The organism is Rheinheimera sp. 4Y26, from assembly GCF_025245835.1.
In the GTDB taxonomy this organism is placed as follows: Bacteria; Pseudomonadota; Gammaproteobacteria; order Enterobacterales; family Alteromonadaceae; genus Pararheinheimera.
The window spans coordinates 1-57,671 of the sequence record NZ_JAOBWS010000012.1 but is presented as its reverse complement, the minus strand read 5'-3'; the positions used below and the strand labels follow the sequence as shown (position 1 = coordinate 57,671).

General features: G+C 49.6%; 34 protein-coding genes and 3 pseudogenes (1 of these 37 running past the window's edge). 21 read left to right on the top strand and 16 right to left on the bottom strand.

Features of this window, described 5'->3' with window-relative positions; translation table 11 throughout:
• Positions 1–1,330: the 5' portion of an aminodeoxychorismate synthase component I gene (gene pabB, locus N3Z11_RS14535; protein WP_260657921.1), read on the bottom strand. It extends 50 nt beyond the left edge of the window; 1,330 of the gene's 1,380 nt are visible here — the first part of the coding sequence; the start codon lies at positions 1,328–1,330; its stop codon lies off the left edge, out of view.
• Positions 1,331–1,618: 288 nt separating this feature from the next.
• On the opposite strand from pabB, the gene N3Z11_RS14530 reads away from it, so the two are divergent.
• The 4 genes from N3Z11_RS14530 to N3Z11_RS14515 all read left to right on the top strand — a co-directional run bounded on the left by N3Z11_RS14530 (position 1,619) and on the right by N3Z11_RS14515 (position 11,390).
• The gene (locus tag N3Z11_RS14530; protein ID WP_260657920.1) at positions 1,619–3,142 is read left to right on the top strand and encodes a fumarate hydratase; all 1,524 of its coding nucleotides are present in this window, start codon (positions 1,619–1,621) and stop codon (positions 3,140–3,142) included.
• A 132-nt stretch (positions 3,143–3,274) separates the two neighbouring features.
• A complete protein-coding gene (locus N3Z11_RS14525; protein ID WP_260657919.1) occupies positions 3,275–5,299 on the top strand; it encodes an alpha/beta hydrolase family protein in 2,025 nt (674 codons plus the stop codon).
• Positions 5,300–5,526: 227 nt separating this feature from the next.
• Positions 5,527–7,476 (top strand): methyl-accepting chemotaxis protein, encoded by a 1,950-nt coding sequence (locus N3Z11_RS14520; RefSeq protein WP_260657918.1) that lies wholly within the window; start codon positions 5,527–5,529, stop codon positions 7,474–7,476.
• A gap of 200 nt (positions 7,477–7,676) precedes the next feature.
• Positions 7,677–11,390, top strand: coding sequence for an EAL domain-containing protein (locus N3Z11_RS14515; protein WP_260657917.1), 3,714 nt, complete (start codon positions 7,677–7,679; stop codon positions 11,388–11,390).
• Positions 11,391–11,535: 145 nt separating this feature from the next.
• Here the strand turns inward: N3Z11_RS14515 and N3Z11_RS18085 are convergent.
• From N3Z11_RS18085 to asnB, 6 genes and pseudogenes are all read right to left on the bottom strand, one after another.
• Positions 11,536–12,687 (bottom strand): annotated as a pseudogene (locus tag N3Z11_RS18085) (GGDEF domain-containing protein).
• Between the two features lie 380 nt (positions 12,688–13,067).
• Positions 13,068–13,910 (bottom strand): S-formylglutathione hydrolase, encoded by an 843-nt coding sequence (fghA, locus tag N3Z11_RS14505; RefSeq protein ID WP_260657916.1) that lies wholly within the window; start codon positions 13,908–13,910, stop codon positions 13,068–13,070.
• 164 nt (positions 13,911–14,074) lie between these two features.
• Positions 14,075–15,187, bottom strand: coding sequence for an S-(hydroxymethyl)glutathione dehydrogenase/class III alcohol dehydrogenase (locus N3Z11_RS14500; RefSeq protein ID WP_260657978.1), 1,113 nt, complete (start codon positions 15,185–15,187; stop codon positions 14,075–14,077).
• A gap of 75 nt (positions 15,188–15,262) precedes the next feature.
• Positions 15,263–15,487: pseudogene (locus N3Z11_RS14495) on the bottom strand (VF530 family DNA-binding protein); the annotation flags it as partial.
• 71 nt (positions 15,488–15,558) lie between these two features.
• A complete protein-coding gene (locus tag N3Z11_RS14490; protein WP_260657914.1) occupies positions 15,559–17,628 on the bottom strand; it encodes a hypothetical protein in 2,070 nt (689 codons plus the stop codon).
• Positions 17,629–17,900: 272 nt separating this feature from the next.
• Entirely contained in the window at positions 17,901–19,565 is a 1,665-nt protein-coding gene (gene asnB, locus N3Z11_RS14485; protein ID WP_260657913.1) for an asparagine synthase B, read from the bottom strand.
• A 207-nt stretch (positions 19,566–19,772) separates the two neighbouring features.
• On the opposite strand from asnB, the gene N3Z11_RS14480 reads away from it, so the two are divergent.
• The 5 genes from N3Z11_RS14480 to N3Z11_RS14460 all read left to right on the top strand — a co-directional run bounded on the left by N3Z11_RS14480 (position 19,773) and on the right by N3Z11_RS14460 (position 23,998).
• On the top strand, positions 19,773–20,762 hold the full coding sequence (locus N3Z11_RS14480; protein ID WP_260657912.1) for a DUF3025 domain-containing protein: 990 nt from the start codon (positions 19,773–19,775) through the stop codon (positions 20,760–20,762).
• The gene (locus tag N3Z11_RS14475; RefSeq protein ID WP_260657911.1) at positions 20,710–21,495 is read left to right on the top strand and encodes an ATP-binding cassette domain-containing protein; all 786 of its coding nucleotides are present in this window, start codon (positions 20,710–20,712) and stop codon (positions 21,493–21,495) included. The genes N3Z11_RS14480 and N3Z11_RS14475 overlap by 53 nt, the downstream gene beginning before the upstream one ends.
• A complete protein-coding gene (locus N3Z11_RS14470; protein ID WP_260657910.1) occupies positions 21,496–22,698 on the top strand; it encodes an ABC transporter permease in 1,203 nt (400 codons plus the stop codon). It begins immediately after the preceding gene.
• Positions 22,699–22,909: 211 nt separating this feature from the next.
• Complete coding sequence (locus N3Z11_RS14465; protein ID WP_260657909.1) at positions 22,910–23,698, top strand: NUDIX hydrolase; 789 nt, start codon at positions 22,910–22,912, stop codon at positions 23,696–23,698.
• A gap of 117 nt (positions 23,699–23,815) precedes the next feature.
• Positions 23,816–23,998: a hypothetical protein gene (locus N3Z11_RS14460; RefSeq protein ID WP_260657908.1), complete on the top strand. Its 183-nt coding sequence runs from the start codon at positions 23,816–23,818 to the stop codon at positions 23,996–23,998.
• A gap of 94 nt (positions 23,999–24,092) precedes the next feature.
• On the opposite strand, the gene rimO is transcribed toward N3Z11_RS14460, so the two are convergent.
• The 3 genes from rimO to N3Z11_RS14445 form a co-directional block, all read right to left on the bottom strand.
• Positions 24,093–25,409, bottom strand: a complete 1,317-nt coding sequence (gene rimO / locus N3Z11_RS14455; protein ID WP_260657907.1) for a 30S ribosomal protein S12 methylthiotransferase RimO — start codon at positions 25,407–25,409, stop codon at positions 24,093–24,095.
• A gap of 237 nt (positions 25,410–25,646) precedes the next feature.
• On the bottom strand, positions 25,647–27,497 hold the full coding sequence (locus N3Z11_RS14450) for a cytochrome c/FTR1 family iron permease (RefSeq protein WP_260657906.1): 1,851 nt from the start codon (positions 27,495–27,497) through the stop codon (positions 25,647–25,649).
• A gap of 376 nt (positions 27,498–27,873) precedes the next feature.
• Complete coding sequence (locus tag N3Z11_RS14445; RefSeq protein WP_260657905.1) at positions 27,874–30,492, bottom strand: TonB-dependent receptor; 2,619 nt, start codon at positions 30,490–30,492, stop codon at positions 27,874–27,876.
• A gap of 567 nt (positions 30,493–31,059) precedes the next feature.
• On the opposite strand from N3Z11_RS14445, the gene N3Z11_RS14440 reads away from it, so the two are divergent.
• The 4 genes from N3Z11_RS14440 to N3Z11_RS14425 all read left to right on the top strand — a co-directional run bounded on the left by N3Z11_RS14440 (position 31,060) and on the right by N3Z11_RS14425 (position 35,780).
• Positions 31,060–31,701 (top strand): TetR/AcrR family transcriptional regulator, encoded by a 642-nt coding sequence (locus tag N3Z11_RS14440; RefSeq protein ID WP_260657904.1) that lies wholly within the window; start codon positions 31,060–31,062, stop codon positions 31,699–31,701.
• A 25-nt stretch (positions 31,702–31,726) separates the two neighbouring features.
• The gene (locus N3Z11_RS14435) at positions 31,727–34,030 is read left to right on the top strand and encodes an acyl-CoA dehydrogenase (protein ID WP_260657903.1); all 2,304 of its coding nucleotides are present in this window, start codon (positions 31,727–31,729) and stop codon (positions 34,028–34,030) included.
• Between the two features lie 165 nt (positions 34,031–34,195).
• Entirely contained in the window at positions 34,196–35,263 is a 1,068-nt protein-coding gene (gene nagZ, locus N3Z11_RS14430) for a beta-N-acetylhexosaminidase (protein ID WP_260657902.1), read from the top strand.
• A 10-nt stretch (positions 35,264–35,273) separates the two neighbouring features.
• Positions 35,274–35,780, top strand: a complete 507-nt coding sequence (locus N3Z11_RS14425) for a GNAT family N-acetyltransferase (protein ID WP_260657901.1) — start codon at positions 35,274–35,276, stop codon at positions 35,778–35,780.
• A 32-nt stretch (positions 35,781–35,812) separates the two neighbouring features.
• Here the strand turns inward: N3Z11_RS14425 and N3Z11_RS14420 are convergent, their stop codons facing one another.
• Positions 35,813–36,673 (bottom strand): PHB depolymerase family esterase, encoded by an 861-nt coding sequence (locus N3Z11_RS14420; RefSeq protein ID WP_260657900.1) that lies wholly within the window; start codon positions 36,671–36,673, stop codon positions 35,813–35,815.
• 523 nt (positions 36,674–37,196) lie between these two features.
• Positions 37,197–39,242, bottom strand: a complete 2,046-nt coding sequence (locus N3Z11_RS14415) for a DNA topoisomerase III (RefSeq protein WP_260657899.1) — start codon at positions 39,240–39,242, stop codon at positions 37,197–37,199.
• A gap of 191 nt (positions 39,243–39,433) precedes the next feature.
• Here N3Z11_RS14415 and N3Z11_RS14410 point away from each other — a divergent pair.
• Positions 39,434–41,356: pseudogene (locus tag N3Z11_RS14410) on the top strand (propionyl-CoA synthetase); the annotation flags it as partial.
• Positions 41,357–41,410: 54 nt separating this feature from the next.
• Here the strand turns inward: N3Z11_RS14410 and N3Z11_RS14405 are convergent.
• Complete coding sequence (locus tag N3Z11_RS14405) at positions 41,411–42,814, bottom strand: MBL fold metallo-hydrolase RNA specificity domain-containing protein (protein ID WP_260657898.1); 1,404 nt, start codon at positions 42,812–42,814, stop codon at positions 41,411–41,413.
• 205 nt (positions 42,815–43,019) lie between these two features.
• Here N3Z11_RS14405 and N3Z11_RS14400 point away from each other — a divergent pair, with 205 nt between their 5' ends.
• From N3Z11_RS14400 to N3Z11_RS14375, 6 genes are all read left to right on the top strand, one after another.
• Positions 43,020–43,487, top strand: coding sequence for an OsmC family protein (locus tag N3Z11_RS14400; protein WP_260657897.1), 468 nt, complete (start codon positions 43,020–43,022; stop codon positions 43,485–43,487).
• 128 nt (positions 43,488–43,615) lie between these two features.
• Positions 43,616–45,811, top strand: a complete 2,196-nt coding sequence (gene katG / locus N3Z11_RS14395) for a catalase/peroxidase HPI (RefSeq protein WP_260657896.1) — start codon at positions 43,616–43,618, stop codon at positions 45,809–45,811.
• A 283-nt stretch (positions 45,812–46,094) separates the two neighbouring features.
• A complete protein-coding gene (locus N3Z11_RS14390) occupies positions 46,095–47,357 on the top strand; it encodes a sensor domain-containing diguanylate cyclase (protein WP_260657895.1) in 1,263 nt (420 codons plus the stop codon).
• 19 nt (positions 47,358–47,376) lie between these two features.
• Positions 47,377–49,299, top strand: coding sequence for a TonB-dependent receptor plug domain-containing protein (locus N3Z11_RS14385; protein WP_260657894.1), 1,923 nt, complete (start codon positions 47,377–47,379; stop codon positions 49,297–49,299).
• The gene (locus tag N3Z11_RS14380) at positions 49,296–49,790 is read left to right on the top strand and encodes a YfiR family protein (protein WP_260657893.1); all 495 of its coding nucleotides are present in this window, start codon (positions 49,296–49,298) and stop codon (positions 49,788–49,790) included. The genes N3Z11_RS14385 and N3Z11_RS14380 overlap by 4 nt, the downstream gene beginning before the upstream one ends.
• Before the next feature lies 1 nt (position 49,791).
• The gene (locus tag N3Z11_RS14375) at positions 49,792–50,031 is read left to right on the top strand and encodes a hypothetical protein (RefSeq protein ID WP_260657892.1); all 240 of its coding nucleotides are present in this window, start codon (positions 49,792–49,794) and stop codon (positions 50,029–50,031) included.
• Between the two features lie 545 nt (positions 50,032–50,576).
• On the opposite strand, the gene N3Z11_RS14370 is transcribed toward N3Z11_RS14375, so the two are convergent.
• Genes N3Z11_RS14370 through N3Z11_RS14360 form a run of 3 tightly spaced genes read right to left on the bottom strand, consistent with a single transcriptional unit; the run spans position 50,577 to position 53,759 of the window.
• Positions 50,577–52,328 carry an ArnT family glycosyltransferase gene (locus tag N3Z11_RS14370; protein ID WP_260657891.1) on the bottom strand — a complete coding sequence of 584 codons (1,752 nt, stop codon included), beginning with the start codon at positions 52,326–52,328 and terminating at the stop codon, positions 50,577–50,579.
• Positions 52,325–53,041 (bottom strand): TVP38/TMEM64 family protein, encoded by a 717-nt coding sequence (locus tag N3Z11_RS14365; RefSeq protein ID WP_260657890.1) that lies wholly within the window; start codon positions 53,039–53,041, stop codon positions 52,325–52,327. The genes N3Z11_RS14370 and N3Z11_RS14365 overlap by 4 nt, the downstream gene beginning before the upstream one ends.
• Positions 53,034–53,759, bottom strand: a complete 726-nt coding sequence (locus N3Z11_RS14360) for a glycosyltransferase family 2 protein (protein ID WP_260657889.1) — start codon at positions 53,757–53,759, stop codon at positions 53,034–53,036. Before N3Z11_RS14360 ends, N3Z11_RS14365 begins: the two co-directional genes overlap by 8 nt.
• Before the next feature lie 815 nt (positions 53,760–54,574).
• On the opposite strand from N3Z11_RS14360, the gene N3Z11_RS14355 reads away from it, so the two are divergent.
• Positions 54,575–57,160 carry a cation-translocating P-type ATPase gene (locus tag N3Z11_RS14355; protein ID WP_260657888.1) on the top strand — a complete coding sequence of 862 codons (2,586 nt, stop codon included), beginning with the start codon at positions 54,575–54,577 and terminating at the stop codon, positions 57,158–57,160.
• Positions 57,161–57,671 lie beyond the last annotated feature (511 nt).

Sequence of the window (57,671 nt, the reverse complement as noted above, 5' to 3'; positions counted from 1 at the left end):
CCTGATATTCACTTGCAAAAGTCGAGTCGGCAACAATACCACCGCCGGCCCAGCAATGAATTTGGCCGTCAACACAAAGCAGGGTGCGGATGGCAATATTGCTGTCCATCCGGCCATGCTGGCTGAAATAGACAATGCTGCCGCAATACACTGAGCGCCGGCACGGTTCCAGCTCTTCAATAATTTCCATAGCGCGGATTTTTGGAGCGCCGGTAATAGAGCCGCCCGGAAAAGCAGCTTTTAATAAATCGACACCACCAAGATTGGTGTTTAATTCGCCTGTGACAGTGCTGACCAGATGATGCACCGCCGGAAAAGATTCAATGGCAAACAGCGATGGTACTTTGACTGAGCCGGGTTTACATACTTTGCCAAGGTCATTTCTGAGTAAATCCACAATCATCACGTTTTCAGCGCGATCTTTAGCCGATTGCTGCAGGGCGCTGGCGCTTTGTGCATCCAGCGTCGTATCGGCAAAACGGGGTTTGGTGCCTTTAATGGGTTTTGTCTCTACCTGGCCATTATTGAGCGCAATAAAACGTTCCGGCGAAATAGACAACACAGCGCCCTGAGTTAAGCGGATAAAAGCGGAAAAAGGCGCGGCATTGCTGGCTCTGAGTTTCAGATAAGCCTGCCATTCATCGCCCTGATAACGGGCGCTAAAACGCTGGGCCAGATTAATTTGATAACAATCACCACTTTTCAGATAAGCCTGAATTTGTTCAAATTTTTGTTGGTATTGAGTTTTATCCATATTGGCTTGCCAGGCCGAACTTAATAAAAAGTTTGGGTGTTGTTGCTGCAGATACATTTGCTGTTGCGCTTGCAGCCAGGCTTGTTGCACAGGCCAGCGCTCAGCGGCATCACCGCGACAATCGACGTACCAAAGTTGTTGCAGCTGTTTATCCAACACAAGTGCCCAGGGGTATAAACCCATCACCAGGTCCGGTAATGCAATATCGTCTTTGGCTTGAGCGGGCAGTTGTTCTATCACCCGGCCAGCGTCATAACCGATATAACCCAGGGCGCCACCGGTAAAAGGCAGTGTGTGCTGGGTATTCTGGCAATCCCCCAGATACTGCTGTTGCAGGGTTTTTACCAGTTCAAAAGGGTCGGCGTCCTGCTGGTGACAGCCATCCGGCGTTGTGACAGTACAAAGGCGGCCTTTGGCTTCTAACGTCACCAAAGGTTGTGCCACCAGAATGTCGTATCTGCTGTTGATATGGTTTTTAGCGGCGGAGTCGAGCAGCATGGCAAAAGGCAAGGCAGAAAGCGGAGCAAACAGCTCAATCAGTGAATCAGGCGCATCGGGTAATAACAACACAGACATCTACAGGGTTCTCAATAATTCAAAGCTGTGCAGCGGAAAAGTGGGCGCTTTTAACAGACTTTTGTCGTTGTTTTGCCCAAGGTCAGGGTTTTAAGCCATTTTGATCTGACTTTGCGCCTACTTTGAGCTGAGTGTGACTAGCCGCTGCTTTTGATGCGCGTTATGATACCAGCCCTGCTTAAAAAGAACAGCAAAGGGTCGGTTGAGCAAGCAACCGGCACCAGCTGCAACAGCTGTAGTTGTGGTGTTTTTTGCACTACAGCACGAACCGACACTCGAGGGCATAGCATGACCGTGATCCGCCAACAAGATTTTATCGACAGCATCGAAGATGCGCTGCAATACATCTCTTTTTATCATCCGCTGGATTTTGTCCAGGCTTTGGAAAAGGCCTATCACAAAGAACAAAACCAGGCTGCCAAAGATGCCATTGCCCAGATTCTGATCAACTCCCGTATGTCGGCTGAAGGCCACAGACCTATTTGCCAGGACACTGGTATTGTCACCTGTTTTGTCAATATCGGTATGGACGTCAAGTGGGACAAAACCGATATGACCATTCAGCAAATGGTGGATGAAGGCACCCGTCGTGCTTATATGAACCCCATCAACCCGCTGCGCGCATCTATAGTTGCTGATCCTGCCGGTTCGCGTAAAAACACCAAAGACAACACTCCAGCCGTGGTGCATATCAATATGGTGGCTGGTCATCATGTGGAAGTCGCTATTGCCGCCAAAGGCGGTGGCAGTGAAAACAAAACCAAAATGGTGATGCTTAACCCGTCTGACTCTGTGGTGGAGTGGGTGCTGGAAACCTTACCAAAAATGGGTGCGGGCTGGTGTCCACCAGGCATGCTGGGCATAGGTATTGGCGGCACTGCCGAAAAAGCAGCTGTGCTTGCCAAAGAAGCGCTGATGGAACCTGTTGATATTCAGGAACTGATTGAAAAAGGCGCTGAAACAGGTGAAGAAAAACTGCGCTTAGAGCTGTATGAAAAAGTAAATAAACTTGGCATCGGCGCTCAGGGTTTAGGTGGTTTAACTACCGTTGTTGACGTAAAAATTAAATCAGCGCCAACCCATGCCGCTTCAAAACCTGTGGTGATGATCCCGAACTGCGCCGCTACCCGCCATGTGCATTTTCATTTAGATGGCTCAGGCCCGGCGCATTTACCGGTACCAAAACTGGAAGACTGGCCAGAAGTGACCTGGGAGCTGGGTGCCAATGTGCGCCGTGTGGATTTAAATACGGTCACGCCAGCTGATGTGCTGGACTGGAAAGCCGGTGAAACTGTGCTGCTGTCGGGCAAAATGCTGACCGGCCGTGACGCTGCGCACAAACGTATTGCCGATATGCTGGCAGCAGGTCAAGGCTTACCGGAAGGTGTTGATTTTAAAAACAAGTTCATCTATTACGTTGGCCCTGTTGATGCCGTAGGTGACGAAGTCGTGGGACCAGCCGGTCCTACCACAGCCACCCGTATGGACAAATTTACTGAGATGATGTTAAGCCAGACCGGTCTGCTTGGCATGATTGGTAAATCAGAACGCGGTGATGAAACTGTCGAGAGCATTCGCCAGCACAAAGCTGTGTATCTGATGGCGGTGGGTGGCGCAGCTTACCTGGTGTCCAAAGCCATTAAACAAGCCCGTGTGGTGGCTTTTGCCGATTTAGGCATGGAAGCCATTTATGAGTTTGATGTGGTGGACATGCCGGTGACAGTGGCCGTTGACAGTCAGGGCAATAACGTGCATAAACAAGGACCTGCGATCTGGAAAGTGAAGATCGGCGAGCTGGACGCTAAAGCCTGAAGATAAAAATCCGCGTTCCATAACAAGTACCCGCGGTGACAATGCGCGTCGCCTGATGGGGCATAACGATATTCAGCGCGCCTGCTCCTGCGTTATCAGGGCCGGCGCGTTGTTTCAGGGAGACATAATCATATGAAAGCATGGGGAATTTTAGTCGCAGCTTTGTTAAGCGGCGCAGCCCAGGCCAAATCGCCTTTAACCATCGAACACTTAAATAAACTAAATAAACTTTATGATGTGGTGCTGTCCTCCGACGGCCGTTATCTGGTGTATGGCCAGAAAAATGGCGGTTTGTCACCAGCTGATACCGCGGCTGATCTATATCTGATGGATTTATCCGACGGCAATAAAGTCAAACGCCTGACCGAAAGTGACAGTAAAGAACATTCAGTCAAGTTCAGCAGTGATGATGCAAGCCTGTATTTTTTAACGGATCGCAGCGGTTCTACTCAGTTGTGGCGATTGCCACTGGGTGGCGGTGAGGCGCAGCAAGTCACTGATTTACCGCTCGATGTTCAAGGTTATCTGGTGTCTTCCGACAACAAAAAACTGGTGCTGACCTTAGATGTCAAACCTGGTTGTGGTGATATTGCCTGTACTGTTACAGCACAAAAACTCAAAGCCGAGAAAAAAGACAGTGCCATGGTGTATGACCAGCTGATGGTGCGGCATTGGGATACTTTTGAAGACGAATTTAAACAACACTTTTTTGTCGCTGATTTAACAGATAAAAAAGTAACAGACGCCCGCGATTTAATGCCAGAGTGGAATACTGATGTGGCTGGCACTGCTGAGGCTGCTTTTACGCCGGACGGTAACAACCTGGTATTCAGTGCCAAAATTCCGGCCAAAGATCAGGCCTGGCATACCAACTTTGATATTTTTCAGGTGGCCCTTGCCGGCGGTGAAAAAATTAACCTGACCAAAGACAATCCGGCCTGGGATGCCAAACCGTCGTTTTCCAAAGATGGCCGTTATATGGCCTATACGGCGATGAAAAAACCAGGTTTTGAAGCAGACCGTTTTGGTCTGATGTTGCTGGATTTGGTCACAGGTGAACGTAAAGAGCTGGCGCAGGATTGGGACAGATCAGTGGACGAATATACCTTTGGCCCCGATAACCGTACTTTATATGTCACAGCGCAGGATGTTGGTCAAAAGAGTATTTTTGCCATAAACAGCGCCTTTGGTGATGTGTCCAAAGTCTATGGTGACGGCAGTGCCGGCAGTCTGAATGTTGCCGCTGGCAAAGTGATTTTTGTCAATCACAGCCTGAATTCACCGATGGATATTTATCAGGTCAAAGGTGATTCGGGTCAGGCGCAAGCTTTAACCCGCATCAACGCTGAAAACTTAAAAGACATTCAGTTTGCTGAATTTGCCCAATTTAGCTTCCCTGGCGCCAATGAAGAGACGGTACACGGTTACTGGATGAAACCCTGGAACTATCAGGAAGGCAAAAAATACCCTATAGCTTTTATTGTGCACGGGGGCCCGCAAAGCAGCTTTGGCAATATGTTTAACTACCGCTGGAATGCCCAGCTGTGGGCAGCTCAGGGTTATGGTGTGGTGATGATCGATTTCCATGGCTCTACCGGTTATGGTCAGGCCTTTACTGACTCCATCAGTCGTGATTGGGGTGGTAAACCACTGGAAGATCTGAAAAAAGGCATGGCCTATATCACCGAAAAAGAAAGCTGGCTGGATGGCAGCAATGCCTGTGCGCTGGGCGCTTCTTATGGTGGTTATATGATGAATTGGATTGCCGGCAACTGGCCAACAGGCTTTAAATGCCTGGTGAACCACGCTGGTTTATTTGATATGCCAAGTTTCTACGGCAGCACAGAGGAGCTGTGGTTCCCTGAATATGACATGGGAGGCCCTGTCTGGAATAAAGACGGTGATTACCATAAGTTTAACCCGGCGGCTTTAGTGGATAACTGGAAAACGCCGATGCTGGTGATCCACGGCTTAAAAGATTACCGGGTGCCTTATGCTCAGGGCTTAGCGGCCTTTACCACACTGCAGCGTAAAGGTATCGACTCTAAACTGGTGATTTTCCCGGACGAAAACCACTGGATCTTAAAACCGGCCAACGCCGAACGCTGGTACAACGAAGTTTTTGCCTGGATGAAACAACATACAACCAAAAAATAAGCCTTGTTGCCTGAATCAAGCCCGCTTTATGCGGGCTTTTTTATGGCTGCAGTGGCAATAAGGTGATAAATGTTTGTTTAAAAACTGGCGAAAATTCACAGTAAAACAAAAAGATGTTCACTTTTGTTGCAAAGGATTGCCGGTGATATATCTTTAGCTGCACACACCATGTCTCCGGTCTGGAGACATCAAAACCTGGTTCTATCAGCTGACATAAGGAGTTTGTCATGCGTTTTACCCAAAAAATTAAACTGATCAGTTTAGCGACCGCTTTGTTCCCGCTGTTATTGGCCACCCTGATTGTGACCCTGCTGGCCAGGGCGGAGCTGTTTCATCAGGCCGAAGAGAAACTGATGGCCGTTCGTGAAATAAAAAAACAGCAAGTGCAAAGGTTATTTCAGGATTTTGCCAAAGGGCTCAGTGCAGTGCGGGCTATTGCTGAACACAGTGCTGGCCAAAACCCAGAGGCGCTTGATCCGGTGCTAAGCCAAATGGCTGCTGAGCTTGGTTTTTACGATATTTTCCTGATTGACCCCCAGGGCACCATTGTTTACAGCGTGGCGCGTGAAAGCGACTATCAGACCAACTTATTGCATGGACCTTACAAAGATTCGGGACTGGCCCAGCTTTATCGCAGCATAAAAAATTCGCCGCCACAGCTCAGGATGCAGGACTTTGCTCCTTATGCCCCCTCAAACGGCGCAGCAGCTGCTTTTATGGCGATGCCTTTTGTGCAGGAAGGCAATAACTGGGTGGTGGCGGTGCAGTTGTCCATCGATCGTATTAACGCTGTGATGCAGGTGCGTGAAGGTATGGGGCAAAGTGGTGAAACTTATCTGGTCGGGCCCGATGAGCGGATGCGCTCAGATTCTTTTCTTGATCCGGTCAACCGGACTGTACTGGCGTCTTTTGCCGGCTCTGTAACTACAAATGGCGTGCAGACCGCAGCGAGTAAAGCCGCGCTAAATGGTGAAACCGGTCTGTTGTATATCGATGATTACAATAACAATCCGGTGGTATCAGCTTATTCAGCTGTGAATTTATTTGGCGTGCAATGGGCGTTGCTGGCGGAAATTGATGTAGCCGAAGTGGCTGCACCGGCACAGCGTATGTTGTGGATTGGGTTTGCGATAGTGCTGGCTGCTGTGGTGCTGGCGCTGTTGGCCGCTGCAGTCGTTAGCCGTTTTGTGTTGGCACCTTTGGGTGGCGAGCCGGCTGACATGGTATTGATGACCAGCGTTATTGCCAGGGGCGATCTCACTATGGCGCTTGGCAGTGCCACTCAGTCCAGTCTGATGGGTTGGTTATCCAGAATGCAGCAACAACTACGAGCACTGATTGCTCAGCTGGTTGGGGTGGGCCGGGCGCTGGAGATGGCTGCAGCACAAAATTCAGCGGCCATGACGCAGGCCGATGGAAGCCTGCAGCTGCAAGCGCGCGAAACCGAAATGCTGGCCACAGCTATTGAAGAAATGAGTTATGCCGCGGCTGAAATTGGCAGCAATACCGTAAAAGCATCGGACGAAGTGAATGCCTGCCAGCAGTCCGGTGCGCAGCTGACGGCCACTATTTATCAGGTTGGTAGCAGTCTGGATCAGACCATGTCGGCTTTTTCGCAGATCCGTGATGGTGTATTAAAGCTGGATAAAGACAGTCAGCAGATTGCCGCTGTGGTTGGGGTCATCACCGCTATTGCCGAACAAACCAATTTGCTGGCACTCAATGCCGCCATCGAAGCAGCCAGGGCGGGCGAACAAGGCCGCGGTTTTGCGGTGGTGGCGGATGAAGTGCGCCAGCTTGCGGCCAAAGTGCAGCTAGCCACCAAAGATATCAGTGCTGTGATAGGCGGTGTGTTGCAGCTTTCGAAGGATCTGAGTCAAAACAGTGTGGACTGTGTGCAAATCGCAGAGCACACCAAAACTCAGGCCGGTGAGATGCAGCAGCAGGTCGATGATATCGAACAACGGTTATTACAGCTTAAACAGCTGATGGCACAAACTGCCACTGCAGCAGAGGAGCAAAGTAGTGTCAGTACCACTCTGGCGCGTGGGATCAGTTGCTTGAGTGCAGCAGCCGAAGAGAACAGCAGCGCTATCAGTGAGGTGGCACAAAGTACCCGCAGTTTATTGGGTCTTGCCAATGAACTTGGCACAACTGTTGGGCAGTTTAAAGTGTAAAAACACTGGCGCTGGTGCAGTTCAAGATTTGAAGTATTTCATATACTTAGATGTTAAATGGACAAAACTGCGTTATGATTTAGCCGGCTGTTGTTGCTATCAGACAGCAAGCTGGCTGCAATCAGCTTCAGGTTTACTTTTTGCTAACCCTTTGCTCATTGTTGTACTAACCGCAGTGCTAACAGGATAACTTTTTGTTGATGAGTCCCGCTTCGCAAGAACAAGCCTCACCACAGAACCGACGCCGTTCGGTGCTGACGATTATCGTCAGTTATGTACTTTTTACCCTGGGCTGGATCCTGCTGTCGGATTATCTGCTGGACAGTGCCGGCTTACCGCCACAACAGATTTTCTGGTTTTCTGTTGCCAAAGGCCTTGTTTATATAGTCCTGAGTTCGCTGTTGTTATATTTTCTGGTGCAGCGCAGCCTGGACAAAGCAACAGCGCTGCCGTTGCTTAAATTTTCCAAAGTGAACCATTCCCGTATTTTGTGGTTGTTATTATTGATCCTGTTGTCGTCCCCTGTACTGTCCTTGCTGGTCAAAAATTTATATGGTGAACAGGTGCTTAGCGCCAGCCGCGACAGCAGCGTGCGGGTGCTGGCACAAAAACAGCAATTTTTTCAGCGTTGGCTGCAGGAACGGCAGTTTGATATCAACAGCCTGCGTCATGATTTAGCTCTGGCGCAACAGCTGGCTGTACTGGCAAAACACAAGCAGCTGATGCCACAGTCGCAGCAAGGTGCGGTGAATGCAGTGAGTGATGTCAGTGCTGCTGAGGCTCACGTCAGCGCCCGGTTATCACCACTTGTCGCCAACCATGCTTTTAGCCAGATTGAGTTGTATGCTGGCGGTAAAACATTGTTGAGTGCAGGGCAAAGCATCACTGCGCCTAAATGGGCGCACAGTGAGCTGCCGGCGCTCTGGTGTGCCGACAGGGTCAGTTTTCGTGATTGCCGCTTGTTATGGCAGTTGTACTGGCCGCAGCTGCCGGATATGCAGCTTAGGTTACAAAGCAGGCTGGACGATTTTGTTTTGCCTGAATTGATAAACTGGTCTGATCCTTCAGTGCAGGTCAGTGCTTTGCTAAAGCAAGCACAAAGCCAGGCCGACCCTCTACCAAAACAGGTATTGCAGCAGCGTTTATGGCAAGAGTTGGTATTGCAGGCCCGTATCAACGAGGATGTTGTACTTGCGCCGGTTCGTACCCTGGTCACCTGGGTCTCGATGGTGAGTCTGGTGCTTTTTACCATCTTGTCCATCAGTTTGTTATTGTACTGGCGCCAGCAAATGCTGGGTTATATGGTGACTTTACAGGCCAGAACCCAGGAACGTTACAATGTACAAAAGGCCTTTTTCAGCTCGCCTTTTGTCGGCATGGCGATAGTGCGTTTTGCCGATCTGACACTGCAGCAAAGCAATTTGCGGTTACAGCAAATGAGCCTGAAAACTGAGCAGGAACTCACCGAACTGCCGCTCAGACAGATACTGCAGCTGGATAACTGGCAGGTTTTTGCCAAAGCCCTACATGATTTGCCCCGCGATAATTTTCATCTGACCTGGCAGGCCAGTTTATTAAGACCCGCCACGGCACCTTTGCTGGTGGAGTTATCTATATATGCGCTGGCGCCTGACCGCGATACTGAGCCGGTGTTATTGCTCAGTATCGAAGATATTACGGAGCGCTCGCAGTATAAACATCACCTGCGCCGGCGCGCACAACTGATGGCAACTTTGGCCACGCTGAGTCAGCAGTTTTTGCAGCACAGCGACTGGCTGGCGGTGTTTCGGCAAAACCTGCCGGCGTTGGCCGAGCATATGCAGGTTGGGACGGTATTTTTGTATCAGTGTCAGCATCTTCAAAGTGGCACCGAAGCCTGGCGTTTGGCGATTTGGCGGGCGCATCAGCATCAGGTGAAACACGATTTGGTGCATTTGGATAATGACATGCTGGCACAGGTTGATATTCAATCTGTCCTGGTTAAAGGCGAGATCCTGGCAGGCCCGGTCAGTGAATTTGGCCCGGCGGTACAACAGCTGTTAAGTCAGAATGGGGTGCAGGGGCTGGCTATTCTGCCGGTGATGTCGGGTGAGCTCTGGTGGGGATTTATTGGTTTTACCACCCATCAGGCCGATTATCAGTGGAGTCAGAGTGAACTGGATACGCTCAAGTTATTGTCGGACACCATAGGCAACGCCATTAAAAGGCAGCAGTTTGAAAACTCACTGCAACAGGCTGCGGCCGTATTTGACAGCACCCGCGAAGGCATTATGGTCACCGATGCCAATAATAAAATTGTGCAGGTGAACCAGAGTCTGCTTGATATGCTCGGTTATGAGCAGGATGAAGTGCTTGGACAGACACCGGCCATGTTTGCGTCAGGGCGTCATGACAGCAGTTTTTATCTTCAGATGTGGCAGGAATTGCAACAGCATGGCCACTGGCAGGGCGAGATCTGGAACAGGCGCAAAAATGGTGAAATTTATCCTGAGCTTTTAAGCATCAGCGCTATTTATGACCATCAGCAGCAGATTAAAAACTATGTAGCGGTATTTGCCGATATAACACAGCTGAAAGCGTCACAACAGGAGCTGGAATATCTGGCGCACCATGATGTGCTGACCGGATTGCCCAACCGGTTGATGATGTTAAGCCGGCTGGATGGTGCTATAGACGCCGCCAACCGCCATCAGCAGGGCTTTGCGCTGCTGATGCTGGATTTAGACCGGTTTAAATACGTGAACGACAGTTTTGGCCATCCGGCCGGAGATGAGCTGTTAAAACTGGTAGCAGGGCGCCTTGCCGGCAAATTGCGTTCGGAAGATACACTGGCGCGGTTTGGCGGTGATGAATTTATGATTCTGCTGCCGGTGCTGGAGCATGAAGAAGACGCCGGCCGTCTGGCCAGCGATATTATCCATGAGCTGAATCAGCCTTTGTTGTTGTCAAATACTACCGAAGTGCGCATTGGCATCAGTGTGGGTATTGCACTGTTCCCACAGCACGGTGCCGAAGGCGCCATGTTGTTACAAAACGCCGACGCGGCGCTGTACCGGGCCAAAGAGCAGGGCCGTGGCCGTTTTGCTTATTATTCTGATGATTTAACCCAATATGCCCGCACCCGGATAGAAATGGAATCCAAGCTACGTAATGCCCTGGCAGAGCAGCAGTTTGTGGTGTATTTCCAGCCGCAAACCGACGTACAAAGTGGTGCTATTGTGGGTGCTGAAGCTTTGGTGCGCTGGCTGGACCCCGACAATGGCACAGGCGAAGGCCCAACATTAGTGCCGCCCGGTGTCTTTATTCCTATTGCTGAAGACACTGGCCTGATTGGTGCTATTGGTGAAGTGGTATTGCGTCAAACCTGCAGTCAGGGCGCAGCCTGGCTCGCCGCCGGCCTGCCAGAGTTAAAACTGGCGGTCAATTTATCGTCGCACCAGTTTTCACACGGTGATATTGCCGCAACGGTTAAACAAATCCTGGATGAAACCGGCTTTCCGCCGCATCTGCTGGAGCTGGAGTTGACGGAAAGCGCCATTATGGCCAATGAAAGCAGCGCATTTGACACCTTAAATACCTTACATCAGCTCGGCATTGCCCTGGCCATCGACGACTTTGGCACCGGTTATTCATCCTTCTCGTACTTAAAAAAATACCGGCTGGACGTACTAAAAATTGATAAAAGTTTTATTGATGACGTGCCGCTTGATAACGACAGCAATGAAATTGTCAGCGCTATTATTTCGATGGCACGGGTATTAAAACTCAAAACCCTGGCCGAAGGGGTGGAAGAGGCAGAACAACTGGCTTTTTTACGCGCCCATGGCTGTGATTTTTATCAGGGCTATTATTGCAGCAAACCCTTGCCGGCCGCTGAGTTTGAGTTGTTGGTGCGATATGGGGCAAAACCGTAAAGCCAAAACCTTGATATCCAAGATGTGCAAGGCAAAATTAAAGTCTATTTTTTATGCTTGGTGATGACAATTGGAAACTGGCGCTGATCTGCAACTGTATTCACTATGCCTCAGTGCCTGTTTGGCTTACAGTAAGCGCGGTTTGTTAAGCAAAATGAGAAGATAATGTGGCCGGTAGATTAAGGTCGGCCATGACCTGATTTTTACCACTGTTTTTTGCCTGGTATAACAGCTCATCGGCCCGATGCAGGGCTTTTTCCAGGCCATTCTCATCGATTTGAGTGACCCCAAAACTAGCCGTAAAGTTTAGCTGCTCACTTGGGACCTGTATCACCAAACCTTAAGTCTGGACACAGATCCTATTTGCTATCATCGTAGCCTGGTTCAGGTGAGTGCTGTGCAGCACTAACAGGAACTCTTCTCCACCAAGCCGTATCACTAAATCGTCGGGACGCACAGCGGATTGCAGTAAATGGCTGAATTGTCTTATTACCTGATCTCCGACGCCATGTCCGTACATATCGTTAATCCGCTTAAAATTATCAATGTCACACATCACAACACTTCCAGAGCAGAGCGTCGTTGGTTTTGATGTCAGTTCAGAGAACAACCTTCTGTTGTAGGCTCCGGACAGAGGGTCTATACGGCCATCATTTTTTGTTTGTTCAATAATGTCATTGAGGAAGAGGGCGTATATCGCAGTTGTCAGAACAATGCCATTTAACAGAATAAACAGCAAAACCCGCAAGGATGTGGTGATGCCGGAAATTGTCAAGTGGACTAATGCTGTGTTGGTGATCAGCGAGTTTGCAAGCAGTACATACAAACAAAGTTTTAAATAGCGATCACCTTGATGGAATGACCTGCGGCTGCGTTTCATCATTAACAACGCGGTGATTAGCAGCAATGCATGCAGTTGCGGCATCACAAGATTACGCAGCATAAAGTGGTCAATGAGCAGCAGTGCCGTTACTGCAGTAATCGCAAGTAACAGTATAAATTGCCATGACTTAATTCGAAGTTCATAACTGCTATAACGCCTGCTGATGGCAACACAGATAAAAAAATAGCTGCTGGCATACCCTAAATTAGCCAATAGAATCGACAGAGGTCGTAGCTCCGGCAATTGTTTGGTCAGTACCTGGAGTGAACCTGCAGAAAATGCAAAAGCCCAGGTTACCACAGCAAAACGTAAATAACGTAGTGACCCTCTTGCTTCTGCCGAATGTGGTTGTGGAATTTGAAACAGACTAAAAGCCAGCAGTGCGATACAGGCGGCACCGATAGTGTTTAGCATCAGCAGTATAGTTGCGTCCTGCATACTAAAAAATCCTTTTGAGTCATCAGGTTCCTAAACCAGTGTTTCAAAAACAATCAAAATTTGCAATCAGGCAAAACATAAAATGCTGATCTTTTATCCGTCGGTAAATGTGGGTTCTGTCAGAGTTAAGGATGGAATTTAACTAATAGTACCGGCATTGCAGAGTTGGTGTGCGCATCGGAATCGATAAAACGACTGATAAAACTTATAACGGTCTAAGAAACAGATAATTTGTATAAGCCCACCCAGCTTTAGTGCTGGAGTATGTTTTTACTAGGATGACTGAAGTTTGTTTAGCGTGTAAAGCTGCATCAGCACACGCGCTGATGCAGGTAAAATAGGGAGAAATTATTGGATTAGGCCAATAAGAATCGGGCATGAAACCTTAAATGTTGTTCAATAAAAGTCGCAATAAAATAATAACTATGGTCATAGCCTGGCTGTAACTCGTAGCTCAGCGCTGTATTGCTGGCAGCCGCTGCTTGTTGTAATAGCTCAGGTTTTAGCTGATTGACTAAAAACTGATCGTCTCCGCCCTGGCTGACGAATATCGGCAGCTGGCTGCCGGTTTTGGCCAAAAGCAGGCTGGCGTCGTAAGCCGCCCAGCTTGTTTCGTCAGCGCCTAAATAAGCAGTAAAAGCTTTGCGGCCCCAGTCGCACTGGGTTGGTTTACAAATAGGTGCAAAAGCCGAAACTGACATATAACGTTCAGGCTCTCGCAGTGCCAATACCAAAGCGCCGTGGCCGCCCATCGAATGGCCGCTGATGGCGCGTTTGGTATTGATCGGCAGTGCAGCTTCAACTAAAGCCGGTAACTCCTGTTGAATATAATCGTCCATCCGGTAATGACTGGCCCAGGGCTGTTGCGTGGCATTGACATAAAAACCTGCGCCTAAACCTAAGTCGTAAGCGCCGTCCGGTGCGTCAGCAACATCAGCGCCTCTTGGGCTGGTGTCTGGAATAATCAGTGCGATGCCAAGCTCGGCGGCAATACGCTGGGCACCTGCTTTGCTGGAAAAATTTTCGTCAGTGCAGGTAAGACCCGACAGCCAATACAAAACCGGTACTTTGTTTTGCTCTGCTTGTGGTGGTAAAAACACCGAAAACTGCATAGTGCAGTTGAGCACTTTGGAACTGTGGCTATAACGCTGTTGTAAGCCGCCAAAACAACGCTGACTGGACACCAGTTGTAAACTCATGTGTTGCTCCGTTTGGTATTTTGCTAAAACGCCGCTTTAAACATGCTGGTGATAAAGCCGGCCTTGTTAAAACTCTTTTCCGATAAAAAAGGCCAGCAAAACTGGCCTTTTGGCATCTTTATATTGGAACCGTTATTAAGGCTGCTTGATTAGCAGAGTGACGATTAATAATGGATCACAGTACGAATCGATTTACCTTGGTGCATTAAATCAAAAGCTTCGTTAATTTGCTCCAGTGGCATGGTGTGAGTAATAAAAGTATCGAGTTCAAACTCACCTTTTAAATAACGCTCCACATATTCCGGCAGCTCAGTGCGGCCTTTGACACCACCAAATGCCGTACCACGCCATACGCGGCCTGTCACCAGCTGGAAAGGGCGGGTAGAGATTTCGGCGCCACTTGGCGCTACACCAATAATGACCGACTCACCCCAGCCTTTATGGCAGCACTCAAGCGCAGAGCGCATTACATTGACATTACCAATACATTCAAAGCTGAAATCAACACCACCGTCGGTCATTTCAACAATGACGTCCTGAATTGGCTTGTCGAACTTTTGTGGGTTAATCACATCAGTGGCGCCGAGTTTCAGCGCAATATCAAACTTGGCTTCGTTAATATCAATGGCAATAATACGGCTGGCTTTGGCCATCACAGCGCCAATAATGGCCGATAAACCAATACCACCCAGGCCAAATACGGCCACAGTGTCGCCTTCTTTTACTTTGGCGGTATTCATTACAGCGCCCATACCTGTGGTGACGCCACAACCTAATAAACAGACTTTTTCCAAAGGCGCTGCTTTGTTAATTTTTGCCAGCGCAATTTCCGGCAGCACTGTGTATTCACTAAAAGTGGAGGTGCCCATATAGTGATAAATCGGCTGGCCGTTTTTAGAGAAGCGGGTAGTGCCGTCCGGCATTAAACCCTGGCCCTGAGTTGCGCGAATAGCCTGACATAAGTTGGTTTTGCCGCTTAAACAAAACTTACATTTGCCACATTCAGGTGTGTACAGCGGAATCACATGATCGCCAACGGCAACGCTGGTGACGCCTTCGCCTACAGCTTCTACCACACCAGCACCTTCATGACCCAGAATACAAGGGAATTTGCCCTCAGAGTCGGCGCCCGACAGGGTATAAGCGTCGGTATGGCATACCCCTGTTGCCACCAGTTTTACTAATACTTCACCTTTTTGTGGTGGCATTAAATCCACTTCTTCAATTTTCAGTGGTTGGCCTGGACCCCAGGCAACGGCGGCACGGGTTTTAATCATTTGCATTGGAATATCCTTTATCTTGCTAAGCGTAGCGTATTCAAAAAACAAACACGGGCGCTATCGTGCTGAACCTTAAGGCTTGTGTTGATATAAGCCTAAACGAATAAATAGCTGTTCTACTTCAGTCCGGGCCCATGGCGTTTTACGTAAAAAATTCAAACTGGATTTTAAACTGGGGTTTTCGCTAAAACATTTCAGCTTCACTTGCCTGGCTAAAGCCGGATAACCACCATAATGCGCCAGCAATAAATTTAAAATTTGCTCCAGCGTAAAACCATGTAACGGATTTTTTGGTTGGGCTGCTTTTGTTGCGCCAGCTGCTGTTGTCGCAGCGCCTTGTGACTGTGCCTTATTGTTGTGTGCTGTGGTCATGATTTTGGTTTATCCGTTACTGGCGCCTGGTTTGTGGGGGTAGACTTTACCTGATCTGATGCAGCCGGTGGTTGTGAAGGAATAGCCGCAGACTGGCCGACAGGCGGGAATAACGCGCGCCATTGACCGTGTAGCCATTCATCTTCTGTGCCTATCGCCAGGCTGGAGCCAGGCAACAGCGGGCTGGGTGGGGCGAGGGCCTCTACTTTAAAACCGTCTACCTGCCAGTAAATTTTGCTGCTGCCAATCAGATTCACCGGAACAGCAGCTTGTGGGTCAATCAACGCCAACTGATAAATAAAAGAGCTAAAAGGCCCGCCATCGCCGGCTTCACGCACAGCACTGGCCCAAAGCACATTGGACTCGAGATACAAATCTGCAATATCCCGTTGTTTTGGTTCCGCTTTTTCTGGCTGAGGTGCCTGCACTGCAATACGGCCTGGCTGCCAGTGGATAGCGCCTGCGGCTAAATCGAACTCACCCCAGACTAAACTGCCGGCCAAGCCATCACCACCACGCTCACCCAGAATTAACAAATAACGATTCGGTGCTTTGCTGACACAAACCAGACCTTCAAAGTTGTCACCGTTAAGCTCAGTTGTGTTGTCCCGCTCAAGTGGCAGCGGGAAAGTTGCTAATACGTTGGCATAACCCTGATATAAGCGGATATGAAACAACCGGCCAAATTCACCATGCCAGCTGCCACTTTCGCCAATTAAAAATTCATTGGGACGACCGGGCAGGGCACAGGCTGATTCTAAATCGCTGGCCGGCTGATTGTTGGGCCAGCCGGTGACAAAAACCGACTGATAAGAGGGCTGCCCTGTGTTTGATAACTGCAGCACACCCAGCCGGTCGCCGCTTTGGTCAATTTTTTTATCCTGCACCAGCAAATACCGGTCGGCATCTATCTGTGCCATAGCGCTGATGCCTGGCACTGCGGTTTGCAGTTTCGGCCGTGCCAGCGTAAACCAGCGTGGGTCTACTTCCAGCTGGAACAATAGCGGCGACATATTCTGAAAATGCGCGGCGTTGACATCACACTGAATATTGTCCGGATAATGTTGTTTCCAGGGGTCGTTCACCAGATACACTCTGCCGTCTTTAACCGCCACACCCTCAAGGGCGGTTTGCACCATTTTTTCATACACAGGGCAAAGGCCGGAGTGGTCGGTTCCGACATAAAAACTCAGTGGCTGCACAAAAGGCATGACTCTGTTGGTTAAATCAAAAATCCATAGCTGATCGTCGTTGCGGGCAACAGCAACCAGATAACCCGGATGACCCGGGATTGGGCTTGGTAAAAAGTCGATGCCATTAATAGGATGACCTTTGTTGTCCAATGGCGGCAGTGTCAGATTGGCGTCAATCACTTTGACAAAGTTATCTTTGGCCCAAAAATCCGCAGTTAACCGGGTTTTAAAAATGGCAGGTTTAGTGGCACTGTTTTTTTCCAGCGCCAGATATAAATTCTGATGATCATCCACCGCCAGACCTTCAATACCGTCGTTCGGTAAATTGCCAACCTGCGCTTCCTGTGGGAATTGCACTGGCCTCACAGCGGTGATCTCAGCCTTGGTAAAATCTTCGTTCAGACTGATTTTCAACAATAAAGTCGGGTATGTGGTGGAGTTGGTCTGCGCATATTTGCGACCGCAGGCCGGGCTTAATTGTGCTCTGCTGGCATCTTCAGTGACTGTGATCAGGGTTTTGTCGTCAATCCTGTCCCAGGTCAGGGCTTCTAAATCCGGTGAATTCACCAGATAGTCGCCAAAACAGCTGCTGCGGACTTTATCAGAAATAGTGATGGGCACTGGCTCGTGATTAAAAGCGGCAGTTTTGGCGTTGATGCGGAACAGCTTCATCCGCAAAGCCGGATTAGCGCTTTGATCGCCGAGGCTAATCAGTTCGTCATGGCGCCAGGTCAGGCCGGATGTTTGTGGATCTGTTAAGGTTTGCTGCTGCATATCGCGGATCCATTGTCCGGTTAATGCTTGTTCTGCAACGGCAACCACAGGAGCCAGCAAAGAAGTTGCCAGCAACCAACAACAAATATTCAGTTTCATCTTGTTTTCGCAAGCCTTAGCTACTTCGACGTAGATAATGATGATGTCGGGACCGAGGGCGCTAATTTACCAGAAAAAGCCAAAAGGGCATACCCGCGCGGCGCAATAGTCAAAGTGGTAACACCCATCTCTGGTTGGTATTTTTCTGTCTCTGGCTTAGGGCTGGCGTTGTTTTTGTTGTGGACATTTTAGCCCCCGACAACGGCAGAACACCAAAAACCAGCGACAAAAAAGCCCGCATTAAGCGGGCTTTGTGTTGTTAACCAGGCTGATTAATAACCTTGTTCATGTACATCACGTACAGCACGGCCGGAAGGATCGGTCATTTCGGCCATTTTTGCATCCCAGGCCAGCGCTTCAGGGGTAGAGCAGGCCACCGATTTACCGCCTGGCACACAGGAGATAGCACCACTGTGCGGGAAATGTTCTTCAAAAATGGTACGGTACAAATAACCTTCTTTGCTGTCCGGCGTATTCACCGGGAAGCGGAAGTTGGCTGTAGCCATTTGTTGATCTGTCACTTCTTTTTCAGCAAAGGCTTTTAAGCTGTCAATCCAGCTGTAACCAACGCCGTCTGAGAACTGCTCTTTTTGCCGCCATAAAATTTCGTGCGGCAATAAACCATCAAAGGCCTGACGCAGAATGTGTTTTTCCATTTTGCCTTTGCCACACATTTTGGCTTCAGGGTTGAGGCGCATCGCCACATCCATAAAGTGTTTGTCCAAAAATGGTACCCGGGCTTCAATACCCCAGGCCGACATGGCTTTGTTGGCTCTGTTGCAGTCAAACATATGTAAACGGTCGAGTTTACGTAAGGTTTCTTCGTGGAACTCTTTGGCATTGGGCGCTTTATGGAAATATAAATAACCACCAAAGAGCTCATCCGAGCCTTCGCCCGACAACACCATTTTAATACCCATGGCTTTAATTTTGCGTGCCATCAAGTACATAGGGGTAGAAGCACGGATGGTGGTCACATCATAAGTTTCCAGGAAATACACCACGTCTCGCAGCGCATCTATGCCTTCCTGCACAGTAAAATGCACTTCGTGGTGCACTGTGCCAATCGCATCCGCCACTGTGCGGGCCGCTTTTAAGTCCGGTGAGCCGGCCAGACCCACAGCAAAAGAGTGCAGGCGTGGCCACCAGGCTTCAGATTTGCCGTCATCTTCTACACGGTTGCGCGCAAACTGCTGGGTAATGGCTGAAATGAGCGATGAATCCAGACCACCGGACAACAACACACCATAAGGCACATCTGACATCAAATGGCTTTTGACCGACTGCTCTAAAGCAGTGCGTAACTCAGCCAAATCAGCCGGATTGTTTTTCACCGCGTCATAACTTTGCCAGTCGCGGGCGTAATATTTTTCTAACTTGCCAATTTTGCTGTCGAAATAATGCCCTGGCGGGAATTCCTGCATTTGTTTACACACAGGCACTAATGCTTTGAGCTCAGAAGCTACATAAAGCTGGCCATGTTCGTCATAACCGTAATAAAGCGGGATAATGCCGATATGGTCGCGGGCAATTAAATAACGTTGTTGCTCAGCGTCATACAGAATAAAAGCAAACATACCCTGCAGCTGGTCGATAAAACCGGCGCCGTGCTCCAGGTATAAAGGCAAAATCACTTCACAGTCAGACTTGGTCTGAAATTCGTAGTCGACGGTTAAATTTTTCTCTAAATTTTTGTGATTATAAATCTCACCATTCACTGCCAGAATGTGATTTCGATGCGGATTAATCAGAGGTTGCGCGCCATTTTCAGTATCTACAATGGCCAGACGCTCGTGCACGAGGATGGCATTATTGTCATTCCATACTCCAGACCAGTCCGGACCACGATGACGTAACAACTTAGATAACTGTAGCGCCTGCTGGCGCAAGGCTTTAACATCAGTCTTGATGTCAAGCACCCCGAATATCGAACACATGATAAAAACTCCGTTAGATTTAATCCGAAAAATTACATTTCATTTGGCAGTATGTACGTCAAGACGTACTCACCTGACTGTGCCAGCAACCAGAAAAATTGCAAGCGCTTTTTGTCAAATTTCAAAGGTAAGTGTGGCCGGAAGTTTTCAGGCTTTCTCTCAGATGTTTGTAGCTTTGTGCCGGTTCAGGTGCTCTGGAGCGCCCTTATGAATACAGACATCAGCACGAAGCAATTGTCGGTAGCAGATAAAACTCAAAGATTTTCCCCGCCACTTTGCTGGGACAGCCAATTGTGGCAACAGAATCCAATTTTTACCGAATTGGCGCAGTTATTTCATTTGCAGACCCTGACTGACTTTCCATCTCCTGACGCCTTAAATGAATTTTTGCCGCAAGGCGCGCAAGTACGTTTTGTTGACACTGTACTGCTGGAGCAAGATGGCCGTTATTACGAAGAGTTTATTTTTAAGCGTAAAGAAATTCCGACCAGGCTGAACAACTGGCACGACTTTTTCGGCGCTTTGATTTGGTGTTTATTCCCCAAAACAAAAACATTGCTCAACCAGCTGCATATGGCTGAAATTGCGTTATACGGCTTGAAAGAACGCAGCAAACTTCGCAACAAACTAACGTTATTTGATGAGTGTGGCGTACTGGTGTTGTATCAAAAAAGCGCCGAAGGTGTGGTAGAAGCTTTGCGCCAGCATCAATGGCAGCAGGCCTTTGTGGCGCAGCGTGCCTTGTGGCAAAACAATACAGCTGGTGCAAAAGCTACCCGGGCACAGGGACCGGAGGTACAAGCTGCAGCTTCGGTTGGCGCGATGATATTTGGCCATGCCAATTATGAGATGGGCACCCGACCTTTTATCGGCCTCACCGGAAAGATGCTGGCCATGGCAGTGAGTGAAGATTTTTTCCGCTGGCCGTTGCGCCAACGCATTGATTTCATAGATACTGAGCTTGAGCAACAAATTGCTAACAACGACGTTTTGCGACAACAGCATCAGCTGACACCGCTACCGCTGCTCGGTATTCCGCACTGGTATGCGGCCAATCAGGCGCCGGAGTTTTATCAGGATGTCAGTTATTTTCGGCCCAAAAGAACGATAACAACAGAACTCAAGTCATGTTCAGGGAATAAAAATGATAGAAATCAATCAGCTGGCCAAGGCCTTTGCGTTAAGCAAAAACAATAAGCTGTCGGACAGTGAAAAAAACGATGTGCGGTACGGCGGTGACAGGTTTCATTCGGTGCGGGATGTGAGTTTTTCCTGCGGTGCCGGTGAAGTTCTGGCGCTGCTGGGACCAAATGGCGCCGGCAAAACTACCACTTTACGTTTGTTATCAACGGCATTACAACCAGACAGCGGCTCAGTGCTGATCGATGGTCAGGATGTGATTAAAAAGCCGCTACAGGCGCGCAAACGTATTGGTTTTTTATCCAGCAGCACTGGTTTATATGGCCGGTTAACAGCGCGGGAAAACGTCGCTTATTTTGGCCGTTTGCATGGCATGAGCGAAAACGCGCTGAATGAACGTATTGATGAGCTGTTCAGCCTGCTGCAAATGCATGAGTTTGCCAACCGGCGGGCTGACAATATGTCGACCGGTATGAAACAAAAAACTGCCATCGCCCGTGCTGTGGTGCATTCACCCAAAGTGGTGGTGTTGGATGAGCCGACCACCGGCCTTGATATTATGACAGTGCAAACGGTACTGGATTTTATCCGTTCGTTAAAACAGCTGGGCACCCCGGTGATTTTTTCTACCCACCATTTAGATGAAGTGGCGGCGCTTTGTGACAAAGTGGTGGTCATTAACGCCGGCATCAGCGCCTTTAATGGCAGTCTGGCAGAATTTCGCCAGTTGTCGCCGACGGCAGATTTAAGACAAGCGTTTTTGCAGGTGCTGAACAAGGAGGTTGTGTAAATGTGGCAGGTGTATCAAAAAGAATTATTAGAGCTGATGCGTGATAAAAAAACGCTGATGTTTGTGGTGTTATTGCCGCTGTTAATTTTCCCTTTGTTATTTGGCCTGATGGGGCTGGTGATGAGTAACGTCAGCCGCCAGGCTGAAGCTGAAGAGCACCGTTATGTGATTATTAACGCTGAGCGCGCGCCGGCTTTTGCAGACGCATTGTTTTACCATAAAAACTTTAAAAAAGTTGAAACTGAGCTCACCGCAGCTGAGGATTTAAAGCAGGCCATCCGCGATGATAAATTTGATGTGGCTATAGTGATCCCGGCTGATTTTGATGTCAGTGCAGACAACTTAAATCAAAGTAAATGGCAGCTTATTCATAACAGTTCGTCGCAATTGGATATGATTTCTAAACACTTTAATGACTTGCTCAAAACCTTCAGTAAAAAACTGCAACAGGACAAACTGGCAGGTTTAGGGGTCAGCTCAGACAAAGTAGCGGCGGTGCTGGAGCCAGTGACAGTTGAGCGCATCAACACTGCCGAAAGCCGGGAAAATATTGGCGAAAAAATCGGTGGTTTTATCGCTTATTTGCTGGTGCCACTGGTGCTGGCCGGCGCGTCTTACCCGGCCATGGATATTGGTGCCGGTGAAAAAGAGCGGGGCACTTTAGAAACCTTGCTTATCTGCCCCATCAGCCGCAGCGCTATTGTGTTGGGTAAGTTTTTAACTGTGCTGACCACAGGGCTGGTATCGGCGGCACTCACTGTTATAAGTTTTGGCGGCTGGGGTTATCTGATTGGCTCTATGGCCGGTGTGGATGTGGTTGCCAAAACGATGGAAACCTTAGGTTTTATCGACTTAACATTGATTTTGGCGCTGCTATTGCCGTTGTCGGCCATATTTGCTGCTTTATTGCTGAGCTTGTCGATTTATGCGCGTAGTTATAAAGAAGCACAAAACTATATTGGCCCTGTCACTATGGTGGTGTTTATGCCGCTGGTAGTGGCTATTTTGCCGGGTGTGGAGCTGAACTGGAAAACCGCTATGGTACCGGTGCTGAATGTGGCCTTGTCTATTAAAGAGCTGGTTAAAGGCACTATTGATTATTTGTTATTGGCCGCAGTGCTTGGGTCAACCTTGTTAATCGCGGCAGCGGCCATTGCTTTTTGTGTGTCCTGGTTTCAAAAGGAAAAAGTGCTGTTTCGCTAGACACAAAAAAACGGCACTGATTTATCGGTAAAGAGACGGCCAAAACTTCCGGGTTTTGGCTTTCTTTTATCTGTGAGCCCGATTTTCTGCCGGCTAGCTGTGTCTTTTATCTGTGCTGGATTTGTCTGCTGGACCGTCTGCTGAATCTTGCGGGGAGTGGCGCTGCTCAGGCAGCATAAAGCTGCTCCCGCTCAATCGTAAGGAGCTTGTGATGTTTAAAGCTGTAGTCAATCCCTATGGTGGTTGTTATATCGGGCCTGAGCAGTTGCTGGTGGCTGGTGAGCCTTTGCCGCCTGAGACATTTCGCAGCCAGCTTGCCGGCAGTATTCAAAGCTGGCAGCTGCAGTATCAGCTGATTTGGCTGGAGTTAAATGCCGCTTGCGCCACTTTGGTTGCCGAGGCTCTGGCACAAGGCTTTTATTATCATCACTGTCAGGCGGACACCCTGATGCTGGTGCGAAAACTGAAAGCCGACAGCTATTTACCTCTGGCGGCCACCCACAGTATTGGTGTGGGCGCTTTGGTGTGGTCGCCATCAGATCAGGTATTGATGGTCAAAGAGTTGGCAATGCCGGGGCAAAAACCAGGTTATTTTAAGCTGCCAGGTGGCATGGTGGAGCCAAAAGAGCATCTGGCCAGCGCTGTAGTGCGCGAAGTGCTGGAAGAAACTGGTGTGCAGGCTAATTTTCATTCGGTGCTTGGGATGCGTCATCATCATCAGGGCCAGTTTGGAGCGTCTAACCTGTATATAGTCTGTCAGCTCTATGCCACAACAACAGCTTTAATACCGGCCGCCAACGAAATTGCTGAGGTACGCTGGTTTGATGTTGATACTTATTTAAATGATGAAAACGCCAGTTTATACAATAAGTTCATTCTAAAATCTGCCGTCAGTCAGTCGAAATTAATGCCACATCAGGTACCGGGTTATATGAAGTCAGCTGCTGACTACGAGATCTTTTTACCCGAATTTGAAGCTTTGGCAGAAGCCAAAAAATAGATCTGCTGTAAAAACATTCAGTTAAAAAATTTGTGGTGAATGGTGCTTGAAAATTAACCAAAATTGCCAGAGGCTACACTTCTGATTTTCAGCAACCAGCCAACAGAGCGGGGTGTTATGAAGACTTCTAATTTTGTAAAACAAGTTCACCTGGAAACTGCACGTCGTTATCAGCAACAAGGTTATGGCATTGAGGCTCTGGTCGAGCACTTTCAAAAAGTGGCGCTGGATGAAAACGATATCGCAGAATTGTTAAGTCAAATGCAGTACACAGACTCTGACAGTCACCGTCAAGATTAAGCCCGATAGCCGAAGTTCCTGTCTATTGTTTATGGTCGTAAGCAAAAAACACCGCACAGGGCGGTGTTTTTTTATGCTGGAACAGTAGCGTTGTTTAGTTCACGCGACTGGCCCATAAGTCATATTCGTCGGCTGCTTCAACCACGGCTTTCACCACATCGCCCGGTTTAACGTCCATCAGACCATTGAGGTACACAGCACCGTCAATTTCAGGCGCGTCGGCAAAACTGCGACCAATCGCACCTTCATCGTCCACTTCGTCAATCAGCACATCAATGACGCGGCCCACTTTGGCTTGTAACCTGGCAGCACTGATTTTCTGCTGGGTGGCCATAAAACGATGGTACCGCTCTTCTTTCACTTCTTCCGGTACCGGGTCCGGTAATTCATTGGCTTTGGCGCCTTCCACCGGGCTGTATTTAAAACAACCTACGCGGTCGAGCTGCGCTTCTTCCAGGAAGTTTAATAATTCCTGGAACTCTTCTTCAGTTTCGCCAGGGAAACCGACAATAAAAGTGGAGCGGATGGTTAAATCCGGACAAATGGCACGCCATTTTTTAATACGCTCTAAAGTGCGTTCTGCCTGGCCGGGTCTTTTCATCAGTTTTAAAATACGCGGGCTGGCGTGCTGGAACGGAATATCCAGATATGGCAATAACTTACCTTCGGCCATTAACGGAATCACATCATCAACATGCGGGTAAGGGTAGACATAATGCAAACGTACCCAAATACCAAGTTCAGCCAGCGCTTCACAGAGCGCCTGCATTGAGGTTTTCACCGGTTGACCATTCCAGAAACCGGTGCGGTGTTTTACATCCACACCATAAGCGCTGGTGTCCTGAGAAATCACCAGCAGTTCTTTCACGCCAGCTTTTTGTAAACGGGCCGCTTCGTCCAGCACTTCGCCAATAGGGCGGCTGACTAAATCACCGCGCATTGATGGAATAATGCAGAAGGTACAACGGTGGTTACAACCTTCAGAAATTTTTAAATACGCATAATGTTTTGGCGTTAACTTCACGCCTGTGTCCGGCACAAGTTGTAAAAACGGGTCGTATTTTGGCTTAGGCACAAACTGATGCACCTGATCCAACACGTTTTCATAAGCATGCGGGCCTGTGATGCCGAGTACATTGGGGTGCACCTGGCGGATTTCATCTTCGCGGGCGCCAAGACAGCCGGTCACAATCACTTTGCCGTTTTCAGCCAAAGCTTCGCCGATAGTGTCCAGCGATTCCTGCACTGCGCTGTCGATAAAACCACAGGTGTTGACAATCACCAGCTCGGCGTCGTCGTACGATGGCACTATGTTATAACCCTCAACTTTCAGTTGTGTCAGGATCCGCTCGGAATCGACCAGATTTTTCGGACAGCCAAGGCTAACAAAGCCAACTTTAGGTTGTGACATAACAAAACTACCTTCGGGAAAATGGGCGCGTATTTTAAACGAAAGCGCAGACGGCCACCAGCGCTTTATCGCGCCCACTGTTATCGGCTGTTGTTATGCTAAGGTTCAAGCTTGTTTGAGTATGTGAAAGTGTCGTCGGTAACTGGTAAAAATAACAAAGGCGACCCCAAGCCGCCTTTGATTTTTTATCTGACAGCACCAGAGTTGCTCGGCTATTTAGCAGCCAGCAACTCGGTGTTATTTACGGCTGGCACGGATAAAATACAAAGTTGCCACAAGCAATAAAGCGGTTTGTAAAGTGATCCCCTGCCAGGTTGGATAAATGCCCAGCCAGCTAATGGTAGGGAAAGTTAAAGCCGCAGCAGACAACTGACCCGCTTCCTGTAAAGCGGCTATACCCTTGCCAGCCATCACAAAAGCCAGCAGCAACATCAGCAGGGCAGTACTGCCAAAAAAGCTTTTCAGCGGTAACTTCACAGCAAACTTCATCACCGCAACAGCCAACAGCGCCAGTGCCAACAAGCCCGTGCCTATGCCTGCAATAAAGGCCAGCTGATGAATCTGGCCACCCTGTAACCATAATGATTGATAAAACAGAATAGTTTCAAAGACTTCACGATAAACAGCCAGGAATACCACCAGCGCCAGTGTCCAGTGGGTGCCGCCGCTCAGCGCATTTTGTACTTTGCTCTGAATAAACTGCTGCCATTCTGAGGCGCTGGTTTTGCTGTGCATCCAAAAGCCCATATAAAACAAAATCGCGGCGGCTATCAGCGCGGTGTAACCTTCGGTCAGCTCGCGCGATGCACCTGAAATTTCAATCACAAAACTCGACAACAGCCAGGTAACGGCACCGAGCGCCAGCGCGCTCAGCCAGCCAGCGTGCACTGTCCGTTTCAGTTCATTGCGGCCGGTTTTTACTGCCACAGCGTAAATAGCAGCTACCACCAATAAAGCTTCCAGACCTTCGCGCAGCAGAATCAACAGCGCCAGTAACCAGACACTTTCAGCTGTTAAGTTTGCCGATGCAACCAAAGTTTTGGCTTGATGAAGTTGCAGTATCACTGCATCAATGGCTGCGGCTGTGGCAGCTTCCTGCGGCAGATTTTTTACCAGAGTACGTACCTGCATCATATCCTTTTCAATGGCATTACGCTTTGGTCTGTCTACTGCATCCAACTGTGCTTCAACCAGCTCAAAACCATCCAGATAAGCCGCGACCGTCAGGTCATAACTACTTTGTGGATTGCTTGACAACAAAGATTTGGCGAGCGTCAGATTGGTACTGGCTACAGCCCATGGATCTTGCTCTCTGGCCTGATAAAACTGTGCTGGATCTTTGCGAAACAGTGCCATCAGGGCGGTGCCGCTTTGCTGATATTGCGCCGCCAGCTCGGCAGGCGTTGCGGTCAGCAGGTGCTCAATCTGTTCAGCAGCTATCAGCGCTTTAGGTGCTGTTTCTGTTGGCAGGTCTTTACTGGCTAAATGGCCTACATAAAATGCCAGATCCCAGCGGCTTTGTTCGTCGAGATTGGCAAAAGAGCTCATGCCGGTGTCGGCAACGCCAATACTAATGGTGGTGAAAAGGCCAAATAAACTGCGGGCGTTGTGGCGTTCCAGCTCATAAAAGTTAGTAGGGGCAGGGTCCATTTGGGCGCCGGCTGCGCCATCACCCAAACCGGTTTGGCCATGGCAGGCGACACAGTTTTGTGCATAAAGTGCGGCACCACGCTGTAAATCCGGTGCTGTTTTTGGCAGCGGTAACTTAGCGATGGATGACAGCACAGACTGGCGCATTGTTGCGGTTAAACCCCGGACAGCCACAACATCGGCTTTGTCCCGGATCAGCTGTTTCAGATGGGTGGCCTGCTGCTGTAAAGCTGCGTTGTTGCCATGTTGGACTTCGTCGGAAATCAAGGCGGCAAACTCGGTCATTTCGCCATATTCGCCTTCGCTGATTATCTTGCCATCCTGCACTGCAGCGGAATAATCGGCACCTATGTATTCAATTAACTGAATTAATTTATCCGAGGCCAAACAATAACTGCTAAACAAACTGAACAGAAAAAACATCACTACTTTTGCCATAGCACAACCCTTTTAACGCCACCACTCTGTGGAGTGGCTAATAAGAATAATTCTTATTATGCCTCAGCTGTTGGCAAAATGGATCCACTACCCACAATATTTTGCGGATGTGTTTGTCATAACCAAAGTTTGCTATGCGTTGCCAAGCGGCCTGCACGGGCTTGATGAGTAAAGATTGCAGCAGTAGTGATCAGCAAAAATTCAACACAGCGGATGCCCGTTGCTCGCCGACAGGGCGTGGCTGTGTCACTGCTGAAGTGTCTGATTTGAATGTTGTGACTTCAAAAGCATCGTTTTTAAGGTGTTGTTCCGGATTTATTGCAGCTAAAAAGGAGGGCGCAAAAGCGCCCCCAAAAACACCAGGCAGAATAAAAGCTTAGAATTTCACGGTATAACGTAACGTCCAGACCCGGCCTAACCAGTCATGTACCGAGCTGGCATAACCATTGGTGGGGGACGAAGCATAAGGTGGTTCTTTGTCGGTCAGGTTACGGACTGTCAGCTGCAACTTACTTGCGTCATTAAGCTGATAACCCAGGCTGGCGCTTAACACCAGCCAGCTGTCGACTGTGTCATTGTCAAACTTAAAGTCACCGTCACCGAGCTCGCTGGTGTAGTGGCCTGACAGGCTGGCGTTCCAGTCGTTCAGCGTCCAGTCCACACCGGCATCGGCGACAAAGTCCGGCCTTGCAATTTCACTGGCACCACTTAGTTTGCCAAGTAAATCTTCCGGTGCATCGTCTTTGGTCAGCTGGCGCTCATAGCTTAAAGTGCGGGTTGCAGCAAAATAAGGTTTAAAATCACCGGCCTTGGTGCTGAGTTTGTAGTCCAGCTTCATATCCACGCCGTCAGTGTCCTGGGCGCCGACGTTAAAGAAACCGGTGCGTAAAAACACCAGGTCATTACCGGCGTCCATCACACAACCAAAAGCATCACCCAGTGCCGCTTCTGAACTCACTTTTGGTGCAGTGCCGGCGATACAGGCTTTTAATGTGGTATTGGCATCCACATCGACAATATCACTATGCTGATAACGCCAATAATCGACGGTCAGGTTCAGCTCATCAGTCAGGTTCCAGGACAGGCCCAGGTTCATCGCTTCTGAACTCTCTGCGTCCAGACCTTTATTACCAATAGTTTCCTGATCATATTCCAGTTCACCTGTTGGCACACCAAAAGCGCCACAAAGCGGGGTATAAGGTGAGCCTGCGCCACAGTCGATATAGTTTGAGCCTAATGAGGTACCCGCGCCTAACTGAGATAATGACGGTGCTCTGAAGCCGGTTGACCAGCTGGCGCGCAGGATCAGGTCATCAGTGGCACGGTAGCGCAGCGACAGTTTTGGATTGACGTCACCGCCAAAATCGCTGTAGTGGTCGTAGCGCAGCGCAGCAATGGCATCCAGCTGTTCGGTCAGCGGAATATTAAATTCACCATAAACGGCATACTGGCTGCGATCTGCTGCTGCATCGCTGGCACCTAAGGTGGTCACGCCACCGGTTTTGGCAAGCTCAGATGGACGGTCAAAAATATCTTCGCTGCGGACTTCACCGCCAAATACTGCTTTCACTGCACCGTTGGACAGCTGGAACAGATCGCCTGTGATATTAAAATCCCAGGACATCACTTCAGATTCACCAATACGCGGCGCCGCTTCACGTAAGCCGGCAATCACTGAAGGATCGGTGTCACGGCCTAAGTTAAAGGGGTTAAAAGTACCGTTTAACGCCGCAGCACGCATGCGCGCCACACTAAAATAACCAGTGCTGTGAATCACTTCATTTTCTGATTTGCCTAAAGTGGCCGCAGTTTCCCAGCTCCAGTCCTGCAGTTCACCGCGCAGACCCGCCAATAAACGATAGCTCGTGGTGTCATATTGTTGCGAGCGGGCTTCAGGAAAGCGTGAGCGTACCCGGATGTTATTTACGCTGCCGTTTTGTGCATCTATGGTTTTGGCCCATGCCGGAATTGTTGGCAATGCGCCTGACAAGGTGTAATCGAACGAGCCTGCTGAGTCATAAGAGCCACCGCTGTTGTCCTGATACATCACTTCAGCAAAAAATTCTTTGTTATCGCCAAAACGGTAGTTGTGATTCAGGGTTGCACCAATGTTTTTGCTGTCTGGCTGAATAGCACGTTCAATCACGTAATCGTATTTACAGCGGGAGCCGCCATTACTGGTATTTTTGCCACACCAGGGTTCAGCGTAGTCTTTCCCATCAATAGTGACGCGGGTTGATGATAAAAAAGTGACATCAATAGGCCTGTCACTGTTCATCAGTTTTTCGCGGTCAAAATAATCAATCACCAGCGTGGTGTTGCTGTTTTGCGTGGCAAAACCGCCGGCGTACGTCAGATTAGTGCGGCCAAAATCACTGCTTTTAGTGTCGTCGCCATACATAGCCGACAGCTCATGGCCTTCAAAATCTTTACGCAGGATAAAGTTAATCACACCGGCAATGGCGTCTGAACCATAGACCGACGAGGCGCCGTCGGTCAGTACTTCCACCCGTTCAATGGCTGACATCGGGATTGCATTGACGTTGACAAATGAGTCAAAACCGTTGGAGAAAGAATCCACCGCAACACGGCGGCCGTTGACCAACACCAGGGTAGAGCTGGAGCCCAAACCACGCAGACTGACACCTGCAGCGCCAGGTGGGGTGCCGTCTGAGCCTGCCACGTTGCCGTTTTCAGTGAAGGTACCGGCGCTGGAGGCCTGAGGTAAATCCTTTAAAAAGGCCGAGACACTGTCATAACCTTTTTTAATCAAATCGTCTTTGCTAAACACCTGCAGCGGGTTGGCGCCTTCCATATCCACGCCTTTTAAGCGCGAACCAGTCACTTCGAGTTTTTCAATGGCTTTGGTGTCGGCTTTTGCATCTTCGGTTGCCTGCTGCGCCAAAAGTGATGGACTGCCGAGTAGGGCGAGCAAAGTGGCGCTATATAACATGCTGTATTTAAAAGAATTTGGCTTCATTGTTGCGAGTTTCATACACATTCCTCTGAACATTGTTCGTTGCCTTAGTGGCAATCTTGCGTCGGTAAAGAAACAAAAAATGCAGAGGGGGTGCCAGCATGCACCTGTCCTGAGTTGACACGCTCAGAAACGGACAGGCACAACACATAACCAACACAGGCGCAAACCGGTATGGTGATGGCAACAACTGATTAGATCAGGTACTCAGTGAAAACTGAACAACTTGAAGAAGTCAGACAGCCCTCTGCATCAGGCAAAGGGCAGTGGCTAATTATTAAACCACTCGGACAGATAATAAGGGGAGTAAAAATAAGAGCTGAGATTAGCAGCGAGCTTTTGCATCTTTACTTCTCCTTATCGTTGGGAAAATTGCTGCAGCTGGGCAGCGCGGATAGCTCAAAATTGTAGGAATTAAATTACCTTGTCAAGCGCTTTTTTTTTGCGGTGTTTTAGATGTTGATTTTTATCTGGTTTTTCACGGTGTCTTGCTAATTTCCGGCAAACAGAAAATCACTGCACTATATTGACTTACAGAAGTTTCAAACGTACATTTCAAACAGTTGTTTAAATTGACTGACTGATATGACCAGTAAACAAAATACCCAACAAAAAATTCTGGACGCAGCAGAGCGTTTATTTGCCGACACCGGCTTCAGCGCCACTTCGCTTCGGCAAATTACCGGTATGGCCGAAGTCAATCTGGCGTCAGTGAATTATCATTTTGGTTCGAAAAAAGAACTGATCCAGGCAGTGTTACAACGTTATCTGGCGGTGCTGATGCCAAGATTGGATCAGGAATTCAGTTTGCTGTTGTCATCACAAAAACCCAATGATTTATCCAAAGTGCTGTCGGTGTTTGTTGAGCCTTTACTGGAGCTTAATAGAATTCAGAACCGTGGTACCACGCTGTTTTTACAGTTGCTGGGGCGGGGTTATACCGATGTACAAGGCCACTTGCGCTGGTTTTTTAATCATCATTATGGCCGTACTTTAGACAAGTTTGTGTTGTTGGTTCAGCAAAGCTGTCCGGCTTTACCGGCCAGTGAAATTTTTTGGCGGCTGCATTTTTCGCTTGGCACCATCGTTTTTACCATGGCGTCCAACGAAGCGTTAAAGGACATTGCAGCAGCCGATTTTAACGAAGTAGTGGAAATTGATGGTGTGATCAAAAGATTGATCCCCTATCTGGCGGCCGGGATAGCCGCGCCTTTGCAGTCTGACTAAAACCATCCGATAAAGGACAAGCCTTATGTTTATTTTATTTTTAATTATTGTGGCGCTGGTGGTGATCCTTGGGATCACTGACATCCGCCGTAACATGGTGACAAAACCTATTTTTGCCATCTTCAAAAAAATTCTGCCGCCACTGTCAGATACTGAACGTGAAGCGATGGAAGCAGGTGATGTCTGGTGGGATGGTGATTTATTCAAAGGCAAACCAGACTGGAACAAACTGCATGCGATTCCAAAACCGCAGCTGTCAGCCGAAGAGCAGGCTTTTATGGACAATGAAGTCGAAACCCTGCTGAAAATGCTGGACGACTACAAAATTGTGCAGGAACAACGGGATTTGCCGGTTGAAGTCTGGGATTACATCAAAGCCAACGGCTTTTTTGCCATGATCATTCCAAAATCCTACGGTGGTCGTGAGTTTTCGGCTATTGCCAACTCAACAATAGTTTCGCGCATCGCCACCCGCAGCTTGACTGCTGCTGTCACAGTGATGGTGCCAAACTCGTTAGGCCCGGGCGAGCTTTTGATGCACTACGGCACTCAGGAGCAAAAAGACCGTTGGTTACCTGGTCTTGCTGCCGGTAAAGAAGTGCCTTGTTTTGCTTTAACAGGCCCGGAAGCCGGCTCTGACGCCGGTGGTATTCCGGACACTGGTGTGGTGTGTAAAGGTGAGTTTGAAGGCAAAGAAGTGGTGGGTATCCGCCTGAACTGGGACAAACGTTATATCACGCTGGCGCCTGTTGCCACTGTGCTGGGTCTGGCGTTTAAGTTATCAGATCCGGATAAACTGATGGGTGACAAAGAAGAGCTGGGTATTACCTGTGCCCTGATTCCAACCTCACACCCTGGCGTTAAAATTGGCGATCGTCATTTCCCGATGAATATGGCCTTTATGAACGGTACTACTTACGGTAAAGACGTGTTTATTCCGCTCGATTGGATCATCGGTGGCCCATCTTACGCCGGCCGTGGCTGGCGTATGCTGGTGGAATGTTTGTCAGCAGGCCGTGGTATTTCGTTACCGGCCCTTGGCACTGCCACCGGCCATTTAGCCACCCGCATGACAGGCGCTTACGCTTATGTGCGTCAGCAATTTGGTATGGCGATTGGTAAGTTTGAGGGGGTGCAGGAATCACTCGGCCGTATCGGTGGATTAACATACAGCCTGGAAGCCATGCGCGTGATGACAGCTGGTGCTATTGACCTGAAACTGAGCCCGTCTGTGGTGACCGCTATCGCCAAATACCATATGACAGAAATGTCGCGCACTTTGTTAAACGACTCTTTTGATATTCACGCCGGTCGTGCTATCCAATGTGGTCCGAAAAACTACCTGGCCCATGGTTATATGGGGGTGCCAATTTCTATCACGGTAGAAGGCGCCAATATTTTAACCCGTAACCTGATGATTTTTGGTCAGGGTGCCACCCGTTGCCATCCCTATGTATTAAAAGAGTTAGAAGCAGCGGCAAACCCGAATGCCGAAGAAGGTTTAAAACAGTTTGACGAATTGCTGCTGAAACACGTTGGTTTTGCGCTTGGCAATACTTTTGGTGCTTTGTTCCAGGGTTTAACGGCCGGTTGTTTTAACAGCTCGCCTGTGGGTGGTGACACCGCTAAATATTACAAACAGTTAAGCCGGATGAGTAAAGCATTGGCACTGAGTGCCGACTTTTCGATGCTGATGTTAGGTGGTGATTTAAAACGCAAAGAAATGCTGTCAGCCCGTTTAGGTGACGTATTAAGCCATCTGTATATTGCCTCTGCTGTACTGAAATTTTATGAAGACAATGGTCGTCAGGTTGCGGATTTACCTTTTGTGCATTACAGCGTACAGCGTAATCTGCATGAAATTGGCCGTGCTTTTGCGGGCTTCTTCAGCAACTTCCCGAACCGTTTTGTTGGTGGTTTGTTAAAAGTGCTGGTATTCCCATTTGGTATTGGTTACCAGATGCCGGACGATGAAGTGTCGATGCAAATCTCTGACGCGCTGTTAAAACCAAGTGTGATCCGTGACCGTTTAACCCATTTATGTTACCTGGGTGAAGACAAAAACGACCCGACAGGTTCAATGGAACGTGCTTTTGTGGCGGTTCATGCAGCCCAGCCGGTGATGAAAAAAATCTACGCAGCGCAAAAAGAAGGCAAGCTGGCACGCAAGCTGCCACTGCAACAATTGATTGCCAAAGCCGCTGAGCTTGATGTGATTAGCGCTGCCGAAGCCACACAGCTTAATGAAATGAACGAGCTGCGTTTTGATGCTATCAGCGTAGATAGTTTTAAACCGGGTCAACTGGAAGCCATGGCCATCAAAGGCTGATTTATCTGATTTTTAAAGCGTAAGGCCAGCATCCGCTGGCCTTTTTTTATGGGGGCGCATGGGGTAAAGTAAGGCTTTTACGCCTTATGCTGATGATTTGCCGCCCTCTGGCAGCAGCCTGTCCGCTTTGACATGCCTTTTAAGCGCAATAAGAGAATTAATTTCATGATCGGCTCTTTGATGCTGGACCTGCAGGGTCCGGAAATTTCCCAGGAAGAAAAAGAATTATTGGCCCATCCGGCCGTTGGCGGCGTGATTTATTTCACCCGCAATTATCACGACAAAGCTCAGCTAAAAGAACTGGTGCGCCAAAGCCGTGCTGCCAGTAAAAATCCGTTGTTATTGGCAGTTGACCATGAAGGCGGCCGGGTCCAAAGATTTCGTCCTGAATTTACCTTATTACCTGCTATGGGGCAGATTTGGCCTGGTGCCGGCCAGGATTTAGCTCTGGCATCCCAATACGCCACTGAAATAGCCTGGCTGATGGCGGTGGAAGTATTAGCGCAGGACATTGATATTTCTTTTGCCCCCGTTGCTGATATCTGGGGTGTCTGTGATGTGATCAGAAACCGTGCTTTTCACAGCGAACCTGCCAAAGTGGTGGCGCTGGTGAACGCTTTTGCCAAAGGCATGCATCAGGCTGGTATGAAAACCACCGGCAAACATTTCCCTGGCCATGGCAGTGTCAAAGAAGACTCGCACTTAGAGCTGCCTTATGACAGACGCAGCCGCGAAGAAATAGAACAGCTGGATTTAACTGTCTTTCGCCAGTTACAACAACTGGGCGCGCTGGACGCTGTGATGCCGGCCCATGTGGTGTATCCGGCCTTTTGTGACAAAGCGGCCGGTTTTTCTACCTACTGGCTGCAACAGGTACTACGCACTGAAATGAAGTTTGATGGAGTGGTGTTTTCTGACGATTTGGGCATGAAAGGCGCACATCAGGCCGGCTCCTATCAGCAGCGCGCCGAAGCTGCACTCAGTGCAGGTTGTGACATGATTCTGGTCTGTAACGACAGAGCAGGTGCTATTGAAGTGCTGGATACCTTGCCGCAGCAATATTGGCAGCACAGCAGCACACGTTTATCGCGGTTAAAACATCAGGCCCATTTAACCGATGCCGTGTTAAGCCAAAGTCCGCGTTATCAGGCGGCGGTTGAACTCGCGGCGAAATTAAAAGCGGTAGAGATTGAAGCCAGCGCCAGCTCTGCCGGCATTGTTGAACGTTCATAAGGAATTTTTGATGATTGAAACCACTATTGCCGGTTTGAGCTTGCGGCTTGCGACCAAAAACGATGTGCCACAAATTCTGAGTTTTATTCAGGCGCTGGCGGAATATGAAAAGCTAGCGCATCAAGTGGTGGCCACCGAAGACAAGCTGACTGCCACTTTGTTTGGCGATAAAGCTTTTGCCGAAGTGGTGATAGCCGATTATCAGGGCGTGCCTGCCGGTTTTGCCTTGTTTTTCCATAACTATTCCACTTTTTTGGCCAAACCCGGCATTTATCTGGAAGATTTATTTGTTGACCCAAAGCTTCGTGGCAAGGGCATTGGCAAGGCGCTGATTACATATCTTGCGAAACTTGCGGTGGAGCGTGATTGTGGCCGGCTGGAATGGTCGGTGCTGGACTGGAATCAGCCAGCCATTGATTTTTACCAGTCGCTTGGCGCCACTATGCTCGACGACTGGCGTATTAACCGTGTCACAGGCCCGACGCTTGTGGCCATGGCACAGCAGTTTCCGGGTTAATTCTTCGGAAACTTCTTTGGTGCAGGGACGGCTTAACGCCGTCCTTGTAACACATCTACCAGCTGTTTCACCGCCTGCATCTGAGCACCATTTTTAGTGGCATAGTGCTCGCCGCTGTAACCCCACCAGTCCCAGCAACCGTTTGGATTCATGACACTTTGATCAGCCTGCGGATAAAACACCACCAGCTGGTTGCTGTCGGCATATTCATTCAGGCCGGTTAAACGGGCATAAACATCACCCACAGCACCGGCATATTGTTTACAGCCATGAAAACTCACATGTAAACGACAGCTTTGACCCTGACTGCAGCTTTGCGGCAGATACAAATAACCGGTCGCGCCAAGCTGGCCTTTGGCTTTGGGCGCTAAGCCAACCTGGTCAAGTTCCAGCAGCTGGCCTGATGCTTTATCGCTGCGGGGTTTTAAACCGGGCAATAAATGGCTGAGCAGCGCACCGGCCGCGTCATATCCGCAGTTGCCGATAAAAGGCGCTGTGGAGGCTGTGCAATCCGTACCATTCTGGTGATTGGTCGGGAAATGATGGGCAAAAGGCTTATCTTTGATGTAAACCACATTGTTTTTCGGCAGTAATGATTGGTATTGGGCTGCTAAGGCGTCACTGACCGGCGCGGCAACTGTTGTGTCTTTGCTGCCATGAAATAACCAGACTTTGTCATCGGCCAGATTTTCAAGGGCATCAATGCCGCCTGTTTGCTGCTGCGCTTCTAAATAAGCCTTGGCAGCCGTTAAATCCGGCGTGCTGTTTGGTTGGTTTAAACAATGGGCAAAAGCGGTTTGCAGACTATTAGCCGCACAATATACCGGGCCAGCCGCCACAATAGCTGCACCTTGCACTTCGCTGGAATACGCCAGATGAAACTGCGCTGCCATATAACCACCTGAGGATAAACCCGACACCGTGATGTTTTTGTCCAAAACCAGCTTTGGCAGCTTTGCCCGACTTGCTGCCTGTTCTGCCGCAACAGCTGGGTTCGCTGCCACAACAGAGGTTGTCACAAAAGAAGCTGCCAGCAAGGACACTAAAAGTCGCAGTGCGTGGCGCGGCGAAGTACCTTGGGCTGTTTTACGCTCAGTGAGCCCGTGGTGATGACAAATAGAGCCAGATGCTTTCATAACAACTCCAAAGAGAAAAAGGCAGAGCGGGTTTATCTGTTTTACCGGGGAGCTACGAGGCCAGTACCTCAGTAAAAACAGCTGATGATCCAGTTACTAACGACAATGCGTAACTTTAATGCTGCTGGCAATAGTGCTTTCGTACTAGAAACAGTGCTTTGGTACGAGAAACAGTGCTTTGGTACGAGAAAAATAGTGCTTTGGTACCAGAAAGACTGAGCAGCTCTGAGGCCGAAGCCCGCTGGGGTTAGCATGGCAATGCCAACACAGTCAGACATCGTTATGCGTTTTTACCGGTATTTGTTTGCGGTCGTTTTTTGTATCTGCCTGGTTTGGCTGGGGCGGGCTTACGGCCAACGCCTGCTACAGGGCTGCGGCTGGTGCTCTTTTGCCATTTTGGTTTGAGATCTGTGGGTAAACCTTCAGGTTTGGCATGTTGTGCATTGCTGATTAAGTCGTGTAGCGTGTCGAGCAGTGGTTGCATAAAAGCCTGATAACTCAGCTCTTTTTGGCTGATTTTTAAAAGTGCAGCTTCCCACTGTGCCGTCATATCGGGTTTAGTGGCGCTCTGGGGCAGCGCTGCTATCAGGCTTTTGCCTGTTGCTGTTGAGAGAATTTGTTTGCCCTGACGTTGTAAAAAACCACGTTTAAACAGCAGCTCAATAATACCGGCGCGGGTGGCTTCGGTGCCAAGGCCATCAGTGTCGCGCAGAATCTGTTTAATAGCCGGGTCTTCGACAAAACGGCTGATGCCGGTCATAGCGGCGAGCAATGTGGCATCAGTAAAATGTTCCGGCGGCTGGGTATGTTTTTCAATCACTTCACCACGGGCGCAAAATAGCTGCTGGCCTAATGTGAGCGGTGGCAACAGCTGGTCTGGCTCTGCGTTCTGCTGTGCACCGGTGTTTGGTGTGTGTTCAGCAGCATTTTTAGTGGCAGTTGTCGCTTCACTGTGTTTGCCAAACCATTGTTTCCAGCCTTGTTGTTGTTCTGTTTTGGCAATAGTGCGAAACAGTCCACCGCAAATCGTCAACTCCACTGTGGTTTCGCCGTAACAATAAGGCGGGTAAAACTGTAATAAATATTGCCGGGCTATCAGGCCATAAATTTTCTGTAAATCAGCGCTTAAACGGCTGGCGTCTACCGCTTTTTCTGTGGGAATAATGGCATGGTGCGCGCCAACTTCTTTGTCATCCCAGGCTTTACTCACCAGCGAAAAATCGGCCTGTGCCACCATCTGTGCCAATTGATGGTTGTGATTGCTTAAAGCGCGGCTGATGGCGGGCACTGCAGCTAATTGCTCTTTGGGTAAATAACGGCAATCCGACCTTGGGTAAGTCACCAGCTGATATTTCTCGTACAGTTGCTGGGTTAAATCCAGCACCTGCTGCGCTGCCATGCCATATTTTTTTGCCGCATCTATTTGCAAAGCCGACAAGTTATAAGGCAAGGGCGCATATTGTTTTTTGTTTTTTTGCTCCAGCTTAGTTACCAGCGCAGGTTGCGCTGAGATGCTGCGTGCTACTTTTTGGGCAAGGCCAGGGTGCAGCACCCGGCCTTCTTCGTCCTGATAAGGTTCACAGGCGGCACTTGGCAGCCATTTGGCTACAAAAGCTATGCTGTTGTCGTTTTCTGCACCTCGCATATGGGCCAGCACCTGATAAAAAGGCCGGGAGATAAAATTGGCAATCTCATGGTCGCGGCGTACCACCAAACCCAATACCGGCGTTTGCACCCGTCCAACCGACAATACCCCCTGAAAACCGGCTTTCTGGCCTTGTAAGGTATAAGCGCGGGTCATATTCAACCCATACAACCAGTCGGCTCTGCTGCGCGCCAGCGCTGAGGTGGCCAGCGGCACAAAATCATGGTTGGCTTTTTGGTTTTGTAAAGCCCGTAAAATGGCTGAAGGGTTTAAATCGTTGATCAGTAAGCGCTTGCTTTGCTTTAGTTTGTCACCTTTGACGCCACAATAAGCAATCACTTCATCCACCAGCAGCTGGCCTTCGCGGTCCGGATCGCCGGCGTGCACCAGCACATCGGCCTGCTTAATTAACTTTTTCAGCACCGAAAGTTGCTTGGCGCTGCTGGCGCGCGCTTTAAGTTGCCACACCTGCGGTACTATTGGTAAATGTTGCAACTGCCATTTTTTAAAGTCAGGGTTATACACTTCAGGCTCGGCTTGTTCGAGCAAATGGCCGATACACCAGCTGACCACATCACCATTGCCGAGCTCAATAAAACCATCGCCATTTTTATGGGGTTTGGGCAAGACTGCAGCAATGGCACGGCCAAGGCTGGGTTTTTCGGCGATATATAAAATCATGATAAAAATACTGTATGAAGTTACAGTTAATTTATCCTGTTTATAAATAAAAGGCAAAATACACCTTGCTGCTTTTATTTGCTCAGTAGCGCCGGTTAGGGTGTGTTTTGGTTGCGACTAAAGTCTATGCACCTTAAGTCTAAGTTCGTTGATGGCTTTTTTTCGCTACATTAAGTTATCAAAGCGAGAATAAGGCCCGCATCATGTCACAAGCATCCACTTCTGGTTATCAAGCCTTGTACCAACAAGCCAGTGCCGATCCTGTCAGCTTCTGGGCGGCTCAGGCGGCAAAGCTTGATTGGTACAAAACACCCGGTCAAATTCTGACGCAACAAGATGAATATCACTATCAATGGTTTGCCGATGGTGAACTCAATAGCTGTTATCTGGCGCTGGATTATCATCTGACCCAGGGCAGGGTCGACCAAACCGCACTGATTTACGACTCCGCTGTTACCGGTACTAAACAACGTTTTAGTTATGCTGAACTCACTGAGCAGGTGGCGCTATTTGCCGGAGTGCTTAAAGCCAATGGTGTGGGCAAGGGTGATAGGGTAGTGATTTACATGCCGATGATCCCGCAGGCGGTGATTGCGATGCTGGCGGTGGCGCGCCTCGGTGCAGTGCATTCTGTGGTATTTGGAGGTTTCTCCGCGCACGAGCTGGCGCTTCGTATTGATGATGCCAGCCCCAAACTGATTGTCAGCGCGTCCTGTGGTATTGAAATTAACCGGCTTATTGCCTACAAACCGCTTTTGGACGAGGCACTTGAGCTTTCGAGCCACCAGGTGCCTTGTTGTGTGATTTATCAGCGTGAGCAGCTTCAGGCTTCTATGCTGCCCGGGCGCGACCTGGATTGGCTGCAACAGCTTGCGCAGGCAACACCGGCAGCCTGTGTGCCGGTAGCCGCCACGGATCCTTTGTATATTCTGTACACCTCAGGCACTACAGGTAAACCCAAAGGGGTAGTGCGGGATAACGGTGGCCATGCGGTGGCGCTTCAGTACAGCATGCAGGCGATTTATAACTGTCAGGCTGGTGATGTGTTTTTTGCAGCCTCAGATGTGGGCTGGGTAGTGGGGCATTCTTATATAGTGTACGGGCCATTAATCGCCGGCTGCACCACAGTGCTTTATGAAGGCAAACCGGTATTTACGCCCGACGCCGGCGCTTTCTGGCGGCTTTGCGCTGAATATAACGTCAAAGTTTTGTTTGCTGCGCCAACCGCCTTTCGTGCTATCCGCAAAGAAGACCCCGATGCGTTATTGCAGCAATATGATTTATCGGCTCTTCAATATATTTTTATGGCCGGTGAGCGGCTTGACCCTGCAACTTTTCATTGGGTGCAGGACAAAATTGGTAAGCCGGTGATCGACCACTGGTGGCAAACCGAAACCGGCTGGGCTATCAGCGCTAATCTGGCCGGTGTGGAATTATTACCGGCCAAAGCAGGTTCAGCCACAGTGCCGGTGCCGGGTTTTACGCTGCAAGTGCTCGATGACAGCGGCCAGAGCCTTGCTGCCAATCAGCAGGGTTATATAGCGCTAAAACTGCCGCTGCCGCCCGGATGTTTAACCACCATCTGGGGCAATGACGAGCGTTTTGTCGAGGGTTATCTGCAGACTTTTGCCGGTTATTACGCCAGCGGCGATGGCGGATATCTCGATGAAGACGGATATTTATTTGTGATGGGCCGCACCGACGATGTCATTAATGTAGCGGGCCACAGATTATCCACCGGTGAGATGGAGCAAATTGTTGCGTCTCATCCTGCTGTGGCGGAATGTTGTGTCATTGGTATTTATGACGCCATTAAAGGCCAGCAACCGCTGGCGCTGGTGCTGCTGAAAAATGGCGTCAGCATCAGTGAGGCTGAACTTGAAGCGGAGCTTACTACCATGGTGCGCCGTGACATTGGTGCTGTGGCCTGCTTCAAAAAAGCCATGCTGGTATCAAGGTTACCCAAAACCCGCTCCGGTAAAATTTTACGCAAGTTGCTGCGGCAAATTGCAGCAGGTCAAAGTTACACTGTGCCCTCTACCATAGACGATCCTGCCTGTTTACCTGAAATAGCCGGCCTGATGGCACAGCGTGAGCTGATTGGGCATATGTAACACAAGCTTTTGCAGCATGCTCCCGGCTTTGTGGCGCTGATAAGCTCACTCAGGTTAAAAACAGATCCTGTCCAGGCGTGACGGGATCTGAGCTTTTACGCCCAGCTGCTCCAGTTTCTGCTGCAAAACCTCCAGTGCCGGCAGCTCACCATGCACCAGATAAAACTGTGGTGAGCCCTGTATATGGCTGGCCCAGGCCAGTAAGTCGTCCTGGCCTGCGTGTGCTGATAAACCGCTTAACTGATGAATTTTTGCCTTGACCGCAATCTCTTCACCATAAATTTTAAGTTTGCTGACACCGTCCACTATCATCCGGCCAAGGCTGCCCGCAGCCTGAAAACCAACAAAAATCACATGGCTGTTGCTCTTCCACAGATTGTGTTTAAAGTGGTGCAGAATACGGCCGCCGTTACACATGCCACTACCTGCTATCACAATAGCGCCGGACTCAATCTGGTTAATCGCCATCGATGCCTCGGGGCTGGCGCTTAAGGTTAACATCGGCAGTAATTGTTGCAGTGCCATGCCGGGTTGATAACCAATAGCTTTGAGGTCTGCTTCATCCAGCGCATCAAAACACCACTGATATAACTTCAGAATTTCAATGGCCATGGGGCTGTCGAGAAAGATCTGTTGTTGCACCAGGCGCTTTTGATAATGCAATTTTGCCAGGTAATACAACACCTCCTGCGAACGGCCAAGCGCAAAAGCCGGAATAAACACATTACCGCCATCTTGCGCCGCCTGTTCGAGCACTGCGGCCAGCTCATCCAGCACAGCTTCGCTGCCCGGGTGATTATGATCACCATAAGTCCCTTCCAGTAGCACCAGATCGGCACTTTCAACCAACGCCGGATTGACCATCAGCACTGTGGCCGGATTGCCCAAATCGCCGGAAAACACCAGCCTTTTGCACTCCTGGCCATCGGTAAAATTAAGCAGCAGGATGGCAGAACCCAGAATATGACCGGCATCACGCAGCTCGAGCGTCACGCCAGGTGCTATTTGTTCAAGGCTTAAATACGAGAGGGGTTTAAGCAGATCCAGCACAGCTTCCACATCAGCAAAACTCATTTGTGCAGCCAGTTGAGGCAGGGCCTGACGGCGGCGTTTTTTATTTTTCTGTTCAAGCTCACGTAAATACAGACTGACCGAGTCTTTAAGCAGCACCGGCAGTGCCAATGCCGTGCCACTGCTGCAATAAATGGGGCCGGAAAAGCCCCGCGCTACCAATACCGGCAATAATCCGCTGTGGTCGATATGAGTGTGGGACAAAATCAGCAGATCAATGGCTTTAGGGTCAAACTCAAACCGGAAATCTTCGGTTTTTATCAGCTCATCGCCGCCCTGTTGCAGGCCACAATCGAGCAATATTTGTAAGTTTTGAAAACGCACCAGATGGCAGGAGCCTGTGACTTGCCGGGCGGCACCAAGAAATTGAATGTCGATAGGCTGCATAGGTGCTCCTGTGGTTTGTTTCCATCGTATTGCCGCTAATAAAAGCGGCAACTAAATACTAAGTCATTGATCAATATCAAGCAAAAGTATCAGGCAACAGCAAAATACCGGGGCGTTTTGTTGAGAAGTAAGGCACATCAGCCTAAGGTGAATACGTTATTTTTTTATGCACACAAGGTTGTTGCCAACAAAAACGGAGGCCGGCATGGCTGAGCAGCAAGACAATCCACAATTTTCGGTACAGTTAAGTCTGGTGGAAGGTTATAAGTTTCTGGTTGATTTTGGTGATATGGGTCAGTTGTTCAGCGATGAGCCGGCGCCGCTGGGGCTTGGCGAAGGACCAAATCCGGCGCGGTTATTAGCGGCCAGCGTGGCCAATTGTCTGGCCGCCAGTCTGATGTTTGCCATTCGCAAGTTTAAAGAAGATCCGGGCAAAGTCAGTGCTGAAGTCACAGGCACATTGGAGCGGCAGCAAGGGCGCTGGCGAATCGCGCTAATAAACGTCAGCTTACAACTTGGCAACAGCGTGGATGCTATACCCCATCTTGAACGTGCTCTTGCACAATTTGAAGACTTTTGTGTGGTCACTCAAAGTGTGCGTCAGGGCATTAAGGTACAGGTTGAGGTGCTGGACAACGCTGGTCAGTCTTTGTCAGCGACAGTTGCTTCGTAGCAGGATTCTTATCAATAAAATCGATTGATTTCAGTTAATAAAGTTGATTTAGAAAATTGGAATTAGGGTCTACCTTTAAAGACATCTTTTTTCCACTTAATGATTTATCTGAAGCAAAGGACATTTTTATGGACAACAACACAACCAACAAAGGCCAATGCCCTGTGATGCATGGCGCCAATACCAGCGCCGGTCATGGCACACAAGCGACAGCGCTGTGGTGGCCAAAATCACTGAATCTCGACATCCTGCACCAGCACGACCGCAAAACCAATCCGATGGATGAGGGTTTTAATTACAAAGAAGCATTTTTGTCTTTGGATCTCGAAGCCGTTAAAACCGATTTAAAAGCGCTGATGACACAAAGCCAGGATTGGTGGCCGGCAGACTGGGGCCATTATGGTGGTTTAATGATCCGGATGGCCTGGCACAGCGCCGGCACTTACCGTATCGCCGATGGCCGCGGTGGCGCCGGCACAGGCAACCAGCGTTTTGCGCCGCTGAACAGCTGGCCCGACAACGGCAACCTCGACAAAGCACGGCGGTTGTTGTGGCCCATTAAACAAAAATATGGCAACAAATTATCCTGGGCCGATTTAATGATTCTGGCCGGCAATATGGCTTATGAATCAATGGGGTTAAAAACCTTCGGTTTTGGCGGCGGCCGTGAAGATATCTGGCATCCGGAAAAAGACATTTACTGGGGCTCTGAGCGGCAGTGGCTGGAGCCTTCAGGTGGTGAAAACAGCCGTTACAGCGGAGAGCGGGAACTTGCCAACCCCTTGGCAGCTGTGATGATGGGCCTGATTTATGTGAATCCGGAAGGGGTGGACGGCAAACCCGACCCACTGAAAACCGCCAAAGATATGCGGGAAACTTTTGCCCGGATGGCAATGAACGATGAAGAAACTGTGGCGCTGACGGCCGGTGGTCACACTGTAGGTAAAGCGCACGGTAATGGCAATGCCGCCAACTTAGGCCCGGCACCTGAAGGTGCTGATATTCATGAACAGGGTTTTGGCTGGATGAACCACCAAAGCCGTGGCATAGGGCGCGACACTGTCACCAGTGGTATTGAAGGCGCCTGGACCACAGAGCCAACCAAATGGGACAACGGTTATTTTTATCTGCTGCTCAGCTACGACTGGCAACTGACCAAAAGCCCGGCCGGTGCCTGGCAGTATGAGCCTGTGAATATAAAAGAGCAGGATAAGCCAGTGGATGTTGAAGACGCATCCATCCGCGTGATGCCAATGATGACAGATGCCGATATGGCGCTGAAAATTGACCCGGACTATCGCAAAATTTCTGAGAAGTTTTATGCCGATCCGGCGTATTTTTCCGAAGTCTTTGCCCGCGCCTGGTTTAAGTTAACCCACCGTGATTTGGGGCCAAAAAGCCGTTATTTAGGCACTGATGTGCCCAAAGAAGACCTGATCTGGCAAGACCCGGTACCAGCCGTGGATTATTGTTTAACAGATGCCGAAATTGCTGATTTAAAAACAAAAATTCTCTCAACAGGTTTAACAGTGTCTGAGCTGGTGGCGACTGCCTGGGACAGCGCCCGCACTTATCGTGGCTCCGACCACCGTGGTGGTGCCAATGGTGCCCGCATCCGGCTGGCACCACAAAAAGACTGGGTGGGCAATGAACCGGCACGGTTGCAGAAGGTGCTGAATGCGCTGAGCACATTGCAGGCTGGCCTTGGTAAAAAAATCAGTCTGGCAGATTTAATAGTGCTGGGCGGCGCAGCAGCTGTGGAGCAGGCGGCCAAAGCGGCCGGTGTGCCCGTGGTGGTGCCTTTTACACCGGGCCGGGGTGATGCAACTCAGGCACAAACCGATGTCGAATCTTTTGCCGTGCTGGAGCCTGTGCATGATGCGTTTCGTAACTGGCTAAAACAGGATTATGCCGTGATGCCGGAAGAGCTGATGCTCGACCGCGCCCAGCTGATGGGGCTGACCGCCCGTGAAATGACAGTGCTGCTCGGTGGTATGCGTGTGCTGGGTACCAACCATGGTGGCAGTGCTCATGGTGTTTTTACCAACAAAGTTGGTGTACTCAGCAATGACTTTTTTGTCACCCTGACCGATATGGCGTACAGCTGGAAACCAACAGGCAAAAACTGTTATCAGCTGATTGATCGTAAATCCGGTGCAGTGAAATTTACAGCCACCCGGGTTGATCTGGTGTTTGGCTCCAATTCCATCTTAAGGGCTTATGCCGAGGTGTACGCCCAAAATGATGGTAAACAAAAATTTGTGCACGACTTTGTCAAAGCCTGGCACAAAGTAATGAACGCCGACCGTTTTGACTTAAAGTAACACAGGGTAAAAGCTGCCGGCGCCTGATACAGAAATCCGGCTGCGCAGCATAGCGCAACAAAGTGCAAAACAGTGCAACACAAAAAAACACAGCAGGGTAATACCGCTCTGCTGTGTTTTTATTTTTGTTGCCTTTTGGCAAAAGTTTGCAAAAGAGGCTGCGGTGAAAAAAGCCACAGTGCTTTTTGCAAATTAACAACGAAGCTTCTAATCTTCTGAATATCTGAATGTTTTCTTTAATGGAAACAAGGCATTTCGGCTTATTGTCCGCAACGAGGCTCTTTTGACTACAGTCAGACCCCGCTATTCGCTGGTTAAAAAAATCACCCGCCAGAATCTGACCGTGCTGCTGGTCAGTATGGTACTGAGCTTTGTGCTGATTGCCGCTGTGTTATGGCTGACAGCACGCGATCGTCAGGGCAGTGCAGCTGAACTGGCCGCTGTACAGCTGGCACGTAACGTATCGGCCATGCTGGTATTTAATGACCCGGTCGAAGCCAGGCGTGAGTTAACCTTATTGGCCAATCAGCGCGCGCTCACCGCTATTGCTTTGTACGACAGTCAGGGCAAGTTGTTTGCGTCTGTGCCTGGTGTGGCAGTGGCAGAATTTACGTCGGACACTTTGGCCCTGACCACAGAGCGCGGTTATCAGGGGCTGCAGATCAAAATCAGCACGCCTGTGCTGGTTAAAGACAAAGTTGAAGGTGTGCTTTATATCAGTGAGTCTTTGCATCAGCTGATGAACTGGTTTATCCAGGGATTGCTGGTGATGTCGGTGCTGATGTTGCTGATTTATCTGCTGGCTGCCCGGTTATTGGTGAAATTACAAAAGCAGGCGTTATCACCTTTGGTGGAGCTTGCAGCGTTGGCGGAGCGGGTAGCCGCTGAGCGTAATTTTTCTTTGCGTGCGCCTGTGGTAAATAACGATGAAATCGGCAGTCTGACGCAGGGTTTTAATGAGTTATTAAAAAGGGCGGAAATCTGGCAGTCAGAACTCAGTGTTCAGCTGCAGCAGGAGTCAGAGCGCGGCGCCGAGCTTGAACATCTGGCGTTATACGACAGCCTGACCGCTTTACCAAACCGGCATTATTTTGGCCAGTTGTTACATCAGATGGTCACCGACAGTGTGCAGTTTGGCCATAAATCGGCGCTGTTGTTTATCGATTTAGACAATTTTAAATATGTGAACGACAACTTTGGCCATGATGCAGGTGATGCGGTGCTGGTGGAAGTGAGCAAACGTATTTTGGCGGTGATCCGATCGGACGATCACTTATGCCGGTTGGGAGGGGATGAATTTGCGCTGCTGCTGCCAAAACAGGTGACAGTCTCGCAAACCTCACAGCTGTGCGAGCGGTTGCTTGCACAAGTCCGCGCGCCTTTGCTGATCAAAAACACACCGATGCCGGTCGGTTTAAGTATCGGTGTGGCGCTGTGCCCGGAGCACAGCAACGATGTCGCAACTTTATTACAGCTGGCGGATGAAGCCATGTACAGAGCAAAACGGGCAGGAAAAAATGGCTATCAGATCTATCAGGCTCCTTAAGCTCTGCACGCTTTGGCTGTTGAGTACGACTTGCGAAGCTCAGCAGCTACCCAGCCTGGAGGAGCTGCTGCAGCAAAAAACCAATGTGGATGCATCGCAGATTGAAGTCTCGACTTCAGCCCGCTATCAGCAAAATGCCGGCCAGTCGCCGCAGGTGACTTATCTGGTCACCGACGATGAAATCAAGCGGTTTGGCCTGCGTAACCTGGGGGAAATTTTAAGTTTAATGCCAGGGCTTTATGTCAGTACCGACAGCAGTTTTGGTTATCTGACCGCCAGGGGCATAGGGCGGCCCGGTGACTACAACTCAAGATTGTTGTTTTTGCTCGATGGCACCAGGTTAAATGACAATATCTATGATGCCGGCATTATCGGCAGCGATTTTTTTATCGACACCCAGCTGATTGAACGGGTGGAATATAGCCCGGGCAGTGGCTCGGCTTTATATGGCAATAATGCGTTTTTGGGGGTGGTGAATATCATTACCAAAAGAGGCAATCAGTTGCAGGGCGCACAACTGGCGCTTACCGGCGACAACCAGCACCATAACACTTTTTCATTATCTTATGGACTGCGGGACGACAGCGGCCACGAAGGCTGGCTGGCGCTCAGTAAAGGCGACAGACGCCATATTGATTTTCCGGACAAACAGGCCACACCACTGCTCTGGCAGCAAAAAAACAATAATCTTGATCACACAGACAAAATTTCCGGCAGTTACCGCTACCGGCGTTTGCATCTGATGCTGGGCGCCATCGACAGAGTGCGCGAAGAGCCGGTGTCTCTGCAGTCTCCGACTGCTGTGACCGGCATCACCCGTGATGAAAACCGTAATTATTTTATTGCGCTGCAGCATGGACTCAGCCTGACTGATGAGCTGGAACTGTACAGTCATTTGTCAACCAACAGCGCTTATTACCGTGCGCTGACACCTTTTTTATCGGGGCCTACAAAACAGAATAACTACGATTTTGCCGTGCGTGGCAAATGGACCAATCTGGATTTACGTTTGAGTTATCAGCCCAATGCCCAAAGCCATTTACTGCTGGGCGTAGATGCGCAAAAAGACCATCACCAGAGTTACCGTCTGAGTATTGATGGTGTGGTGCCGCTGCTTGATGCCAATAGCAGTAACAACAGAGCCGGCTTGTATCTGCAACACGACTGGCAGCTACTGAGTGAGCATCGGCTGATCACTGGTTTTCGTTATGACTATACAGCGCAAAATGTGCGGGAGCTGAGCCCTAAAGTGGGTTGGGTCTGGCAAAGTTCGGCTGAGCAAAGCCTGAAATTAAGTTACGGCACGGCGTTTCGGGCGCCGAATGAATATGAACAGGAAACCAATAAGTTTTTTCAGGCCGGCATGCCGGTATCAGAGCTTATCCGCACACTGGAGGCAAGCTGGCAGCGCCAGTTTGCAGCCGGCTGGGCTTTGTCTGCCACACTCTATCATTCCAGCGTTGAAAATATGATCACCAGCAGTGTGGGTCAGACCGCTGTACTGCAGTTTTATAACGACCCGGAGGTTAAAGCGATTGGGGTTGAAAGTACGGCCACCAAACGCTGGCCACAGGGGGCGCAGCTGCAGCTTTCGGCCAGTGTACAGCGCTCCCGCTACGATTTTAACAGCGCCGATTTAACCAATGCGCCAGAGCGGTTATTTAAAGCGCATTTGAGCCAGCCACTCTGGACTGAAGCACTTGAGCTGAACTGGCGGCTTTTTGCGGCGTCACCCAGGCAAAGTGTGCGGGGCCAACTGGCAGGTTTTGCCAGGCACGACCTGATGTTGTCCTGGCAGGGCAACAATGACTTGTCGGTGATGTTTGGCGTCAAGAACCTGTTTGACCATCAATATGTGGATGTGCCGCTCGCCAGCGGTGTGTTGTTAGGTCAGCCCGGCCGTAGCGTTGAACTGGCATTACGCTGGAACTTATTCCGATGAAAGCACAACAGCTGGTGCTCTTTGGTGCCTGCCTTGGTGCTTTATTGCCACAAAGTGCTTGCAGCGCCGAAGCTGAACTCAAGGCGGCGTTGTTATACCGTTTTGTGCAGTTTAGCCAGTGGTCGCAACATGCCCCTTCGGCACAGCTGTATTGTGTGGCAGGCGATAAAGAAGTGGCCAGCGCATTACAGGCCTTGCTTAAACAAAGCAACGACAGTAGCAAGTTATTATCCTCGGTGAAAGACAGCAGCGCCTGCTCAGTGCTTTATATGAGCGATAGCCTGGCGAAAAAGCCGAAGTGGCATGCGCTGCTGCGGCAAAAGGGTCTGTTAACGGTGGTTGAAGGTGCTGAACTGTTCCGAAAAGGTGCCCATTTTGGCCTGATAGCCGAGCCCAACCGCATTTCATTCCGGGTGAACCTGACCCTGGCCCGTGAGCAGGGGTTTCACCTGAGCGCTCAGATGTTAAAGCTGGCGAAAGAAATTCATTAACTTGTTTGCCATCGATAGCTCTGCTATCAGCCACAAAAAGCCACGTCAGTTGTGCGCTATTCCCATGTCGCGAGAACTACAATTCTTTCTTGATATAACTGATTTTTTCTTCTTCATCGACGCGGTAGTTATTTTGCCGAAAGCCTTTAAATCAAAAGATTGTCCGCCCATCCGGATGCTCATGATCACAATTGATACACCTGAAGCTTTTAACAAGGCGGTGCAGCAGTTTTTACGTTGAGGTTGTGGTGTTTACTAAGCCGCCTGGTGCCGGTTTTTTTGGTGATGTTAAAACAAACATCATGGGAAGGGGCTTGCTACTTTGGCAGTTGCAAGGCGTAATGTGCTGGGTTTTAAACATAAACACAGCTTATCTTATCGTAAACACAGTTTCTTTCGTCATAAAAACAGGTTCTTTAGCCGCAAACACAATTTCGGCCCTTTGATTTTGCCTGATACAAGGGGCTGTCTGCTCTTTTATAGAGGTTGGACTCTGGATTTTTCCCCTTGAAAAGGAGGTATATAAACTTCGGCAGCAGAGCAGCTGCATATGACAAATTGGTAATTTCGCTCAGTAATATTCATTAAAGCACATGGCAAATGTTTGTTTTTATACAGAGCCAGGGATGATCCGAAGAATGTCCGGTTCGACAGGACGCGCTTTATATCACGCTGCTTTCACCTTCTCTGGTTCCGGAGTTGTAACTAATTAATAAGATTGAATGCGCAGGCAGACTGAGCGGTATATTGCGGCCAATGACATCAGCTCAGTTGTAAACCACATATTTATGGTCGTATTGCGACGGGTGCAGATGGATAATGGAAATCGTGTAACTTTGTGTTCGCGGTTGGGCAGTCCGCTAATCTTGCTTGTTGTGTCAACAGCACCCAATCAACCCTGTGGGCAAAACCCAGGTGCACAGCTTTGGCTGGGTCAAAACATTGTCCATCCAGTAAATGTTTTTTCGTCAGCACCACAGCCTTCGGATGAAACGCTTGCCATCGATAGGCTGCACCAATTTGCGCTGTTATCGCGCTGTGAAAGCCAAAATGAGTCACCGGATAAGGCGAAAACAACACAAATTGCTCGGCAAAATCGACCAGTACAAGTTCTGTGTCTGCAGGCAGCACCTTTTGCATCGCCTGATAGATTTGTTTTGGTGTTTTTACATCGGCAAGCATCCGATAGCCCCAGGTGCTGTAAAGCAGCCAGAATACACTGAGAAATAATGGCCAGCTGAGCCAGGTTTTGTTGCGTCGGGTCAAGCTGAGGAGCGCAATCCCGATAAATCCGAGCGTTAAAAGAAAAAACCAGGGGGTTACCTCAAATTTATCCGCCAGTCTGGTCACGGCTTTCAGGTCTAAAATACCGGCCAAACCCAATACACTGAATAATACGGATAGCAGAGCAACCAAACCCCATAACCAACGATTGAAGCTCTGGCGCTGTAACAAGGCTTCAGCATAAGGTGCAGCAATGAACGCCAGCATCGGCAGCGCAGGTAAGATATAAACCCCACGTTTACCAGGGCTCGCAGCAAAAAATATCAACACCAGAACAATCCAGCACAGTGGCAGTATGACCCGGCCATCATTCTGTTTCACTGCTTGGCGCCAATGCGGTAATAACCAGGGTAATGCCAGACTCAGCGGTAACCAGAATAGCGGAATGACCTCTATCAGGTAATACCAAAACGGCTTTATGTGGTGCCAGGCGTCGGCATAGCGGGTAATGGTTTGCTTCCATAAGATATTGTCGCGGTATTGCAGTAACAGAGGGTCCTGGCTTTGCGCAACCTGGACTAGCATCGGAAAAAACCAGCTGCCAATAGCCAGCAGCATCAGCACAGGACCAAGCAGCCAGCGCCAGCTATTGCCAGCAGCGGGTTTGATGGCTGTTGTGGCCTGCCCGGCGAAGCGATACCAGATAAAAGGGAGCAGCATCAGTGCAGGTAAAAAGCCAACTCCTTTGGTAATCACGCCAAGACCCATCGCAAACCAGGCCAGGTAATACCAACGCCACAAGCCGTCGTAGAGCATAAAACGCAGCAGGCCATAACAACCGGCAGTAATAAAACAGCACACCATGGCGTCAATTTGCGCCGTTTTGGCCTGTAAAGTGAACTGCAGGCTAAAAAGTAACAACCAACCGGCTGTGAGACCAATACGCGGAGTCCATAACCTTGCCGCCAAATCCACCACTAAAAATAAAGTGAACAATGCGGCGAGCGCTGATGGCAGCAAAAATGCCAGCTTGAGTGAGCCGGTCAACTGATAAAACAGTGCAATAGACCACATAAAAATGGGCGGTTTATCAGGGTAATATTCACCGGCACGCCTGGGGAAAAACCACTGACCGCTTTCGACCATTTCTTTGGCAATCAGCGCAAAACGGGGCTCATCGGCCGGCCAGGGGTCACGTAAACCCAGGCCGGTTAAAATAATGAACGCGGCAAACGCCAAAAATAGCCACAGCTGTTGTTGGGGCGATTTTTGTTGGTACCAGGATGTCAGATGCTGAAAAATGGCCGGGCTCATCGACTTTGTTCTCCGGCAGCTGCAGGTTCATCCGGGGGCAATAATGGTTGAGTGGCGCGATACTGCTGATACAGATACCAGCTGAGCAAACTCGAGATGGCAAATAAGGCCAGGCTTAAGCCAATTTTCCAGCCAGATTGCAGCATCACGCCTTTGCCCATCAAGGCGAATATCATCATCTGCGGCAAATAACCGACAACAGATCCCAAAACAAAAGGTTTGATCCCGGTTGAGCTCATTCCTGCCACGATGTTCGTCAGCAAGTTGTTCCCAACGGGCAGCAAGCGCAGCACAATGGCTTTTGTAAAGGTGTGCTGATATAAAAATGCGTCGAGTTGGTTCACTCTTTTGGCGAAGAACAATCGGGCCAAAGGACGGGCGAATAACCTCGCCAGAGCGACGGTGCACAGACAACTCATGGTTACCGCCAACATTGATAACAGCAACCCTTGCAAAAAACCAAAGGCGTAGCCAGCCAAAAACGCCGCCAATTGTCGGGGTAAGCCAAGACTGAGTAACAAAGTGACAGCCAGCAGATAATTCAGTACGCCATGCCAACCGTTGTCGCGGGTCTGGCTGTCCATCCACTGTTGGTTAAAGTTGGCAAAATTGGGTAATTTTTGCACCAGTACGCTCAACAGCATGCACGTCAGCGCCAGCAGCAATAACCGACCGGCAATGTTCAGCAGTGCCCGCTGGCTATTGTTATTCATCATCCTGACTTAACTGAACCAGTTTTGAGCGGCGTTGCAGCCACATCACACCCAGGATATCGACTAATCCCACCTTTAGCCGGCCCCACATATTGTAGTTAGACACGCCAAACTGACGATGACGATGATTAACTTCCACAGTCACAATTTTGCCACCCAAACGCCTTACCAGGGCAGGCAGATAACGATGCATATGGTCAAAATAGGGCAATAATACAAAAGTTTCGCGCGGCATTAACTTAAGGCCACAGCCGGTATCCGGTGTTTCGTCATGTAACAGCCTGCGGCGTACTGCATTGGCAATTTTTGACTGCCAGCGCTTCCATGTTGTGTCTTTGCGGCTTTTACGGTAACCGGCAATACAAAAATGCTGATCTGCACTAAATTGTTGTGCTCGTTGCACCATGAGTGGAATATCAGCCGGGTCGTTCTGACCATCGGCGTCCATGGTCACAATCCAACGGCCGTGGGCATGATGTACGCCGCTCCAGATAGCGGTGCTTTGGCCTGCCGATTGGTGATGGCGGATCACCCGGATTTGTGGGAAGGGGCCAGCAGCAAGGGTTGTTAATGTCGGGTAAGTTTGATCAGTACTGCCATCATCAATATAAATAATTTCGAATTTAACCTTGCCGGTTAATACCGCAACAATTTCTGCCACCAGGGGATAAATATTGTCCTGCTCATTTTTGGCAGGAATGACGACGGATACGTCCATCAAGACTCCAGAGCTTATAAATACTTATTTCAACTCAAATAGTTAAACGCGTTTGCATGACAAAAGTGTTACAAGCTAACTGTATGTCTTTGAGTTCTAAAGCCGAACAGTATCGCTTTACCTCAGTTACATTTTTATCAATTTGCATATTCTCACCCGATGTATTGCAGCCGTGACAGTCTCAGGCTGAATGAGGGCAGATAACCTCCGAATACCTGCTTCACTGCAACTGCGCTTCGGCTTATCGGCGAAACATCGTTGTCAGGACACTTCACTACAACAACCAAGTAGTTAAGTAGTGAAATAACAAATTATCAAATAGGTAAAGAGCAATAAGCTGTGGTGTCTATTTCTTCGATTTATGTTGTCTGACTTTCCAACCGTTTCAATCGCAAATACCTAAAGCTTACCCGGGTTTTTCAGTAGCGATATGCGAGTAAACAAATTAGTCTGGCTTTTGATGTTCATAAAACAGAGTTCAAACAGGCTGTCCATTTGCATGACTCTGATAAATTCGTCATCTTGTTATAAGGGCTTGGGGTTCACATCAGAGTGGTGAGGGGCTTAGTCGCTCAGGCTGCGACAAAATTCCATCATTCGCTGCACAGGGAATCTGTTATCTCAGGCATAGTCGGTGTCATTTATGCAATGGCTGGATTTCAGTTGTTGCAGCATGACAAAACGAATTCCGATCTAGTGATCCGGCTGCCAGATGCTTGCAGGGATAAAAAGATCAAGCATCAATAAACAACAATAAAAATCTTTGTGTTAACCCGTCACTATGGGTCATTGCACTGACGAAGGACTTGTAACTGATGCCAGACAACCACGAGATGCCACAGAGCCTTAACCATGGGCTTAGCACTGCAACGGCCAGTCGCCGTTTACGGCTGGAAGGACCAAATGAGCTGCCTCAAGCCGGCAAGCGTCCGCTGTTTCGCATTGTGCTTGAGGTGTTGCGTGAACCGATGTTTATACTGCTGCTGGCCGGTGGGCTTGTTTATCTGTTGCTGGGCGATCTGACCGAAGCTGTTATTTTGCTGATTTTTGCCAGTTTCTCAGTTGTGATCACTGTGCTACAGGAAAGCCGTTCCGAACGTGTATTGGAGGCATTACGCGACTTATCTTCGCCCAGGGCGCAGGTGATCCGCGACGGTGTGCGGCAGCGGATTGCCGGGCGCGAGGTGGTGCGTGAAGATCTGCTGGTGCTGGAAGAAGGCGATCGGATTGCCGCGGATGCCATATTAATTCAGTCCTCCGACCTGCAAGTGGACGAATCCTTACTGACCGGAGAGTCGATGCCGGTCGGTAAAGTGGTTGCCACTTTGGAGAAAGATACAGGCACAACAACAGCGCATAACCCCGGCGGCGAAGGCCAGCCTTATGTCTATTCCGGCTCACTTGTGGTGCGTGGTAGTGCGCTGGCCCGCGTTCTGGCCACAGGCGCCCGTACTGAAATCGGCAAGATAGGCCAATCGTTGTCGGCATTGGATGTGCAGGCGCCCCGTCTGCGCAGTGAAATCAGCCGGATCGTGCTCTGGTTTGGGGCGGCTGGTGCTTTGGCGGCAGCTCTGGTGGTGCTGCTGTACGGTCTGATCCGCGGTGAGTGGCTCGAAGCTGTGCTAGCCGGCATTGCTATTGGTATGTCGTTATTGCCGGAAGAATTCCCTGTGGTGTTGGCGGTATTTATGGCAATGGGTGCCTGGCGTATTGGCAAAGCCGGAGTGTTGACCCGTCGCGCCGCTGCAATTGAAACCCTGGGCTCAGCCACTGTCCTTTGTACCGACAAAACCGGCACATTGACACAAAACCGTATGGCACTGGCGCAAGTCTGGTTGCCGTCGGGTGAAAGCCTGACACTGGAGCAGGCAACTGTTGTACCTCTGCATTATCAGGTTCTGATTAAAACTGCGACTCTGGCCAGCGCTGTGCATCCTTCCGATCCGATGGAGATGGCACTGCACAAGACCCACGCTGCTTTTTCCGGCTCCGGCGGCTTAGCTGACGGGGTTAGCCGGCTGAATACGAAGCCTGTTTACAGTTATGGACTGAGGCCAGAGCTCGCTGCTATGTCCAATATCTGGCTGGAAGGCGGGCTGTTGAACATCTGCGCCAAGGGCGCGCCGGAAGCCATTATCCGTTTGTGCAGGTTGTCCGGCGATGCCGCGCAAAAGGTTCTGCACGCTGTAGAGCAGATGGCAAGCCAGGGCATCAGAGTGCTGGCGGTCGCCACCGCAACAGCTGCCGATCAACAATGGGCAGAGTCGCAACTGGATTATCACTACAGCCTGTCGGGGCTGGTTGGCTTTGCTGATCCGATCCGCGAGACTGTGCCGGCGGCCATTGCCGAATGTCGGCGTGCCGGGATCCGTGTAGTGATGATTACCGGTGACTATGCCGCTACGGCGCAATCCATTGCTTCACAAGCAGGGATCGAACAAGGCCGGGTACTCACCGGAGATGAGCTGAATGCGCTTGACGAGCGCCAATTGGCAGCGTTGTTAAAAACGGTCACAGTATTCGCACGCATAATGCCACAGCAAAAACTGCGTATAGTGCAGGCATTTAAAGCCAGTGGTGAGGTGGTTGCCATGACAGGTGATGGGGTCAATGACGCGCCATCACTAAAAGCAGCGCATATCGGTGTTGCCATGGGCGGCCGGGGCACCGATGTGGCGCGGGAGGCCTCAGCGTTGGTGCTGCTCAACGATGACTTTTCTGCCATTGTGCAGTCGGCCCGGCTGGGGCGGCGGATTTACGACAATATCCGCAAGGCCATGGCTTTTATCCTCGCAGTGCATGTGCCTATTGCCGGCTTAGCCCTGTTGCCATTATTTTTTGGTTTGCCCATGTTGCTGGGACCTATTCATATCGCTTTGCTGGAAATGGTAATAGATCCGGTTTGTGCGCTGGTATTTGAAGCCGAACGTCCGGAGGATGATGTGATGGACCGTCCGCCGCGTGATCCGGCTGAATCGATGTTTTCGCCGGCCATGCTGGTCTGGAGTCTGCTACAGGGCACTATTGCGTTTGCCATGCTGGCGGCAGTTTTTCTGTTCAAAAACGCAGCCGGTGCAGCTGGGCATGAAGTGCGGGCACTGGTGTTTTTTGGTTTGATTGCTCAGCTCATCGCGCTGATTTTGGTCAACCGCTCTTTTCAGGCCTCACTGCGCGATGCCTTTTTCCGCAAAAACAAAGCGCTGCGCTATGTGCTTGCGGCGGTCGGCAGTGTCACGGCTCTGGTGCTGATATTGCCTCAGGCGCAACAGCTTTTAATGTTCGGCGCTATGCGCTTGAGCGACATGCTGCTGGCGCTGAGTTTAGGTGTTGGCCTTCTTTTGATTCTTGAGAGCTGTAAGTATTTAATGAAACGTATGCAGCTTCACAAGCCAAAGCACTGAGATCGCGGTCGGTAAATAATTATAAGAACGCCACTTATTCACCTGAAAGAGTCCTTTTCCAGGGACGCCATTGCAAAGATTGTGTGTCCGATACCGAAGATAGAAGATCATTTATGGTGCCCATGCCGGACACAACTCTGTTTACAGTGAAACGGACAATACCAACAGCCTGATGGTGTCGACAAAATGCCGTTATTGAGCATCTGCAACATTAACAGCGGTCAGGTGCAGCGACTTTGTGATGAGATGCAAATTTGCATATTAGCATGCGCCCGACAAGGTAGCTTTTTGGTTGTAAAGCCTGTCACCGGCTTTTAGAGTTATTTTGCGACAAAACACAATTTAGTTCGTTTGGCGTTGCAAGCTAAATTTTGAACGGTAAATGTTTGAAAATAAAAAATATTGATTTGGAATAAATGAAAGGGTGCGAGATTTTGGTGCGTCCTAGTGGACTCGAACCACCGACCCCCACCATGTCAAGGTGGTGCTCTAACCAACTGAGCTAAGGACG

Bases quoted from the DNA above. Each gene is read 5' to 3' on its own strand.
- N3Z11_RS14530 (WP_260657920.1), top strand. From the start codon at position 1,619: ATGACCGTGATCCGCCAACAAGATTTTATCGACAGCATCGAAGATGCG.
- N3Z11_RS14525 (WP_260657919.1), top strand. From the start codon at position 3,275: ATGAAAGCATGGGGAATTTTAGTCGCAGCTTTGTTAAGCGGCGCAGCC.
- N3Z11_RS14520 (WP_260657918.1), top strand. From the start codon at position 5,527: ATGCGTTTTACCCAAAAAATTAAACTGATCAGTTTAGCGACCGCTTTG.
- N3Z11_RS14515 (WP_260657917.1), top strand. From the start codon at position 7,677: ATGAGTCCCGCTTCGCAAGAACAAGCCTCACCACAGAACCGACGCCGT.
- fghA (WP_260657916.1), bottom strand. From the start codon at position 13,910: ATGAGTTTACAACTGGTGTCCAGTCAGCGTTGTTTTGGCGGCTTACAA.
- N3Z11_RS14500 (WP_260657978.1), bottom strand. From the start codon at position 15,187: ATGATTAAAACCCGTGCCGCCGTTGCCTGGGGTCCAGGCCAACCACTG.
- N3Z11_RS14490 (WP_260657914.1), bottom strand. From the start codon at position 17,628: ATGAAACTGAATATTTGTTGTTGGTTGCTGGCAACTTCTTTGCTGGCT.
- asnB (WP_260657913.1), bottom strand. From the start codon at position 19,565: ATGTGTTCGATATTCGGGGTGCTTGACATCAAGACTGATGTTAAAGCC.
- N3Z11_RS14480 (WP_260657912.1), top strand. From the start codon at position 19,773: ATGAATACAGACATCAGCACGAAGCAATTGTCGGTAGCAGATAAAACT.
- N3Z11_RS14475 (WP_260657911.1), top strand. From the start codon at position 20,710: ATGATAGAAATCAATCAGCTGGCCAAGGCCTTTGCGTTAAGCAAAAAC.
- N3Z11_RS14470 (WP_260657910.1), top strand. From the start codon at position 21,496: ATGTGGCAGGTGTATCAAAAAGAATTATTAGAGCTGATGCGTGATAAA.
- N3Z11_RS14465 (WP_260657909.1), top strand. From the start codon at position 22,910: ATGTTTAAAGCTGTAGTCAATCCCTATGGTGGTTGTTATATCGGGCCT.
- N3Z11_RS14460 (WP_260657908.1), top strand. From the start codon at position 23,816: ATGAAGACTTCTAATTTTGTAAAACAAGTTCACCTGGAAACTGCACGT.
- rimO (WP_260657907.1), bottom strand. From the start codon at position 25,409: ATGTCACAACCTAAAGTTGGCTTTGTTAGCCTTGGCTGTCCGAAAAAT.
- N3Z11_RS14450 (WP_260657906.1), bottom strand. From the start codon at position 27,497: ATGGCAAAAGTAGTGATGTTTTTTCTGTTCAGTTTGTTTAGCAGTTAT.
- N3Z11_RS14445 (WP_260657905.1), bottom strand. From the start codon at position 30,492: ATGAAACTCGCAACAATGAAGCCAAATTCTTTTAAATACAGCATGTTA.
- N3Z11_RS14440 (WP_260657904.1), top strand. From the start codon at position 31,060: ATGACCAGTAAACAAAATACCCAACAAAAAATTCTGGACGCAGCAGAG.
- N3Z11_RS14435 (WP_260657903.1), top strand. From the start codon at position 31,727: ATGTTTATTTTATTTTTAATTATTGTGGCGCTGGTGGTGATCCTTGGG.
- nagZ (WP_260657902.1), top strand. From the start codon at position 34,196: ATGATCGGCTCTTTGATGCTGGACCTGCAGGGTCCGGAAATTTCCCAG.
- N3Z11_RS14425 (WP_260657901.1), top strand. From the start codon at position 35,274: ATGATTGAAACCACTATTGCCGGTTTGAGCTTGCGGCTTGCGACCAAA.
- N3Z11_RS14420 (WP_260657900.1), bottom strand. From the start codon at position 36,673: ATGGCAGCGCAGTTTCATCTGGCGTATTCCAGCGAAGTGCAAGGTGCA.
- N3Z11_RS14415 (WP_260657899.1), bottom strand. From the start codon at position 39,242: ATGATTTTATATATCGCCGAAAAACCCAGCCTTGGCCGTGCCATTGCT.
- N3Z11_RS14405 (WP_260657898.1), bottom strand. From the start codon at position 42,814: ATGCAGCCTATCGACATTCAATTTCTTGGTGCCGCCCGGCAAGTCACA.
- N3Z11_RS14400 (WP_260657897.1), top strand. From the start codon at position 43,020: ATGGCTGAGCAGCAAGACAATCCACAATTTTCGGTACAGTTAAGTCTG.
- katG (WP_260657896.1), top strand. From the start codon at position 43,616: ATGGACAACAACACAACCAACAAAGGCCAATGCCCTGTGATGCATGGC.
- N3Z11_RS14380 (WP_260657893.1), top strand. From the start codon at position 49,296: ATGAAAGCACAACAGCTGGTGCTCTTTGGTGCCTGCCTTGGTGCTTTA.
- N3Z11_RS14370 (WP_260657891.1), bottom strand. From the start codon at position 52,328: ATGAGCCCGGCCATTTTTCAGCATCTGACATCCTGGTACCAACAAAAA.
- N3Z11_RS14365 (WP_260657890.1), bottom strand. From the start codon at position 53,041: ATGAATAACAATAGCCAGCGGGCACTGCTGAACATTGCCGGTCGGTTA.
- N3Z11_RS14360 (WP_260657889.1), bottom strand. From the start codon at position 53,759: ATGGACGTATCCGTCGTCATTCCTGCCAAAAATGAGCAGGACAATATT.
- N3Z11_RS14355 (WP_260657888.1), top strand. From the start codon at position 54,575: ATGCCAGACAACCACGAGATGCCACAGAGCCTTAACCATGGGCTTAGC.